This is a genomic window from Agromyces aerolatus, from assembly GCF_031432255.1.
GTDB lineage: Bacteria > Actinomycetota > Actinomycetes > Actinomycetales > Microbacteriaceae > Agromyces.
The window spans coordinates 13,000-69,020 of sequence record NZ_JAVKGQ010000012.1; the positions used below are offsets into that span (position 1 = coordinate 13,000).

Annotated in this window: 54 protein-coding genes (1 of these 54 running past the window's edge); 7 read left to right on the forward strand and 47 right to left on the reverse strand. The window is 71.5% G+C overall.

Annotated features, from left to right (window positions below):
• Positions 1-680: 680 nt before the first annotated feature.
• The 8 genes from pheT to RH864_RS14240 form a co-directional block, all read right to left on the reverse strand.
• Complete coding sequence (pheT, locus tag RH864_RS14205; RefSeq protein WP_310518217.1) at positions 681-3,203, reverse strand: phenylalanine--tRNA ligase subunit beta; 2,523 nt, start codon at positions 3,201-3,203, stop codon at positions 681-683.
• Positions 3,204-4,244: a phenylalanine--tRNA ligase subunit alpha gene (pheS, locus tag RH864_RS14210; protein ID WP_310518218.1), complete on the reverse strand. Its 1,041-nt coding sequence runs from the start codon at positions 4,242-4,244 to the stop codon at positions 3,204-3,206.
• 147 nt (positions 4,245-4,391) lie between these two features.
• A complete protein-coding gene (locus RH864_RS14215) occupies positions 4,392-5,240 on the reverse strand; it encodes an amino acid ABC transporter permease (protein WP_310518219.1) in 849 nt (282 codons plus the stop codon).
• A 68-nt stretch (positions 5,241-5,308) separates the two neighbouring features.
• Positions 5,309-5,959 carry an amino acid ABC transporter permease gene (locus RH864_RS14220; protein ID WP_310518220.1) on the reverse strand — a complete coding sequence of 217 codons (651 nt, stop codon included), beginning with the start codon at positions 5,957-5,959 and terminating at the stop codon, positions 5,309-5,311.
• 80 nt (positions 5,960-6,039) lie between these two features.
• Positions 6,040-6,909 (reverse strand): glutamate ABC transporter substrate-binding protein, encoded by an 870-nt coding sequence (locus tag RH864_RS14225; protein WP_310518221.1) that lies wholly within the window; start codon positions 6,907-6,909, stop codon positions 6,040-6,042.
• Positions 6,910-6,994: 85 nt separating this feature from the next.
• A complete protein-coding gene (locus tag RH864_RS14230; protein WP_310518222.1) occupies positions 6,995-7,786 on the reverse strand; it encodes an amino acid ABC transporter ATP-binding protein in 792 nt (263 codons plus the stop codon).
• A 101-nt stretch (positions 7,787-7,887) separates the two neighbouring features.
• Positions 7,888-8,688, reverse strand: a complete 801-nt coding sequence (locus RH864_RS14235) for a TrmH family RNA methyltransferase (RefSeq protein WP_310518223.1) — start codon at positions 8,686-8,688, stop codon at positions 7,888-7,890.
• Between the two features lie 65 nt (positions 8,689-8,753).
• Positions 8,754-9,434 carry a TetR/AcrR family transcriptional regulator gene (locus RH864_RS14240; RefSeq protein WP_310518224.1) on the reverse strand — a complete coding sequence of 227 codons (681 nt, stop codon included), beginning with the start codon at positions 9,432-9,434 and terminating at the stop codon, positions 8,754-8,756.
• Positions 9,435-9,517: 83 nt separating this feature from the next.
• Between RH864_RS14240 and RH864_RS14245 the strand changes: the two genes are divergently transcribed.
• Complete coding sequence (locus RH864_RS14245; protein WP_310518225.1) at positions 9,518-10,252, forward strand: DUF4386 domain-containing protein; 735 nt, start codon at positions 9,518-9,520, stop codon at positions 10,250-10,252.
• A gap of 99 nt (positions 10,253-10,351) precedes the next feature.
• Here RH864_RS14245 and rplT read toward each other — a convergent pair whose 3' ends face one another.
• Genes rplT through infC form a run of 3 tightly spaced genes read right to left on the reverse strand, consistent with a single transcriptional unit; the run spans position 10,352 to position 11,640 of the window.
• Positions 10,352-10,738 carry a 50S ribosomal protein L20 gene (gene rplT / locus RH864_RS14250; RefSeq protein ID WP_310518226.1) on the reverse strand — a complete coding sequence of 129 codons (387 nt, stop codon included), beginning with the start codon at positions 10,736-10,738 and terminating at the stop codon, positions 10,352-10,354.
• Positions 10,739-10,766: 28 nt separating this feature from the next.
• Positions 10,767-10,961 carry a 50S ribosomal protein L35 gene (gene rpmI, locus RH864_RS14255; protein ID WP_310518227.1) on the reverse strand — a complete coding sequence of 65 codons (195 nt, stop codon included), beginning with the start codon at positions 10,959-10,961 and terminating at the stop codon, positions 10,767-10,769.
• Between the two features lie 52 nt (positions 10,962-11,013).
• Complete coding sequence (gene infC / locus RH864_RS14260; RefSeq protein WP_310518309.1) at positions 11,014-11,640, reverse strand: translation initiation factor IF-3; 627 nt, start codon at positions 11,638-11,640, stop codon at positions 11,014-11,016.
• Between the two features lie 252 nt (positions 11,641-11,892).
• Between infC and RH864_RS14265 the strand changes: the two genes are divergently transcribed.
• On the forward strand, positions 11,893-12,285 hold the full coding sequence (locus RH864_RS14265; protein ID WP_310518228.1) for a DUF1844 domain-containing protein: 393 nt from the start codon (positions 11,893-11,895) through the stop codon (positions 12,283-12,285).
• A gap of 25 nt (positions 12,286-12,310) precedes the next feature.
• On the opposite strand, the gene RH864_RS14270 is transcribed toward RH864_RS14265, so the two are convergent.
• The 10 genes from RH864_RS14270 to RH864_RS14315 form a co-directional block, all read right to left on the reverse strand.
• Positions 12,311-15,127 carry an RHS repeat domain-containing protein gene (locus tag RH864_RS14270; RefSeq protein WP_310518229.1) on the reverse strand — a complete coding sequence of 939 codons (2,817 nt, stop codon included), beginning with the start codon at positions 15,125-15,127 and terminating at the stop codon, positions 12,311-12,313.
• A 93-nt stretch (positions 15,128-15,220) separates the two neighbouring features.
• Positions 15,221-15,997 (reverse strand): DNA-formamidopyrimidine glycosylase family protein, encoded by a 777-nt coding sequence (locus RH864_RS14275; RefSeq protein ID WP_310518230.1) that lies wholly within the window; start codon positions 15,995-15,997, stop codon positions 15,221-15,223.
• 17 nt (positions 15,998-16,014) lie between these two features.
• Positions 16,015-20,769 carry an Lhr family ATP-dependent helicase gene (locus RH864_RS14280; RefSeq protein WP_310518231.1) on the reverse strand — a complete coding sequence of 1,585 codons (4,755 nt, stop codon included), beginning with the start codon at positions 20,767-20,769 and terminating at the stop codon, positions 16,015-16,017.
• 67 nt (positions 20,770-20,836) lie between these two features.
• Complete coding sequence (locus RH864_RS14285; RefSeq protein WP_310518232.1) at positions 20,837-22,267, reverse strand: pyridoxal phosphate-dependent decarboxylase family protein; 1,431 nt, start codon at positions 22,265-22,267, stop codon at positions 20,837-20,839.
• 147 nt (positions 22,268-22,414) lie between these two features.
• Positions 22,415-23,260 (reverse strand): SseB family protein, encoded by an 846-nt coding sequence (locus RH864_RS14290; protein ID WP_310518233.1) that lies wholly within the window; start codon positions 23,258-23,260, stop codon positions 22,415-22,417.
• Positions 23,244-23,990: a bifunctional 1-(5-phosphoribosyl)-5-((5-phosphoribosylamino)methylideneamino)imidazole-4-carboxamide isomerase/phosphoribosylanthranilate isomerase PriA gene (priA, locus tag RH864_RS14295; protein ID WP_310518234.1), complete on the reverse strand. Its 747-nt coding sequence runs from the start codon at positions 23,988-23,990 to the stop codon at positions 23,244-23,246. Before priA ends, RH864_RS14290 begins: the two co-directional genes overlap by 17 nt.
• 93 nt (positions 23,991-24,083) lie before the next feature.
• The gene (gene hisH, locus RH864_RS14300) at positions 24,084-24,722 is read right to left on the reverse strand and encodes an imidazole glycerol phosphate synthase subunit HisH (RefSeq protein WP_310518235.1); all 639 of its coding nucleotides are present in this window, start codon (positions 24,720-24,722) and stop codon (positions 24,084-24,086) included.
• Positions 24,719-25,333 carry an imidazoleglycerol-phosphate dehydratase HisB gene (hisB, locus tag RH864_RS14305; protein ID WP_310518236.1) on the reverse strand — a complete coding sequence of 205 codons (615 nt, stop codon included), beginning with the start codon at positions 25,331-25,333 and terminating at the stop codon, positions 24,719-24,721. The genes hisH and hisB overlap by 4 nt, the downstream gene beginning before the upstream one ends.
• 9 nt (positions 25,334-25,342) lie before the next feature.
• The gene (locus RH864_RS14310; RefSeq protein ID WP_310518237.1) at positions 25,343-26,431 is read right to left on the reverse strand and encodes a histidinol-phosphate transaminase; all 1,089 of its coding nucleotides are present in this window, start codon (positions 26,429-26,431) and stop codon (positions 25,343-25,345) included.
• Between the two features lie 62 nt (positions 26,432-26,493).
• On the reverse strand, positions 26,494-26,835 hold the full coding sequence (locus tag RH864_RS14315; RefSeq protein WP_310518238.1) for a LysM peptidoglycan-binding domain-containing protein: 342 nt from the start codon (positions 26,833-26,835) through the stop codon (positions 26,494-26,496).
• A 340-nt stretch (positions 26,836-27,175) separates the two neighbouring features.
• Between RH864_RS14315 and lexA the strand changes: the two genes are divergently transcribed.
• Positions 27,176-27,853: a transcriptional repressor LexA gene (lexA, locus tag RH864_RS14320; protein WP_310518310.1), complete on the forward strand. Its 678-nt coding sequence runs from the start codon at positions 27,176-27,178 to the stop codon at positions 27,851-27,853.
• A 14-nt stretch (positions 27,854-27,867) separates the two neighbouring features.
• On the opposite strand, the gene RH864_RS14325 is transcribed toward lexA, so the two are convergent.
• The 4 genes from RH864_RS14325 to hflX all read right to left on the reverse strand — a co-directional run bounded on the left by RH864_RS14325 (position 27,868) and on the right by hflX (position 33,834).
• The gene (locus RH864_RS14325; protein WP_310518239.1) at positions 27,868-28,620 is read right to left on the reverse strand and encodes an alpha/beta fold hydrolase; all 753 of its coding nucleotides are present in this window, start codon (positions 28,618-28,620) and stop codon (positions 27,868-27,870) included.
• Positions 28,621-28,743: 123 nt separating this feature from the next.
• The gene (gene metE, locus RH864_RS14330; RefSeq protein WP_310518240.1) at positions 28,744-31,077 is read right to left on the reverse strand and encodes a 5-methyltetrahydropteroyltriglutamate--homocysteine S-methyltransferase; all 2,334 of its coding nucleotides are present in this window, start codon (positions 31,075-31,077) and stop codon (positions 28,744-28,746) included.
• Positions 31,074-32,036: a methylenetetrahydrofolate reductase gene (locus RH864_RS14335; protein ID WP_310518241.1), complete on the reverse strand. Its 963-nt coding sequence runs from the start codon at positions 32,034-32,036 to the stop codon at positions 31,074-31,076. The genes metE and RH864_RS14335 overlap by 4 nt, the downstream gene beginning before the upstream one ends.
• A 253-nt stretch (positions 32,037-32,289) precedes the next feature.
• Positions 32,290-33,834, reverse strand: a complete 1,545-nt coding sequence (gene hflX / locus RH864_RS14340) for a GTPase HflX (protein WP_310518242.1) — start codon at positions 33,832-33,834, stop codon at positions 32,290-32,292.
• 44 nt (positions 33,835-33,878) lie between these two features.
• Here hflX and RH864_RS14345 point away from each other — a divergent pair, with 44 nt between their 5' ends.
• Positions 33,879-34,487 (forward strand): class I SAM-dependent methyltransferase, encoded by a 609-nt coding sequence (locus RH864_RS14345; protein WP_310518243.1) that lies wholly within the window; start codon positions 33,879-33,881, stop codon positions 34,485-34,487.
• Positions 34,488-34,517: 30 nt separating this feature from the next.
• Here the strand turns inward: RH864_RS14345 and dapF are convergent, their stop codons facing one another.
• The 15 genes from dapF to RH864_RS14420 form a co-directional block, all read right to left on the reverse strand.
• Positions 34,518-35,399: a diaminopimelate epimerase gene (dapF, locus tag RH864_RS14350; RefSeq protein ID WP_310518244.1), complete on the reverse strand. Its 882-nt coding sequence runs from the start codon at positions 35,397-35,399 to the stop codon at positions 34,518-34,520.
• A 168-nt stretch (positions 35,400-35,567) separates the two neighbouring features.
• Positions 35,568-36,488 carry a tRNA (adenosine(37)-N6)-dimethylallyltransferase MiaA gene (gene miaA / locus RH864_RS14355; RefSeq protein ID WP_310518245.1) on the reverse strand — a complete coding sequence of 307 codons (921 nt, stop codon included), beginning with the start codon at positions 36,486-36,488 and terminating at the stop codon, positions 35,568-35,570.
• A 1-nt stretch (position 36,489) separates the two neighbouring features.
• Positions 36,490-37,998, reverse strand: coding sequence for a tRNA (N6-isopentenyl adenosine(37)-C2)-methylthiotransferase MiaB (gene miaB, locus RH864_RS14360; RefSeq protein ID WP_396129986.1), 1,509 nt, complete (start codon positions 37,996-37,998; stop codon positions 36,490-36,492).
• Between the two features lie 195 nt (positions 37,999-38,193).
• Entirely contained in the window at positions 38,194-38,967 is a 774-nt protein-coding gene (locus RH864_RS14365; RefSeq protein ID WP_310518247.1) for a regulatory protein RecX, read from the reverse strand.
• A gap of 38 nt (positions 38,968-39,005) precedes the next feature.
• Positions 39,006-40,070, reverse strand: a complete 1,065-nt coding sequence (recA, locus tag RH864_RS14370; protein WP_310518248.1) for a recombinase RecA — start codon at positions 40,068-40,070, stop codon at positions 39,006-39,008.
• A gap of 285 nt (positions 40,071-40,355) precedes the next feature.
• Positions 40,356-40,586, reverse strand: a complete 231-nt coding sequence (locus tag RH864_RS14375; protein WP_310518249.1) for a DUF3046 domain-containing protein — start codon at positions 40,584-40,586, stop codon at positions 40,356-40,358.
• 112 nt (positions 40,587-40,698) lie between these two features.
• Positions 40,699-41,007, reverse strand: coding sequence for a helix-turn-helix domain-containing protein (locus RH864_RS14380; RefSeq protein ID WP_310518250.1), 309 nt, complete (start codon positions 41,005-41,007; stop codon positions 40,699-40,701).
• 133 nt (positions 41,008-41,140) lie between these two features.
• On the reverse strand, positions 41,141-41,650 hold the full coding sequence (locus RH864_RS14385; protein ID WP_310518251.1) for a CinA family protein: 510 nt from the start codon (positions 41,648-41,650) through the stop codon (positions 41,141-41,143).
• A complete protein-coding gene (pgsA, locus tag RH864_RS14390) occupies positions 41,647-42,246 on the reverse strand; it encodes a CDP-diacylglycerol--glycerol-3-phosphate 3-phosphatidyltransferase (protein WP_310518252.1) in 600 nt (199 codons plus the stop codon). The genes RH864_RS14385 and pgsA overlap by 4 nt, the downstream gene beginning before the upstream one ends.
• Positions 42,247-42,284: 38 nt before the next feature.
• On the reverse strand, positions 42,285-45,152 hold the full coding sequence (locus RH864_RS14395) for an FtsK/SpoIIIE family DNA translocase (protein ID WP_310518253.1): 2,868 nt from the start codon (positions 45,150-45,152) through the stop codon (positions 42,285-42,287).
• A gap of 66 nt (positions 45,153-45,218) precedes the next feature.
• Positions 45,219-46,895, reverse strand: coding sequence for a ribonuclease J (locus tag RH864_RS14400; protein ID WP_310518254.1), 1,677 nt, complete (start codon positions 46,893-46,895; stop codon positions 45,219-45,221).
• Between the two features lie 69 nt (positions 46,896-46,964).
• Positions 46,965-47,939, reverse strand: coding sequence for a 4-hydroxy-tetrahydrodipicolinate synthase (gene dapA / locus RH864_RS14405; RefSeq protein WP_310518255.1), 975 nt, complete (start codon positions 47,937-47,939; stop codon positions 46,965-46,967).
• A gap of 140 nt (positions 47,940-48,079) precedes the next feature.
• Positions 48,080-48,922, reverse strand: coding sequence for a type IV toxin-antitoxin system AbiEi family antitoxin domain-containing protein (locus RH864_RS14410; protein ID WP_310518256.1), 843 nt, complete (start codon positions 48,920-48,922; stop codon positions 48,080-48,082).
• Between the two features lie 198 nt (positions 48,923-49,120).
• Positions 49,121-49,630 (reverse strand): dihydrofolate reductase, encoded by a 510-nt coding sequence (locus RH864_RS14415; RefSeq protein ID WP_310518257.1) that lies wholly within the window; start codon positions 49,628-49,630, stop codon positions 49,121-49,123.
• On the reverse strand, positions 49,627-50,436 hold the full coding sequence (locus tag RH864_RS14420) for a thymidylate synthase (RefSeq protein ID WP_310518258.1): 810 nt from the start codon (positions 50,434-50,436) through the stop codon (positions 49,627-49,629). The genes RH864_RS14415 and RH864_RS14420 overlap by 4 nt, the downstream gene beginning before the upstream one ends.
• A gap of 84 nt (positions 50,437-50,520) precedes the next feature.
• Between RH864_RS14420 and RH864_RS14425 the strand changes: the two genes are divergently transcribed.
• Together RH864_RS14425 and RH864_RS14430 are read left to right on the forward strand one after the other, a co-directional pair.
• Complete coding sequence (locus tag RH864_RS14425; protein WP_310518259.1) at positions 50,521-50,952, forward strand: OsmC family peroxiredoxin; 432 nt, start codon at positions 50,521-50,523, stop codon at positions 50,950-50,952.
• Positions 50,953-50,954: 2 nt separating this feature from the next.
• A complete protein-coding gene (locus tag RH864_RS14430) occupies positions 50,955-51,860 on the forward strand; it encodes a TIGR01777 family oxidoreductase (RefSeq protein WP_310518260.1) in 906 nt (301 codons plus the stop codon).
• Here RH864_RS14430 and RH864_RS14435 read toward each other — a convergent pair.
• From RH864_RS14435 to RH864_RS14445, 3 genes are read right to left on the reverse strand one after another with little or no spacing between them, the layout of a single operon-like run.
• Positions 51,835-52,275: a hypothetical protein gene (locus RH864_RS14435; protein WP_310518261.1), complete on the reverse strand. Its 441-nt coding sequence runs from the start codon at positions 52,273-52,275 to the stop codon at positions 51,835-51,837. The genes RH864_RS14430 and RH864_RS14435 overlap by 26 nt on opposite strands.
• Positions 52,272-53,021, reverse strand: a complete 750-nt coding sequence (gene dapB, locus RH864_RS14440; RefSeq protein WP_310518262.1) for a 4-hydroxy-tetrahydrodipicolinate reductase — start codon at positions 53,019-53,021, stop codon at positions 52,272-52,274. Before dapB ends, RH864_RS14435 begins: the two co-directional genes overlap by 4 nt.
• A 50-nt stretch (positions 53,022-53,071) precedes the next feature.
• Positions 53,072-53,632 carry a hypothetical protein gene (locus RH864_RS14445; protein WP_310518263.1) on the reverse strand — a complete coding sequence of 187 codons (561 nt, stop codon included), beginning with the start codon at positions 53,630-53,632 and terminating at the stop codon, positions 53,072-53,074.
• Between the two features lie 74 nt (positions 53,633-53,706).
• On the opposite strand from RH864_RS14445, the gene RH864_RS14450 reads away from it, so the two are divergent.
• The gene (locus RH864_RS14450; RefSeq protein WP_310518264.1) at positions 53,707-54,213 is read left to right on the forward strand and encodes a GNAT family N-acetyltransferase; all 507 of its coding nucleotides are present in this window, start codon (positions 53,707-53,709) and stop codon (positions 54,211-54,213) included.
• A gap of 27 nt (positions 54,214-54,240) precedes the next feature.
• On the opposite strand, the gene RH864_RS14455 is transcribed toward RH864_RS14450, so the two are convergent.
• The 4 genes in view from RH864_RS14455 to RH864_RS14470 are tightly spaced (at most 47 nt apart) and all read right to left on the reverse strand, a layout consistent with a single transcriptional unit that may run on beyond the window.
• Positions 54,241-54,756, reverse strand: coding sequence for a hypothetical protein (locus tag RH864_RS14455; RefSeq protein ID WP_310518265.1), 516 nt, complete (start codon positions 54,754-54,756; stop codon positions 54,241-54,243).
• A gap of 47 nt (positions 54,757-54,803) precedes the next feature.
• Positions 54,804-55,319: a hypothetical protein gene (locus RH864_RS14460; RefSeq protein WP_310518266.1), complete on the reverse strand. Its 516-nt coding sequence runs from the start codon at positions 55,317-55,319 to the stop codon at positions 54,804-54,806.
• A 21-nt stretch (positions 55,320-55,340) separates the two neighbouring features.
• Positions 55,341-55,943 carry a histidine phosphatase family protein gene (locus RH864_RS14465; RefSeq protein ID WP_310518267.1) on the reverse strand — a complete coding sequence of 201 codons (603 nt, stop codon included), beginning with the start codon at positions 55,941-55,943 and terminating at the stop codon, positions 55,341-55,343.
• 46 nt (positions 55,944-55,989) lie between these two features.
• On the reverse strand, positions 55,990-56,021 hold the end of the coding sequence (locus RH864_RS14470) for a M16 family metallopeptidase (RefSeq protein WP_310518268.1). The gene runs 1,354 nt beyond the window's last position; 32 of the gene's 1,386 nt are visible here — the last part of the coding sequence; the start codon falls outside the window, past its right edge; its stop codon occupies positions 55,990-55,992.

Genomic DNA, 56,021 nt, shown 5'->3' on the forward strand with positions numbered 1-56,021 from the left:
TGCACCACCCGCGCCACCCTGCACCACCCGCGCCAGCGGGCACCTTCCGCGCCAGGCACAACCGTCGCGCCCGGCGCAGTACGTCAGAGATGGCGCGGAAGGAGCCGCACGCCCGCGGCCGGCTTCTCGCACGCGCCGACTCCGACCAACCGCGCCATACTGCACCAACCGCGCCAGCTGATACCGTCCGCGCCACCCTGCACCACCCGCGCCACCCTGCACCACCCGCGCCAGCGGGCACCTTCCGCGCCAGCGGTTACCCACCCGCGCCACCCTGCACCAACCGCGCCCGCGAGTACCACCCGCGCCAGGCACGACCGTCGCGCCCGGCGCGGTACGTCAGAGATGGCGCGGAACGAGCCGCACGCCTGCGGCCGGCTTCGCGCACGCGCTCACTCCCATCACCCGCGCCATCCTCAGCCACCCGCGCCAGCTGGTACCGTCCGCGCCGCCCTGCTCCACCGCTGCCAGATGGTACCAACTGCGCCACACTGCTCCACCCGCGCCAGCGGGCACCAACTGCGCCAGGTGCGACGGTCGCACCGGGCGCGCTGCGTCAGAGATGGCGCGGCAGGCGGCCGTGCGGCGGTGAGGGCGGTGGTCCGGCTCGCCGGGCGCGGTACGTCAGAGGTGGCGCGGCTGGCGAACGTGGGGTGACGAGGACCGTGGTCCGGGTGGCGTCACTCGCGGATGGTGGCGCCGAAGCGCTCGGCGGCCACGGCCGCGCCCGCGAGCTTCGCCTCGGACGCCTCGGCCGCGGTGAGCGTGCGGTCGGCGGCGCGGAAGCGCAGCGCGAACGTGAGGCTCTTCGCGTCGTCCGGCACACCTTGGCCGCGGTAGTCGTCGACCAGCTCGATGTGCTCGAGCAGCTCCCCGGCCCCCTCGACGACCGCCGCACGCACCTCGCCCGCGGGCGTCTCGCGCGGCACGACCAGCGACAGGTCCTGCGTGGCGGCGGGATACGTGGCGATCGAGCGCGCCTCGACCGGACGGTCGCCCGCGACGATCACGGCGTCGAGGTCGAGCTCGGCGACGGCGACGACGCGCGGCAGGTCGGCATCGGCGGCGATCGCCGGGTGCAGCTCGCCCGCGAACCCGACGGTCTGCCCGCCGATCCGCAGCTCGGCGGTGCGCCCGGGGTGCAGCGCCGCGTGCGTGCCCTGCACGACCTCGATCTCGACCCCCGTCGCGAGCGCGATGCGGCGCACGTGGTCGAGCGCGTCGGCGAGGCCGGCCGGTTCGGCCGCCTGGCCCGGCGCCTTGCGCACGGCGTTGCCGAGCAGCAGCACGCCGACGTGCCGCGGCTGCGGCGGGATGCCCGCCTGCAGCTCCGCCAGCTGGTCGGCGGTCGGCAGCGCACCGCCCGCGGGCAGCTCGGGAGATCCGTACGCGCGATCGACGTCGGGCGTGAACACGAGCCCCACCTCGAACAGGTCGAGGTCGGTGAACCCGCGCGACAGGTTGCGTCGCGCGATCTCGACGAGCCCGGGCAGCAGCGTCCGCCGCAGGAATGGCGCCGAGGCATCCAGCGCGTTGGCGACCTTCACCTGCGCGACCGGCGCGCCGTCGACGCTGCCGTACCGCTGGTTCAGTTCGTCGCTGACGAAGGGGAACGCGAGCACCTCGGTCGCGCCGGCCGCCGCGAGGACGTCGGCGGTCTGCTTCCTGAGCCGCTGCGAACGGGTGAGCCCGCGACCGGGAGGCGCGACCGGGAGCACCGACGGGATGCGATGGTACCCGACGAGCCTCGCGACCTCTTCGACGAGCTCGGCCTTGCCGGTGAGGTCGGGCCGCCAGGTCGGCGGGACGACCTCGAAGCCGGCCTCCGTGCGGGTGACGTGCCCGCCGATCTCGGCCAGGGCGTCGTGCACCTCGGACTCGGTGTACTCGATGCCGATGAGCTGTGCGGCGTATCCGTGCGGCAGCAGGATGGCCTCGCGCACAGCGTCGTCCGCGATGAGCGAGCCGCCGTCGTCGGGCGTGCCGCCCGCGAGGTCGGCCATGAGCTGCGCGACGCGTGCCGCGGCCGCGGGCGCGATCCGCGGGTCGACGCCGCGTTCGTAGCGCTTCGACGCCTCGCTCGGCAGCTTGTGCCGGCGCGCGGTGCGCGCGATCGACACGGGGTCGAAGTTCGCGGCCTCGATGAGCACGTTGCGCGTCTCGCCGCTCATCTCGGTCTCGGCCCCGCCCATGACGCCCGCGAGGCCGATGCCGCCGCGATCGTCGGTGATGAGCAGGTCTTCGACGTGCAGCGCGCGGTCCTTGCCGTCGAGCGTCGTGAGCCGCTCGCCCTCGTGTGCGCGGCGCACGACGATGCCGCCGCGCAGCCGGTCGAGGTCGTAGCCGTGGATCGGCTGGCCGGTCTCGAGCATCACGTAGTTGGTGATGTCGACGAGCACCGACAGCGAGCGGATCCCCGCGAGCTTGAGCCGCGCCACCATCCAGGGCGGCGTGGGCCGCGACGGGTCGACGCCGCGCACGACGCGGGTCGCGAACGCCGACGAGCCGACGCGCCCGCGGATCGGCGCGTCATCGGCGATGGTCACCGGGAACCCGTCGACGGATGCCTCGGCCGCGGCCTGCTCGACCGGATCACGGAACGCCGCGCCGGTCGCGTGCGCGTACTCGCGCGCGACGCCGCGGATCGAGAACGCGTAGCCGCGGTCGGGCGTGACGTTGATCTCGACGGCGGCGTCGTTGAGTCCGAGCAGCTCGATCGCGTCGGTGCCGACGGGCGCCTCGACGCCGAGCGTCGAGAGCCGCAGGATGCCGTCGTGGTCCTCGCCGAGCCCGAGCTCGCGTGCCGACGCGATCATGCCGTCGGAGACGTGGCCGTACGTCTTGCGCGCCGCGATCGGGAACGGCCCGGGCAGCACCGCGCCCGGCAGGGTCACGACGACCTGGTCGCCCACGAAGAAGTTGCTCGCGCCGCACACGATGCCGTGCACGGCGTCGCCGCCGTCGGCGGCCTGCTCGCCGTCGGGTGCGACGCGCACCTGGCACCAGCGGATGGTCTTGCCGTTGGACTGCGGCTCCTCGACGAAGTCGAGGACCTCGCCGACGACGATCGGGCCGGAGACCTCGAACGTGTGCACGTCTTCCTCTTCGAGGCCGACCTTCACGAGGGCGGCGTGCACGTCTTCGGGCGTGGTGCCCGGGACGAGTTCGACGTATTCAGCGAGCCAGCTGAGGGGCACGCGCATTTAGACCACCATTCCGAACTGCTGGGAGAACCGCACATCGCCCTCGGCCATGTCGCGCATGTCCTGGACGTCGTTGCGCAACATGAGCCCGCGCTCGACGCCCATGCCGAACGCGAAGCCCGAGTACACGTCGGGGTCGATGCCGGCTGAGCGGAGCACGTTCGGGTGCACCATGCCGCAGCCGCCCCATTCGATCCAGCGTGCGCCGCCCTTGAACGTCGGATGCCAGAAGTCGAGCTCGGCGCTGGGCTCGGTGAACGGGAAGAAGCTCGGCCGCAGACGCACCTGCGCCTCGTCGCCGAAGATGGCCTTCACGAAGTGGTCGAGCGTGCCCTTGAGGTGGGCCATGGTGAGGCCCTTGTCGACCGCGAGGCCCTCGAACTGCATGAACACGGGCAGGTGCGTCGCGTCGAACTCGTCCGTGCGGTAGACCCGACCGGGGGCGAGCACGTAGATCGGCACCTCGCGGTCGAGCATCGAGCGCACCTGCACCGGGCTCGTGTGCGTGCGCAGCACGAGGTGCGCCTCGGGCGGGTCGACGAAGAACGTGTCCTGCATGGCGCGCGCCGGGTGGTCGGCGTCGAAGTTCAGTGCGTCGAAGTTGAACCACTCGCTCTCGACCTCGGGACCTTCGGCGATCTCCCAGCCCATGCCGGTGAACACGTCGGACACCCGGTCTTGCAACAGGCTCAGCGGATGCCGCCCGCTGGGCATGATCCGGGACGGCAGCGCCGTCACGTCGACCGCCTCAGCGGCGAGACGCGCCTCGGCCTCGGCGGCGACGATCTCGGCCTCGCGTGCGGCGAACGCCTGGTTCACGCGGCCCCTGGCGCCGCCCACGAGCTTGCCGAGCGCGGCCTTCTGCTCATTGGGCACGTTGCGCAGCTGCGCGTTCAGCTGTGCGAGCGCCGACTTCTCGCCCGTGTGCTCGGCACCGACGGCCTTCAGCGCGGCGGAGTCGGAGGTCTGTTCGATCGCGACGAGCGCCGCATCGACCGCCGCCTGAACAGCAGGCTCAGTGATCTGGGTGTCTTCTGGCACGAGCACCGAGTCTACCGGCCATCCGCTGGTCGAGGTGCGAGCGCCAGCGAGCGTATCGAGACCCGGTGGGCCGCTCTCGAGACCGGGTCACGGGGTCTCGATACGCGTGCTCGTTCCTCGCTCGCTCCTCGACCAGCGGGGGCGGGGTCAGCGTCTCGCCTCTCCCCCACGCGCCTCCGCCGTGGCATCCGCCACCAGGATCGCCTGACTCGCGTCGTCCGCGTTCGTGACCTTGCCGGGCCGGAACCGGCGGTCGCCGCGCTTGGCGAGCCAGCGCGCGAACCACGACAGCGCGAGGTTCATGATCAGGTACAGCACGAACGCGACGCACCACAGCGTGAACAGGTACCGGTTGCCGTAGAAGCTGCCGAGGTTGTTCAGCGTGACGCGCAGCAGCTCCTGATACCCGACGATGTAGCCGAGGGAGGTGTCCTTCAGCAGGACGACGAGCTGCGCGACGATGATCGGCAGCATCTGCCGGAAGGCCTGCGGGAACTCCACGACCATCTTCGACTGCAGCGGGCGCATGCCGAGGCTGAGCGCGGCCTCGCGTTGTCCGCGCGGCAGGGAGGCGAGGCCCGCGCGGAGCGCCTCGCCGATGAGCGCGCCGTTGTACACGGCCAGCGCGGCGACGACCGCCCAGTACTGGCCGGTGCCCGCGACGAGCAGGATGAACAGCATCATGAGCAGGACGGGCATGCCGCGGAAGAACTCGATGACGATCGCCGTCGGGATGCGCACCCACGCGATCGTCGAGCTGCGCGCGAGCGCGAGCAGCACACCGAGGATGATCGCGAGCACCGCGGCCACGATCGCCGCCCGCAGCGTGTTCCACACGCCCGTGAAGATCACGAACGACCAGAACTCGGGGTCGGCGATGATGTCCCAGCGACTCGGGTCGAACATGCCGGGCAGGGTGATGCCGCCCGACTCGCGCGGCGTGTTGAGGATCACGATCCCCCAGCCGACGAGGCCGATGAGGATCACCCCGCTCACCCACGAGAGGATGGCCGAGAGTCGACGCGCGCGAGGACCGGGCGCGTCGAAGAGGACGCCGGCGCCGCTCATCGCTGCACCACCCACTTCCGCTCGAGCTGGGTCGCGAGGAAGCCCAGCGGAACCGTGATGATGAGATAGAACACGGCGACGCCGATCAGGATCGCGATCACCGCGTTGCCGTTCGCGTTCGCGAGCGTGCGGCCGACGCCGAACAGCTCGGCCACGAACCCGACACCGCCCACGACCGACGTGTTCTTCGCGAGCGCGATGAACACGTTGATGAGCGGCGGGATGGTCATGCGGAACGCCTGCGGGAACACGATCAGCGAGATCGTCTGCGCGAACCCGAGCCCGAGGCTGCGGGCCGCCTCGGCCTGCCCGATGGGCACGCCGTTGATGCCCGAGCGCAGCGCCTCGGCCACGAACGGCGACGTGTAGACCGCGAGCGCGATGAAGCCCGAGAGGATGAACGGCACGCGCGGCCCGAGCAGCGGCACGATGACCACCGCGAAGATCACGACGAGGGTGAGCGGCGTGTTCCTGATGATCTCGGTGTAGACCGTGGCGATGCCGCGCAGCGTCGCGATCGGCGAGATGCGCATCGCGGCGACGATGGTGCCGAGCACCAGCGCGCCGAGGCCGCCGACCAGGAGCAGCAGCAGCGTGACGCCGAAGCCCTCGAGGTAGAGCGGGAGATTCGCGATGACGACGTCCACGCACGTCCTTTCAGTGGATGCTGGCTCTCAGCGGAGAGGATGCTCCGGCCGGGCCCGTGCCCGGCCGGAGCATCCGTCGGTCAGTTCTCGTAACGGTCGACGGCCGGCGGCTCGACGAAGGGCAGGATCGTGCCCGCGGTCTTGTCCCAGGCCTCCTCGTACGTGCCGTCCTCGTACGACTCCTCGAGCACGTCGTTGATCCACATGCGGAAGTCGGTGTCGTCGAGCGCGAGCCCGATGCCGTACGGCTCCTGCGTGAACGGCTCGCCGACGACCTTGAACTCGCCCTCGTTCTGGGCGGCGAGGCCCGCGAGGATCACGTTGTCGGTCGACACCGCGACGACCTGCCCGTTGCGGAGCGGCTCGAGGCAGTTCGAGTAGGTGTCGGTCTCGAGCACCTGGGCGCCGAGCTCCTTCAGGTTCGCGGCGGGCGTCGAGCCCGTGACCGAGCAGACCGGCTGGCCGACGAGGTCGTCTTCGCTCTCGATGGTGTCGTTGTCGGCGAGGGTCAGGATCGACTGACCGGCCATGTAGTACGGCCCGGCGAACGAGACGACCTCTTTGCGGGTGTCGTTGATGGTGTACGTGGCGATGACGATGTCGACCTGGCCGTTCTCGATGAACGGTTCGCGGTTGGCCGAGACCGTCTCGACCCACTCGATGTTCTCGGGCGCGATGCCGAGCTTGCCGGCGATGATCTTGCCGATCTCGACGTCGAAGCCCTCGGGGTCGCCCGACGGGCCGACGAGGCCGAACAGCGGCTGGTCGAACTTGGTGCCGATCGTGATCGAGCCGGCCTCGCTGAGCTCGGCCATGGTCGTGCCGGACTCGAACTCCGGCGTCTCCTCGACCGTGGGCTCTGCGCTGTCGCCGCCGCCGCCGGCACAGCCGGCGAGCACGAGCGCCGCCGCGGCCGTCGCCGCGAGGATGCCGATTCTGCTGCGTTTCATTTCTCTGCCTCTTTCTCTTCCGCAAGGCTCAGTCTGTTGACTGGCTCAGATGGGGTTCGCACGGCTCGTGGCCGTGCCGAACGGGTCAGTGTTCGAGGATCTTGCTGAGGAAGTCCTTCGCGCGGTCGGACTTCGGGTGGTCGAAGAACTCGATGGGCGGCGCCTCCTCGACGATGCGGCCGTCGGCCATGAACAGCACGCGGTCTGCGGCTTTCCGCGCGAACCCCATCTCGTGGGTGACCACGATCATGGTCATGCCCTGCTCCGCGAGGCCGACCATGACGTCGAGGACCTCGTTGATCATCTCGGGGTCGAGCGCGCTGGTGGGCTCGTCCATGAGGATCAGCTTCGGGTTCATCGCGAGCGAGCGCGCGATGGCGACGCGCTGCTGCTGGCCGCCCGAGAGCTGGGACGGCAGCTTCTTCGCCTGGTTCGCGACGCCGACCCGCTCGAGCAGCTCCATCGCCCGGGCGTCGGCGTCCTTGCGAGACATCCGCTTGACTCTGGTGGGCGCGAGCGTGACGTTCTCGAGCACGGTCTTGTGCGCGAAGAGGTTGAACGACTGGAAGACCATGCCGACGTCGGCGCGCAGCTTCGCGAGCCCGGCGCCCTCTTCGGGGAGGCGCTGGCCGTCGATCGTGATGGTGCCCGAGTCGATCGTCTCGAGCCGGTTGATGGCGCGGCACAGCGTCGACTTGCCGGATCCGGACGGGCCGATCACGACGACGACCTCACCGCGGTTGACGACCGTGTTGATGTCGTTGAGCACGTGCAGCTCGCCGAAGTGCTTGTCGACGTGATCGATCACGACGAGCGGCTCGCCCCGGCGGACCGAGATGTTGGACGTCGCCGGCGCGGCCTCAGAAGATTCGGGCATACCCCCCAAACTAGGGAGGACGGATGGCTCACGCCACCGGCTTGCGGACGCGGTTACCTTTTCGTGACCAGAGAAGCCCAGCTCCGCTGCACGGAGTGCGGTCAGCTTCGCTGCGCGAAGGCGCTCTCGTACAGGCAGACGGATGCGGCGGTGGCGAGGTTCATCGATTCCGCGTGTCCGTAGATGGGGACGGTGACGACGCGGTCCGCGAGCGCGAGCTGCTCGTCGGGGAGCCCCCGGGCCTCGTTTCCGAACAGCCACGCGGTCGGCCGGGCGAGCACGCCGTCGGTGCGGACCGTGAGCAGATCCTCGCCCTTGACGTCGGCGGCGAGCACCGTGAGGCCGGCCGCACGCGCGCGCTCGAGCACGTCGTCGAGATCGGCCCCCACGGCGACGGGGAGGTGGAAGATCGACCCGGTCGACGAGCGCACGACCTTGGGGTTGTAGAGGTCGACCGCGCGGCCCGAGAAGATGACAGCGTCGGCGCCGGCCGCGTCGGCCGCGCGCACGATGGTGCCCGCGTTGCCGGGGTCGCGTACCTCTTCGAGGATCGCGACGAGCTTCGGCTGTGCGGCGAACACGTCTTTGACCGCGGTCGGGAACTGGTGGCACACCGCGACGAAGCCCTGCGGGGTGACCGTGTCGGCCATCGAGTCGAGCACCTCTTCGGTGACGAACTCGACGTCCACGCCCGCGTCGACCGCGGTCTCGGCGATGTCGGTGTAGCGTTCGAGCGCGGTCGGCGTGGCGTACAGCTCGACGACGAGCTGCGGCCGGAACGTGAGCGCCTCGGCCACGGCCTGCGGGCCCTCGAGCAGGAACAGTCCGCTCTCGGCGCGCGCCGCCTTCTTCGCGAGCTTCGCGACGGCACGCACGCGGGGCGAACGCGGGTTCTCGAGCATGCGCTCAGTCTAGAGACGACGGATGCCTCGCGGCCGGCGCCGCGCGCGGCGCGTCCGCGGCCCGCTCAGCCGGTACGCCAGGTGGGACGAAGTCGTTCGATACCGTCGAGGATCAGCTCCAGGCCGGTCTCGAACTCGTCGTCGTGGTCGTACCCCGCCTGCGCGAGCTCGGTCACGACCTCGACGAGGTACGGGAACGCCGCCGCGGCCTCGGGCGGCACCGACTCCATGTGCTGCGCCGCCACCTCGCCCGACTGCGCGGGCGTCTCGAACGGCAGCGTGTGCTCCTGAAGCGCGAACCCGTACACGTACGCGTCGAGCACGGTCGTCACGTGCACGGTCGTGCGGAACGAGAATCCGGACTCGCGGAGGCATCCCATCATCGCGTTGTGCTGGCGGAGGTTGGCCGGGCCCGGCCGCATCCGCGCCTCCATCAGCCCGATCGCCCAACGGTGGCGGCGAAGCGCCTCGCGCAGCGACACCGTGCGCGCTCGCATGCCCTGGCGCCACGGTGCACCGATCCTGGGCGGTTCGACCTCGGACCAGACCAGGTCGACCATGCCGTCGAGCAGTTCGTCCTTGTTCGCGACGTGCTTGTACAGCGCCATGGGCACGACGCCGAGCTCGTGGGCGAGCGATCGCATCGAGAGCTGGTCGAGGCCGGCCTGGTCGGCTCGCGCGACGGCGGCGACGACCACCTGGGTGCGATCCAGGCGTGCGCGCGGTGCGTCGGATGCAGGGGTCACGTCGCCTCCTTGACAGGTGTACAGCGTACACCTATGCTCACCTCATCAGGTGTACGCCGTACACCCTACCCGAAAGGCCGCCCATGAACCGCTCTCCGCGCCGCCTGCTCATCGCCGGCCTGCTCTTCGCCCTGACCTTCGTCTCCGCCATCGTGGGCGCGGCGCTGTACGTCCCGGTGCTGACCGACCCCGGATACGTGCTCGGCCCGGGCGCCGACGGCGTCGTGATCGCGGGCGCGCTGTGCGAGCTCGTACTCATCGCGGCCAACATTGGCACCGCCCTGGCCCTCTTCCCCATGCTCCGGCGCGCGAGCGAGCCGCTCGCCCTCGGCTACGTCGCCGCACGCCTCGTCGAGTGCACGTTCATCGCCGTCGGCATCCTGAGTGTGCTCACGATCGTGACCCTGCGCTCAGGCCCGACCGCTGCCGACCCCGGCGCGCTCATCGGCACGAGCGCCGCGCTCGTCGCGCTGCACGACTGGACGTTCCTGCTCGGCCCAGGGTTCGTCGTCGGCATCGGCAACGGCCTCATGCTCGGGTTCCTCATGTGGCGCGCGCGGCTCATGCCGGCCTGGCTCTGCGTCGTCGCGATGATCGGCGGCCCGATCCTCACGGTGTCGGGCGTCGCGGTCATGTTCGGGGGATACGAGCAGACGTCGGTCTGGTCGGGCCTCGCGACGTTGCCCGAGATCGTGTGGGAGGCGTCGCTCGCCATCCTGCTCACCGTCCGGGGCATCCGTGCCATGCGCGAATCTCGCCGCGCGGGCGCGGCGACGCCGGCAATGCAGACGCCCGCGATCCCGAACGGTGGCCGCTGAGACATCCGCCCGCTCACCGAGAAGCCTGCGACGCCGACGGGAACGCGAACGGCCCGGCACCCGCTGATGCGGGTGCCGGGCCGTTCGGGGCGAAGCTGCTTACGCGGCGTTCTTCGGGGCCGACGTGTCGGCGGGCAGCGCCTGCTTGGCGGTCTCGACGAGCGCGGCGAACGTCGCGGGCTCGTTCACCGCGAGCTCGGCGAGGATGCGACGGTCGACCTCGACGCCGGCCAGGTTCAGACCCTGGATGAGGCGGTTGTAGGTGAGGCCGTTCGCACGCGAGGCCGCGTTGATGCGCTGGATCCAGAGACGACGGAAGTCGCCCTTCTTGGCGCGGCGGTCGTTGTACGAGTAGACGAGCGAGTGGGTGACCTGCTCCTTCGCCTTGCGGTAGAGGCGCGACCGCTGACCGCGGTAGCCCTCGGCACGCTCGAGGATGACCCGACGCTTCTTGTGGGCGTTGACCGCCCGCTTCACTCTTGCCATGTCTGATTCTTCCTAACGGTTCCGCGGCTCAGTGGCCGAGCAGCTTCTTGACGACCTTGGCGTCGGGAGCCGACAGCACCTTGTCCTGGTTCAGGCGGGCCTTGCGCTTCGAGGCCTTGACCTCGAGGTTGTGGCGCATTCCGGCCTGCTGCTTCTTGATCTTGCCGCTGCCGGTGATCTTGAAGCGCTTCTTGGACCCGGAGTGGGTCTTCTGCTTCGGCATCTCGTTGTTCTCCTTGGTTCTGCCGCCACCGCGGGGGTGACAGACGGGGGTGCTAGGCCTGGCCCTCGGTGGACTCGGCCGCCTGCGGCTCGGCCTCGGCCTCGGCTTGCGCCTCGGGCCGTGCCTTCGCCGCAGCACGTTGTGCGTTCGCCTCGGCTTTGGCCTCGGACTTGTTCTTCAGAGGGGCGATGACCATGACCATGTTGCGGCCGTCGATCGTGGGGTTGTGCTCGACCGTGCCGAACTCGGCCACGTCTTCCGCGAAGCGCTGCAGCAGCCGGACGCCCATCTCGGGACGCGACTGCTCGCGGCCACGGAACAGGATCATCGCCTTGACCTTGTCGCCCGACTTCAGGAAGCCGACGGCGCGCTTCATCTTGGTCTCGTAGTCGTGCTTGTCGATCTTGAGGCGGAACCGCACCTCTTTGAGGATGGTGTTCGCCTGGTTGCGCCGGGCCTCTTTCGCCTTCTGCGCAGCCTCGTACTTGTACTTGCCGTAGTCCATGATCTTGACGACCGGCGGACGAGAGTTCGGGGCGACCTCGACGAGATCGAGCTCGGCCTCCTGCGCCAGGCGCATGGCCACCTCGATCTTCACGACGCCGACCTGCTCTCCGCCAGGACCCACGAGGCGGACCTCGGGGACGCGGATACGGTCATTGGTACGCGGATCGCTGATGCGTGTCTCCTCTACTCGAACTGCTTCGCTCGTTCGGGAGACGGATGCCGCCCGACGTTCGAGAGCGGAGATCCACACAGTGCACGCGCGAACTCGTCGCATGGCTTCTGCGGCACCCTGCCTACCCCATGCCGTACGGCCTGGGGCGGAGTGCAAGACCCGGTAACCTTGATGAAGCGGTATGCGCGGGTGGGAGGTTCTCCACTTTCGTACCGGGGACAAGCCCCGGAGCCCCAGGAAGTCTAGCAGAGGATGTCTGTGAGCAGTAGTTCAGGCGAGTCCACCCCCCAGTCGGCCGACGAGACGCCCGTCGAGTCCCACGTCGACGAGGCCACGCGCGACATCGCCGAGGTGCCCGCGGTCGAGGTGATCACGACCGCGTCGGTGCACCTGATGAGCGCCGCGGCCGTGAAGGTCGGGCTGGCCGACAACCCCGAGGAGCAGACCGACCTCGACGAGGCCCGCAAGCTCATCAACGCGCTCGCTGGACTCATCACCGCGGGGGCGCCCGAGATCAGCGACATGCACGCGCGGAGCCTCCGTGACGGTCTGCGGTCGCTGCAACTCGCGTTCCGCGAGGCGAGCGTCATCCCCGACGCTATCGGCCAGGGGCCCGGCGAGAAGTGGACCGGGCCGGTCACCTGACCTGTTCGTCCGCCCCACACATCGGTCAGTAGCGGGGCAGGCTCTTGACGGCGGCATCGATGTTCGTGAGCTGGGCGATGAGTTCGTTGAGGCTGTAGGCGGGCACCGGCGGCTCCGGGTCCTCCTTGGTCGCCGGGAGACGTCCGGGGAGTGCGGGCGAGTCTTTCGCGCTCTTCAGCTCGTCGATGGCTTTTCCCAGGTGCTTGCTGATCCGCTCGAGCTGAGCGTTCAGGCCGACGATCCTCGAACCGAGGTCGGCGCCCCATTCCAGGACGTCCCGCCGAGCTTTCACTACCGTCGGCACATAGGACCGTATGCTCCGCTGCGCCTTGAGTACTTCCCGCCCGGCCTTCAGGAGCTGACCTTGCAGGGCATACCCCGTGGTGTCCAACTCGCGTCCCCCGAAGATGCGCGTTTCGAGCGTCGAGATGGCGAGAAGGAGCGGGGAAGCCGGCTGTCCGTCGCGCACTCGGAACTGGTCCAGGATCATGCCGAACGGGCTGTCGGCCGACGGCTTCGGCACGGCCGATCCGGCCCCGCTGACGGGACCGGTATGGAGCATCGCCGTGTCCTCGAATCGCTTTCGCGCGGCTTCGAGCTGGACCGCCTTGACCTCGGCATCTGTGCCGAATGCGATGGTCCAGCGATCGGGGTTCGCCCGTTTCAAGGCGCCGCCGATCCCGAACGCGGTCCCGACGACGGCGAGCCCGATGCCCACGCCGAGCGCCACATCATCCGACATGAACGTCGTGTCGTTCACCACCGACCACGCTTCGACGGCGGTGAACGCGGCGTCGGCGACGCCGAAGACCGCGCCGGCCACACCGAACGCACCGAGGCTCACGCCGCCGGTCGCGAGCGCGAGCACGCCGAACGCTGCGGCGAGCGCGGCGTATCCTGCGAGCCCGACGGCGACCCAGTCCGTGACCGCGTCGCGGCCCGAGGGGTCGACCATCATGACCGGGTTGGCGTTCGCGTAGCCGTACACGGTGTGCAGCTGCGCGGTGTCGCGGCTCGTGAACGTCATGAGCGCCGGGTCGTACGTGCGGACCCGCAGGAACTGGCTGCCGTCGGCGTGCGTGTACTCCCCCGCGTAGCCGAACGGGTTGCATTCGACGCCGGCGGCGGCCGCGCCGCCCGACCCCGCGCGCACCGCCTGCACGCCGTCGTCGCTGTACGCGTATCCCGTCACGACCCGGCCCTCGGCATCGGTGACCTCGGTCACATTGCCGTGCCGGTCGGTCGCGGAGTACGCCGTCTCGGGCGTGCCGTCTCCGCGCTCGACCGTGCGCGCGTGGCGGTTCACGCCGAGCAGGTACGACGCAGCACCCCCGGCCGAGTGCGTCTCGTTGAGGAGGGTCGCGCCGTCCCAGTAGAACGTCGTGCGCCCCGAGGCATCCGCCAGCTGCCGGCGTGTGCCGTCGGCCCAGTGGGCCGTCTCGATCGTCGCGCCGTCGGCGGTGGTCTGGCTGACCTGCCGGTTCGCCGCATCCCAGACGTAGGTGCTGCCGTCGGCGGCGCGGGTGATCCGGCCGAGCTCGTCGTACGCCATGCGCTCCTGCACGGTGCGTCTCGCACCGGCCTGATCGACCGACGTGACGGAGATCTCGGTGGGCTCGACCGGTCGAAGCGGATCCACCGGCTCGTCCGATCCGGGAAACCCGAACGACTGCTCGTGGACGAGACGCTCCCCGGATCGCGTCGCCACGCTCACGGCGCGGCCGGTCATCAGCTGACGGTCGTCGAATGCCGACGTGACCCGGGTCTTGCCATCGGTCACGACCGTCGAATAGTCGTCAGCCGGGCCCGAGCCGTCACCGACGCCGGGCCAACCCGACACGGCGCCCACACCGCCAACCGGCTCCCACTCCCGCACACTGAGCTCTGTGCCGGCCGGGTCGTGGGTTCGGACCGCTGCGACGCGCGCCACGCCATCGGGTGCCTCGTGCCAGGTGAGGGTCGTCGTCGCGCCCGAGGCGGTCGTGAGATGAGCCACCCGCCCGGCACGGTCGTACCCGACCCGGGTGCTGCCGCCGGCCGGATCGACCACCCGATCCACGCGCCCGCCGTCGAGCGCGATCCGCCACTCGCCGCCGGCGCCGGAACCGGCTTCAGGAGCGGTGACGTTCGCACCCGGCCGCACGATGACCTCCGACGGGTCCGACCAGTCGATCGTGGTGGCGAGGCCGTCGGGGTCCACCATCGCCAGCAGCCGGTGCCCGTCGCCCTCCGCCCAGCGCCAGTCGGTTCGAGCGTCGGAAGCGGTCACCCGTGCGACGGGATCGCCGTGTGCGTTGAAATAGGTCCGTGCCCCGCCGGTCTCGTGCAGGACGTAGGCGTACCCGACCGCCGGCCCGCCGTCACGTCCGTCGAGCGCGGCGCCGGGTTCGGCGACCTGGAACCGCACATCCGCCGACGGGTAGCCGCGCAGCCCCGACGGGTGCGAGTCGTCGACCTCGAACATGCCGCCGGACGCGGGAAAGACCTGGACCCCACCGCGGACACCCACCGAGGCGAGCGGCAGCCCCCAGCCGGGCCCGAAGCCCGACCGGTCGGTTCGGATCGCCCGGGAGTCCCAGCCGAGCGCGAGCGTGCCGGCCGCGACGCCGAACCGGACCGACCCGTCGGCCTCGCCGATGACCGCCTCGAGCCCGTCCCCCAGCGCCAGCGTGCCGAGCTCGGCCGTCGCCGGCCCGGGCTCGGGTGCGGCGGCCCAGACCGGTGAGGCGGACACCGACAGGATCGCCGCGCACAGCACGCCGATCATCCCACGACGGAGCACCGCCGGCCCCGCAGCCCGCGAGCCCGACGAGAGCGTAGTGCGCTGACCTGAATCCAGCATGCGACGATGCAATCCGCAACCCATAGTGTTTCAGTATACATTTCGGCTCACGGGCGCTCCGAGGCCTGGGGATGGGTCCGCGAACTCCCCCGCTCACCGCTGGCAGTGCGGGCACCACCACGTCTCACGAAGCTCGAGCTCGTTGCGGCCGAGCCGGCCGTGCTCGATGGTCGTGCCGCACCGGCGGCACGGTTCGCCGCCACGGCCGTAGACCCAGAGCCGGTTGCCGGGGCGGGTGTCGCCCGTCGTGGTGCGACCCGAGCGGTCGCGGTTGGCGATGATCATGCGCCGGGCGACGTCGACGGCGGGTGTGAGCTCGACGTCACGCACCGGCCGGGTCGGCAGGATGCCCCGGACGAAACAGACCTCGTTGACGAACACGTTGCCGAGCCCCGCGAGATTGCGTTGCTCGGCGAGCGCGACGGCGATCGGCGCGTCGGGGTGCGCCTCGAGGCGGCGCACCGCCTCGGCGAAGTCCCAGTCGGGGCCGAGCAGGTCGGGGCCGAGGTAAGCCATGCGGTCGGCCTCTTCGGCGGCGGGGAACACCTCGAGCACGCCGAGGTCGAAGCCCACGGCGACCGCGCCCTCGACCTCGATGACCGCGCGGGCCTGGAACTCGGGGCGGCCCCAGCGGCGTCCCGGCCGGGAGACGCGCCACTCCCCCTCCATCTTGAGGTGGGAGTGGACGACAACGTCGCCGATGCGCATGAGCAGGTGCTTACCGCGGCTCGCGACACCGTGCACGGTCTCGCCCGCGAGATCGACGGTCGCGTACGCCGGCACCCGGAAGTCGGAGCGCACGACCGTCTTGCCCGCGAGGGCGGTGTCGAGCTCCCGCGCCGAGCGGTAGACGGTGTCTCCCTCAGGCATGGCAGGGACCGGTCAGGTCAGCCGCGCGCATCGAACCTCAGCCCCCGCGGCGTCTCGCGGAACCCCGCGGCACGCAGCGCGTGACCGAACGGGGTGCCGAACACCGGCTGACCGCCGACCTCCTCGATGCGCACCCGGTCGGCGCGCCCGCGCCGCAGCGTGTCGATGAGCGCGGTCGCTGCGGCGCCGAGCACCGCCTCGTCGTCGGTGAACACGAGCGCCGTGCGGCCGCCGCGCTCGAGATAGCACACGGCCTCGCCGTCGACGATCGCGACGAAGGCGCCGGCCTTGCGCGCCGGCCGGTGGCCGCCCTCGCCGGTGTCGGGCCAGTCGAGTGCGGCCCCGAACGGGTTGGCGGGGTCGGTGGCCGCGAGCGCGAGCGCCTCGCCCTTGGGCGCCGAACGCAGCCGGTCGACCGCCGAGCCCGTGGCGAACTGGGCGCCGCCCTGGCCCTCGATGAAGTAGCCCCGCCGAGCCCGGCCCGAGTCCTCGAACCCGGAGAGCGCGCGGTACGCGAGCGCGAACCCGCCGAGGATGCCCTCGGCGACGACGGATCCGCGCGTCACGACGCCGTAGCGTTCGAGCAGCGTCTCGCCGAGCGCGTGCGCACGCGGCGTCGCGGCCGTGCTCGCGAGCGGGAGCACCGACCACCGGCCGGCCGCCCTCGGCGGGTTGGCGGCCGCGCGCGCGGCGCGCTCGCCCTGGACCGAGGCCGCCATGGCGCGGCGGGTCAGCGATCGACCGCGGAGCCTGGCCCGCGGCGCCGGCGCCTGCGTCTTGTGCGCACCGCCGTGCGCCAGCAGCCCGCGCACGGGCGCGAACGTGTCGTTGGTGATGAGCCCGGCCCACACGAGCCGCCAGAGCGCGTCGAGCACGGCGCCGTCGTCGTCGGCGTTGACGGACTCGACGAGCTGTCGGAAGAAGTAGCCGCCCCCGCCGCCGAGCACGGCGAGCAGCTCGGTCTCGAGCGGGTCGAGCGCACCGGCGGGCGGCACTTGCATGGTCAGCGGTGCCGTCTCGGCGAGATGCAGCCCGATCCATCCGTCGTCGCCCGCGAGCGAGCCCTGCCCGGCCCAGAGCACCTCGCCCGACGCGGTGAGCTCGTCGAGCAGACCCGGACGGTAGTCGTCGACCCGCGCGGGCAGCACGTAGGACTCCCACGCCGACGCCGGGATGCGCGCGCCCTCGAGCTGCTCGATCACGGCCGCGACGCCGTCGACGCCTCTGAGCCGGCCGCCGATGTGCTGCCAGCCCGGCAGGAACCTCGCGAACTCGCGCGGCTCGACCGGCTCGACCTCGTTGCGGAGTGCGGCGAGCGATCGCCGGCGGATGCGTCGCAGCACACCCACGTCGCACCATTCCACGCCCGCGCCGTGCGGCAGGAACTCGCCCTCGACGACGCGCCGCTCCGCGGCGAGCCGCGCGAGCGCCGAGCCCGCGATCGCGGTGCCGATGCCGAAGCGCTGGGCGACCTGCGCCGCCGTGAACGGGCCGTGCGTGCGCGCGTACCGGCTCACGAGGTCGCCGAGCGGGTCGGTGACGCCCTCTTCGAAGACCTCGGGCAGGCCGGGCGGGATCGGCACGCCGAGCGCGTCGCGGAGCCGCGACACGTCTTCGACCGTGACGACCCAGTCGCGGCCCGCGAAGCGCACGCGCGCAGCACGCCGCGCGGCCACGAGCTCGTCGACCGCGGCCGCGGGGCCGGTCTCGGCGCTGACGCGTTCGGCGACCTCGGCGGGTTCGAGCGGGCCGAGATCGCGCAGCAGGTCGGCCACGCCCTCGACGTCTCGGGCCGCGCGGTCTTCGGTGAGCCGCTGCAACTGCTGCTCGGTCTCGGTGACGACCTCGGGGTCGAGCAGCTCGCGCAGCTCGACCGTGCCCAGCAACTCGGCGAGCAGCGCGGGGTCGAGCGAGAGCGCGGCCGCCCGGCGTTCGGCGAGCGGCGCGTCGCCCTCGTACATGAACGCGCCGACGTAGCCGAAGAGCAGGCTCGAGGCGAACGGGCTCGGCGACTCGGTCGCGACCTCGACGACGCGCAGCTCACGCCGTTCGAGGCGCTCGGCGAGCCGCGTGAGCGCCGGCAGGTCGTAGACGTCTTGCAGGCACTCGCGAACGGCCTCGAGCACGATCGGGAAGTCGGGGTAGTCGCGCGCGACCTCGAGCAGCTGCGACGCGCGCTGGCGCTGCTGCCAGAGCGGTGACCGTTTGCCGGGATTGGTCTTCGGCAGGATCAGCGCACGCGCGGCGCACTCGCGGAACCGCGAGGCGAACAGCGCGGACCCGCCGACGTGCTCGGTGACCAGCTGGGCGAGCTCGGCCGGCTCGAACACGAACAGGTCGCTCCCGGGCGGCTCGTCGCCCGTGTCGGGCATGCGCAGCACGATGCCGTCGTCGCTCGCGACGGCGTTGGCGTCGACGCCCGACGTCTCCTGGATGCGGGCGCCCACGGCGAGCGCCCACGGCGCGTGCACGCGCATGCCGTACGGCGAGTGCAGCACGATGCGCCAGTCGCCGAGCTCGTCGCGGAAGCGCTCGACCACGAGGGTGCCGCCGTCGGGCACGACGGTCGTTGCCCGGCGCTGGTCTTCGATGAACGCGACCAGGTTCTTGGCGGCGAGCTCGTCGAGTCCCGCGTCGCGGCTCCGCGCGAGCGCGGGCTCGCCCGGCTCGTCGGCGAGCACCTTGATGAACTCGCCGATCGCCGCGCCGAGCTCGGCCGGCCGGCCGATGCCGTCGCCCTTCCAGAACGGAAGCCGCCCCGGCTCACCGGCCGCGGGCGCGACGAGCACCCGGTCGTGCGTGATCTCTTGAATGCGCCAGCTCGTGGCGCCGAGCGCGAAGACGTCGCCGACGCGTGACTCGTAGACCATCTCCTCGTCGAGCTCGCCGACCCGGCGCCCCGGCCCGGCCTCGCCGATCATGAAGACGCCGAACAGCCCGCGGTCGGGGATCGTGCCGCCGCTCGTGACGGCCAGCCGCTGCGCGCCACGCCGCCCGACGAACGTACCCGCGTCGCGGTCCCACACGATCCGCGGTCGCAGCTCGCCGAACCGGTCGGACGGATAGCGGCCCGCGAGCAGGTCGAGCGTGGCCTCGAACGCCGAACGCGGCAGCGCGGCGAACGGCGCGGCGCGGCGGACGAGCTCGAACCACTGCTCAACCTCCCATTCGTCGACCGCGGAGGCCGCGATGGTCTGCTGGGCGAGCACGTCGAGCGGGTTCGCGGGGATACGCAGCGCCTCGATGGCGCCCGCGAGCATGCGCTCGGCGGCGACGGCGGAGTGCAGCACGTCGGCCCGGTGCTTCGGGAATATGACTCCCTTCGAGACCTCGCCCACCTGGTGGCCGGCCCGCCCGATCCGCTGCAGGCCGCTCGCCACGGAGGGCGGCGACTCGACCTGCATCACGAGGTCGACGGCGCCCATGTCGATGCCGAGCTCGAGGCTCGAGGTCGCGACCACGCAGCGGAGCCGGCCCGACTTCAGGTCGGCCTCGACGAGCGCACGCTCCTCTTTCGACACCGAGCCGTGATGCGAGCGCGCGATGACGGGTGCCGCGCCGCCCGTGATGCCCGAGGCGCCGACGGCCTCGGCCGCGTACCGCCGCGGCGCCGCCGGCAGGCCGGTCGCCGGCGCATCGGCGAGCGCGACCTCGCCGCCGAGGTCACCGGGCGCGCGATCACCCGCCGCGCGCTCACCGGCGACCACGAGCTCCTCCGCGCGCTCACCACCGACGGGCTCGTCCGCGACCTCGCTCTCGGCCGCAGGCCCGACCTCCGCGACCTCAGTCTGCCGCTCCTCCCACAGCTCATTCAGACGGGCCGTGAGCCGCTCGGCGAGACGCCTCGAGTTCGCGAACACGATGGTGGACCGGTGCCGCAGCACCTCGTCGAGGATCGCGTCCTCGACGTGCGGCCACACCGAGCCCGTGCCCGACTCGCCGGCCAGGTCGGAGAGGTCTTCGACGGGCACGCGCACCGACAGGTTGAACCGCTTGCCCGAAGGCGGCGCCACGATCGTGACCGGCCGGGTGCCCGCGAGGAAGCGCGCGACCTCTTCGTGCGGGCGGACGGTCGCGGAGAGCCCGACCCGCTGCACGGGCGCGCCGACGAGCGCGTCGAGCCGCTCGAGCGAGATCGCGAGGTGCGAGCCGCGTTTGGTGCCGGCGAGCGCGTGGATCTCGTCGATGATGACGGTCTCGACCCCGCGCAGCGTCTCGCGCGCGGCCGAGGTCAGCATGAGGAACAGCGACTCGGGCGTCGTGATGAGGATGTCGGGCGGGTTCGTGACGAGTCGCCGCCGCTCGGCGGGCGGCGTGTCGCCCGACCGCACGCCCACCGACACCTCGGGTGGCTCCGCTCCCTGGGCCTGCGCGGTGCGCGCGATGCCCACGAGCGGGGCCCGCAGGTTGCGTTCGACGTCGACGCCGAGCGCCTTGAGCGGCGACAGGTAGAGCACGCGCGTCGACCTGGGCGCGTCGGCGGGCGCGGCTGCGCCGGCCGGTGGGGCTGTGCCGGTCGGTGCGGCTGCGGCGGTCGGTGCGGATGCTTCGGCCGACACCTCACCCGTCGCGCCCGCCTCGGCGTGCAGCCCGTCGATCGCCCAGAGGAATGCCGCGAGCGTCTTGCCGGACCCGGTCGGGGCGACCACGAGGGCGTGCTCGCCGCGCGAGATCGCCTCCCAGGCGCCGGTCTGCACGGTCGTCGGCTCGGCGAACGACTCGGTGAACCACGCCCGGGTCGCGGGCGAGAACGCCGCGAGGGCCTCGGTCATGCTCCCATTGAACCGGATGCCACCGACACGGCGCCGGGCTTGCCCGCGCGCGGGCCGGGGGCTACGGTCACCGCCCGGCCCTGAGCTCCTCGATCGCGCGGGCGACGAGGGCGACCGTGCGGCGTGCCTCCGAGGCATCCGTCTGCCAGTTGCTGACCGAGAACCGCACGATCGCGCGGTCGTGCCAGCGCGAGGTCATCGCGAGGACCTCGCCGCCGCGCCACAGGCGCTCGCTCAACCCGGTCGTGGCGGCATCGTCCTCGAGCGCGATCGACACCTGCGTGAACACGACCTCGTTCAGCACCTCGACCCCCGGGATGGCCGCGAGCCCATCGGCGATCGTCCGCGCCGACCCCGCGAGCCGCTCGACGAGCTCGCCGACCCCGCGCCGGCCGAGCGTGCGGAGCACCGCCCAGGTCGGCACGCCGCGCGCCCGCCGCGACAGCTCGGGCGCCTTCTCGTGCGGGTCCGCGCCGACGCCCGGCGCCATCAGATAGCTCGCGTGCATGCTGAGCGCGCGCCGCATGGCGGCCTCGTCGCGCACGATCGAGATGCCGCAGTCGTACGGCACATTGAGCGTCTTGTGCGCATCGGTCGACCAGGAGTCCGCGGTCTCGAGCCCGTCGACGAGCGACGCGAACCGAGGGGATGCCGCGGCCCACAGCCCGAACGCACCGTCGACGTGCACCCACGCGCCCGCACGGTGCGCGACCTCGACCGCCGGGCCGAACGCATCGAACGCCCCGGAGTGGATGTTGCCGGCCTGCAGCACCACGAGCGCCGGCCCCTCGCCCGCGGCGAGGGTCTCGGCGAGCGCGTCGACCAGGATCCGCCCCTCGCGGTCGGCGGCCACCTCGATCGGCGCGCCGAGCCCGAGGTAGCGGGCGGCGAGGTCGACCGTGCCGTGGCGTTCGGCGCCCACGACGAGGCGCACCTTCGGCCCGCCCGCGAGGCCGTCGACCGCGACGTCCCACCCGGCCCGGCGCAGCACCTCGTCGCGCCCAGCCGCCATCGCCGAGAACTGCGCCATGGTCGCGCCCGTCACGAAGCCCACCGCGCTCTCGGCCGGGAGGCCGAGCAGCTGCAGCAGCCACGCGCCCGCAAGCTCCTCGGCCGCGACCGTGCCCGGGGTGGCGTTCCGCATCCCGGAGTTCTGGTCCCAGGCCGACACCAGCCAGTCGGCGGCCAGCCCCGCGGGCTGCGTGCCGCCCATCACCCAGCCGTAGAAGCGCGGCGAGCCGATCGCGAGCAGCCCGGGCTCGACCGCGTCGGCCAGCCGCTCGATCGTGTCGATCGCGGGAGCACCCTCGTCGGGCAGCTCACGTCCCAGCGCCTGGGTGACCTCGTCGACCGTGGCCCGCGGCGGGATCGGCCGCTCGCGCACGGTGTCGAGCCAGGCCTTCGCCCGGCCCGCGGCAGAGCTCAGGACCTCGTCGTAGCGGTCCGGCCGGTCCCCGGCACCCAGCCGGGTGCTCCGGGTTCGCGGTTGCTCGAGCATGTCGCACCTCGCGTCTCGCGCGCACGGGTCGCGCTGCCACGATCATGCGCCTGCGATCGGTGCGCGTCAACGGCGGACGGCACGCCCGGCGCCGACGGCGCGGGTCAGGCAGGCGCGCGTAGGCCAGCGCACGTAGGCCAGTGCGCGTCAGGCCGACGGCCCGCCCACGAGCTTCACGGCGAGCGAGTCGACCCCGGTCGCGATGCGGTCGTCCTCGGCCCAGCGCCGGGCGAGGCGCGCGGTCGTCGCGTCGAGCTCCTGGCGCGTGAGCCCAGCGATCAGGGTCAATCGCACGACGAGCTCGGGGCCGGCGAGCCGGGCGCGCGGGTCGCCCGCGATCAGCTCGACGCCGAGCACGGCGAGCTCCGACCCGATCGAGCGCTCGAACGCGTCGGCGATCTCGGCCGCCTCGAACGGCGGCTGCCACGGCAGCGACCGCGCGACGGCCCACACCGCCGGCCGGCGCAGCACGAACTCGGTCGGCGACCCGGGGTCGAGCACCACGAGGTCGGTGCCGTCGTCGGCCGCGGCCAGAGCCACGCGGACGCCGTCGGCCGGCACCGGCCGCGCGAGCGGGTTCCAGCGGCTCATCGCCTCCACCGAGCCGAACACCGGAAGCACCTTGCGCCCGTCGGGCCCCGCGACCGTGACGATCGAGAGCTCCTGGCTCTTGTCGACGCGGAGCCCGTGCGGGCCCGCGTCATCGGCGTCATCCCCGTCGCCGCCGTCGCCGAGCTCGGCGACGAGCGGGATCAGCAGCCGCGCGCCCGCGAACGCCCTGACGACCTCGGTCTGTCCGCCGTCGCCCGCCGCGAACCGTTCGAGCGCGGCGGCGAGCTCGGCCGGCATGCGTCCGTCGTCCGCGGCGTGCGGGTTCGAGTGGAACGAACGTCCCGCCCACGGCTGTCCGGCCGAGTCCGCGACGTTCGAGTCGGCCGTGCCCCCGCCGCTCGAGGAGGGACCGGCCGGGCCCGGCTCAGCGCCCTGCGACATCCAGTGCCTCGGCCAGCGTGAACGCGCCGGCGTAGAGCGCCTTGCCGACGATCGTGCCCTCGAGCCCCATCGGCACGAGCTCGCGCAGCGCGGCGATGTCGTCGAGGTTCGAGACGCCACCGGACGCCACGACGGGGCGGTGCGTGCGATCCATGATGCGCCGCAGGAGATCGAGGTTCGGGCCCTGGAGCGTGCCGTCCTTGGTGACGTCGGTCACCACGTACCGCGCGGCGCCCGCCTCCTCGAGGCGTTCCATGACCTGCCAGAGGTTGCCGCCGTCCTGGGTCCAGCCGCGAGCCGCGAGCGTCTCGCCACGCACGTCGAGGCCGACCGCGATCGCCTCACCGTACTGGGCGATGACCGACGCCGCCCACTCGGGGTTCTCGAGCGCGGCCGTGCCGAGGTTGATGCGCTTGGCGCCGATCTCGAGCGCGTGCTCGAGCGACGCGTCGTCGCGAATGCCGCCCGAGAGCTCGACGTTGACGCCGCGCACCTGGCGGATGACCTTCTTCAGGATCGCGCCGTTCGACCCGCGCCCGAATGCGGCGTCGAGGTCGACCAGGTGGATCCACTCGGCGCCCTGATCGGCCCAGTCCACGGCGGCGTCGACCGGGTCGCCGTAGTTCGTCTCGGTGCCCGCCTCGCCCTTGGTCAGCCGGACGGCCTTGCCGCCCGCGACGTCAACCGCCGGAAGCAGCACCAGGCGCGGGGTCTTGTTGAACTCACTCATCACTGTCCTCGAATATGGGGGCCGCATTCGCGGTGTTCGGCACAGTCACAGCATCCTAGCGACGTGCGAGGGTCACCGTTCGCGCATGACGGCTCAGCGCAGGGTGCCGAGCCAATTGCCGAGCAGCCTGATGCCGGCCTCGGACGATTTCTCGGGGTGGAACTGGGTTGCCGACAGCGGTCCGTTCTCGACCGCGGCGAGGAACCGACCGCCGTGCTCGGCCCAGGTCAGCTTCGGGCTCGGGAACGGAGGACTGGTCTCGAGCGTCCAGCCCTGTGCCGCAAACGAGTGCACGAAGTAGAACCGCTCGCCGTCGAGCCCGTCGAACAGCACGCTGCCCTCGTCGGGTTCGACGGTGTTCCAGCCCATGTGCGGCAGCACCTCGGCCGGCAGCTCGGTCACGGCACCCGGCCACTCACCGAGCCCCTCGGTGTCGACGCCGCGTTCGACGCCGCGTTCGAAGAGCACCTGCATGCCCACGCAGATGCCGAGCACGGGGCGGCCACCGGCGAGCCGGCGGTCGATGAGCTCGTCGCCGCGCACCGCGCGGAGCTGCCGCATGACCGCGTCGAACGCGCCGACCCCCGGCACGAGGAGGCCGTCGGCCTCCATGACCGCACGCCGGTCGGCCGTGAGCTCGACCTCGGCCCCCGCACGCTCGAGGGCCTTGGCCGCCGAGTGCACGTTGCCCGACCCGTAGTCGAGGACGACGACGCGCGGGCTCCGGCTCACAGCGCGCCCTTGGTCGACGGAATCCCGACCACGAGCGGGTCGAGCGCCTTCGCCTGGCGGAACGCGCGCGCGAACGCCTTGAACTCGGCCTCGGCGATGTGGTGCGGGTCGCGGCCGCCGAGCACGGTGACGTGCACCGTGAGCGCCGCGTTGAACGTGATGGCCTCGAACACGTGACGCACCATGGAGCCCGTGAAGTGGCCGCCGATCAGGTGGTACTCGAACCCGGCCGGCTCACCCGTGTGCACGAGGTACGGACGACCCGAGATGTCGACGACGGCCTGCGCGAGCGCCTCGTCGAGCGGCACCAGGGCGTCGCCGTATCGCGAGATGCCGGACTTGTCGCCGAGCGCCTGCCTGATCGCGGTGCCGAGCACGATGCCCACGTCTTCGACCGTGTGGTGCACGTCGATCTCGACATCCCCGGAGGCGCGCACCGTGAGGTCGCTCAGCGAGTGCTTCGCGAACGCGGTGAGCAGGTGGTCGTAGAACGGCACACCGGTCTCGATGTCGCTCGTTCCGGTCCCGTCGAGGTCGATCGACAGGTCGATGCTCGACTCGCTCGTCTCGCGCTGCACGCGCGCGCTACGGCCGGCGTTCGGGGAGGTCATACCACCAGTCTATTGGGCAGGCCCGGGCGCGAACGGCGCGATCGCCTCGAGGAACGCGGTCGTCTCGGTCTCGGTGCCGGCCGTCACGCGGAGGCTGCCCGGCAGGCCGATCTCACGAATCAGGATGCCTCGTGCGAGCAATGCCTCGAACACCGCGTGCGGGTCGTCGACCCCGTCGAAGAGCACGAAGTTCGCGCCGCTGCGGTACGGGTGGAAGCCGAGGCGTGCGAGCTCGCCCGAGATGCGCTCGCGCTGCACCCGGATCTCGTCGACCATCGCGAGCATCTGGTCGGCGTGCGCGAGCGCACCGAGCGCGGCCGCCTGGGTCAGCGCCGACAGGTGATACGGCAGCCGCACGAGCCGGAGCGCATCGATGGCCGCCGGATCGGCGGCGAGGTATCCGACGCGGGCGCCCGCGAACGCGAACGCCTTGCTCATGGTGCGCGAGACCACGAGCCGCGGCCGCCCCTCGAGGAGCGTCAGCGCGCTCGGCGTGCCGGGATCGGCGAACTCGAAGTAGGCCTCGTCGACCACCACGATGCCGCGGGCCGCGTCGGCGACGGCTTCGATCGTCGCCAGGGACAGCGGCGTGCCGGTGGGGTTGTTCGGAGCGCAGAGCAGCACCAGGTCGGGGTCGTGCTCGCGGACCGCGGCGACCGCGGTCTCGGGGCTCAGCTCGTACTCGGCGTCGCGCTCCCCGGTGACCCACCGTGTGCCGGTGCCGGACGCGAGCAGCCCGTACATCGAGTACGTCGGCGCGAACCCGAGCACGGTGCGGCCCGGCCCGCCGTAGGCCTGGAGGAGGTGCTGGAGCACCTCGTTCGAGCCGTTCGCGGCCCAGATCTGCTCAGGGCGAAGCCCGTGACCGAGGTACGCGGCGAACGCGGTGCGCAGCTCGGTGAACTCCCGGTCGGGATAGCGGTTCAGCCCGAGGATCGCCGCGGCGACACGCGCGACGATGTCGTGCGCGACCGCCTCGGGAATCGGATGCGTGTTCTCGTTGACGTTCAGCGCAACGAGCACGGCCTTCTGCGGTGCGCCGTACGGCGATCTTCCGCGGAGGTCGTCTCGGATGGGGAGGTCGTCGAGGCTCGTCACCAGGCCATGGTAGTCGTCAGCCGGGAGGGCCCCGGTCGCACCCGGCCGGTCGCACCGGCCGGCTACTCGTGCGCCGGCAGGGCGAGCTTCTGGCCGGGCTGCACGACCGCGTCGCCGAGGCCGTTGAGCCGGACGATGTCGGCGATGACCTCGCGCGGGTCTTCTTCGGGCGCGATCGACTCGGCGAGCTCCCAGAGCGTGTCGCCGTGCCCGACGGTCACGACCTCGAGCGGAGCCACCGGCGTGTCGCCGCCGTCTGCCGCGGCGACGCCCGCGCCCAGCACCGAGACCGAGGCGAACACGGCGATCGGCAGTGCGGCGAGCGTCGTCAGCACCGCACGCCCGCGGCGGGTCAGCCGCAGGCGCGTTCGAGGGGCTGCGCCGAACGTGGTGGTCTCGCTCATGGTTCCTCCTGACGGTTCTCGCCGTGCTGTCGATGTGGTCGAGCCGCACCCGCCGCTCGGCCGGGAGCGGCCGGTGCGAAGCTCTGTTCCGAATGTATCTTCGAATGAACGACCGCGCAAGGTCTCTCTCCATTTCTTCTGCACGGGCGCTTCGGCACAGATCGGCGGGATGGCGCAGATCGTGATGCGACACGCTCGAACATATGTTTGATGCGGTCGCCCCGGGCAGATACAGTTTCGAATGTTCGATCTGCTTCGAACACTGATCTGAGTCGAACACAGACCACCGACATCCGGCCGCGCGGCGGTCGCAACGAGGGGCGAGACCGTGAGCACCGACATCGACCGCACACCGGAGTCCGGCTCGCGACGGCGACGCTCCAAGGGCTTGACGGCGAAGCAGACCGCGATCCTCGAGGTCATCCAGCGATCGGTCGCCGAACGCGGCTATCCGCCGAGCATGCGCGAGATCGGGGACGGCGTCGGCCTGTCCTCGCTGTCGAGCGTCACGCATCAGCTGAACCAGCTCGAGCTCGCCGGGTACCTGCGTCGCGACCCGAACCGGCCGCGCGCCCTCGAGGTGCTCATCGAGCTGCCCGGTTCAGAGGCGCGCGTCTCCGCGAGCGAGCCCATCCCGATCAACGACGCCGCGATGGTCCCGCTCGTGGGGCGCATCGCGGCGGGCGTGCCGATCACGGCCGACCAGCAGATCGACGAGGTGTTCCCGCTTCCGCGCCAGCTCGTCGGCAAGGGCGAGCTCTTCATGCTCAAGGTCGTGGGCGACTCGATGATCGACGCCGCGATCTGCGACGGCGACTGGGTCGTCATCCGGGCTCAGCGTTCGGCCGAGAACGGCGAGATCGTCGCGGCGATGCTCGACGGCGAGGCGACCGTGAAGGTGTTCCGCCAGCGCGACGGCCACACGTGGCTGCTCCCCCGCAACACCGCGTTCGAGCCCATCCTCGGCGATGCGGCCGAGGTGCTCGGCAAGGTCGTGGCGGTGCTGCGCGCCGTCTGACGCCCGCGGCGGCCCTACCGGGTGTGCGCGGCGCCGTGCGCCGGCGCCGGCACGGCACGCAGCCAGTCGAGCACCGCGTGCATGAACCCGGCGTGGTCGTCGCGGAACACGGTGTGGCCCGTGCCCTCGAGCGTCTGCACCGTCATGCCCTGACCGCGGAGCCGTGCGGCCACCTGCTCAGTGATGAGCAGGCTCTTCTCGGCGAGCACGACGAGGCTCGGCGCAACGAGCGATACGGGCGGCACGAGCGGCCGGGTGTCGCTGAACCCGAGGATGGTGCGCTTGTCCCAGTCGCGAAGCGTCGCGAGCTCGATCTCGACGTCGTCGGCGTGCCACTTCGGGTTCATCTTCACGAGCGCTGACCGGCGCGGGCGCGGCGCGATCGCGAAGAACAGCTTGAACGCCAGGCCGCGCAGCCCCGTGGGGAACGAGAACGCGGGGTCGATGTAGATCGCGGCCCGCGGTGCCATGCGGTCGGCGACGAGGCTCGCGACGAGCCCGCCCAGCGAGTGGCCCATGACCACGTCGGGCGGCCCGTCGAGCAGCGGGGTGAGCGTCTCGACCACGTCGTCGGCCCACGCCGCCGGCGAGTACCGTGCGGCCCTCGGGCTCCGCCCGTGGCCGGCGAGGTCGACCGCGATCACTCGGAACCCGTGCTGCTCGAGCTCGGCGGTGACCCGGTGCCACGCGCGCGAGTCCGACATGATGCCGTGGATGAGAATCGCGGTGCGCGGCCCGGCTCCGGTCTCGGTGACGGCCAATCGCATACCCACGAGGGTAGGTCGCGCACCTGGGCGGTCACCCCGAGCGGACCGCACGTCGCGTGTGAACCGCGGCCGGGACATCCGTGACGGATCGGATGCCCCGGCCGCGCGCCGCGCGCGCGACGATCAGCCGGGTACCGCGATGCCCGCGCGCACCGCCTTCGTCGCGGCGATGATGTGCTCGAGCGACTCGACCGTCTCGGCATACCCGCGGGTCTTGAGCCCGCAGTCCGGATTGACCCACAGCCGGGTCGCGGGGATCTCGGCGACCGCGCGCTCGAGCATCGACCGCACCTCGTCGGTGCTCGGCACGCGCGGTGAGTGGATGTCGTACACCCCCGGCCCGATGCCGTGGTCGAACCCGCTCTCGGCCAGGTCGTCGACGACCTCCATGCGGCTGCGGGCGGCCTCGATCGAGGTCACGTCGGCGTCGAGGTTCCTGATCGCGTCGATGATGACGCCGAACTCCGAGTAACACAGGTGCGTGTGCACCTGGGTGGCCGCCGCCGCGCCGCCGGTCGCGAGCCGGAACGCGCCGACGGACCAGTCGAGGTACGCGGGCTGATCCGCGCGCTTGAGCGGCAACAGCTCGCGGAGCGCGGGCTCGTCGACCTGGATGACCCGGATGCCCGCGGCCTCGAGGTCGCCGATCTCGTCGCGGAGCGCCAGCGCGACCTGACGGGCGGTGTCGGCGAGCGACTGGTCGTCGCGCACGAACGACCACGCGAGGACGGTCACTGGCCCCGTCAGCATGCCCTTCACGGGCTTGTCGGTGAGCGACTGCGCGTACGTCGACCACGCCACGGTCATGGGAGCGGGCCGGGAGACGTCGCCCCAGAGGATCGAGGGCCGGGTGCAGCGCGACCCGTAGGACTGCACCCAGCCGTGCTCGGTCACGGCGAAGCCGTCGAGCAGCTCGGCGAAGTACTGCACCATGTCATTGCGCTCGGGCTCGCCGTGGACGAGGACGTCGAGTCCCAGCTCCTCCTGCAGACGGATGACCCGTTCGATCTCCGCACGCATCTCGGCGCGGTACGCCGCCTCGTCGAGCTCGCCCTTCGTGAGCCGTGCCCGCGCCCGCCGGATCTCGGCGGTCTGCGGGAACGAGCCGATCGTCGTGGTCGGCAGCTCGGGGAGCTCGAGGGCACCCTGCGCGACGACCCGATCGGCGTAGTCGGTGCGCGCGAAGTCGGCCGCGCCGAGCGCCGCGAGCCGGGCACGGACCGCGGGCACCCGCACGCCGGGCGCCTGCGCACGGTCGTCGAGCGCGGCGCGCGCGGCGTCGAGCTCGGCGGAGACGACCTCGCGTCCTTCCGTGAGGCCGCGCGCGAGCACCGCCACCTGCTCGACCTTCTGGTCCGCGAACGCGAGCCAGCTCGCGAGGCGCGGATCGAGCTTCGTCTCGTCGGCGACGTCGTGCGGGACGTGGAACAGCGACGTCGACGTCGACACCGCGACGCTGCCGGACCAGCCCGCGAGCGCCTCGGCGCGTGCGAGCGCGGCGTCGAGGTCGCCGCGCCAGATGTTGTGCCCGTCGACGACCCCCGCGACGAGCGTCTTGCCCGCCAGCGCCTCCTCGGTCGCGGGATCGAGACGCTCGGGCACCGTTCCGCGGACGAGGTCGAGCCCGATCGCCTCGACGGGCGTCGCCGCGAGTGCGGGCAGCGCGTCGTCGAGCCCGCCGTAGGGCGCGGCGACGAAGATCGCGGGGCGAGCCGTCGCAGCGCCCAGTGCGTCATACGCCTGGCCGATCGCGTCGAGCACCCGGTCGCGAGGCACGTCGAGGCTCTCGCTCACGAGCGCGGGCTCGTCGAGCTGCACCCATTCGGCGCCCGCGTCGGCCAGTGCCGCGAGCAGTTCGGCGTACACCGGGACGAGGTCGCCGAGCCGGTCGATCGGATGGAACGATGCGGGCGCGCCCTCCGCCGGCTTCGCGAGCGCGAGCAGCGTCACCGGGCCCACGAGCACGGGACGCGTGAGGAACCCGTCGGCCACGGCCTCACGGAACCCCGCGAGCACGCGCTCGGGGCGCGCGCGGAACGCCGTCTCCGGCCCGATCTCCGGCACGAGATAGTGGTAGTTCGAGTCGAACCACTTCGTCATCTCGAGCGGCGCGTCGGCGCCCTCGCCCCTCGCGATCGTGAACGACCCGGCCAGGTCCACGCCGTCCTCGCCGATCAGGTGCTCGAACCGAGCGGGCACCGCGTCGACCGCGAGGGCGGCGTCGAGGACCTGGTCGTAGTACGAGAACGACTCGGGGATCGCCGACCCGTCACGCCGCAGCCCGAGCTCGGCGAGTCGCTCGCGCGTGGACCGGCGGAGCTCGGACGCTCGCTCCTCGAGCGCGGCCGCGTCGAGGCCGCCGGCCCAGAACGCCTCGACGGCGCGCTTCAACTCGCGTCGTCGGCCGATGCGCGGGTACCCGAGGATCGTCCCAGCAGGGAAGGTGCGGTGGCTCATGGGTTGGTCACGTTCCTCTCTTCGGCGGCGCGCGCCGACGGCATGAGACCGAGCCGGTCCAGCACGCCGAGCACGGCCTCGTGTCGGTTGAAGGTGTACAGATGCAGTCCTGGGGCGCCTCCCAGCACGTCGGCCGCGAGGCGCGCGGCGTAGGCGACCCCGATCTCGGCCTGCGTGTCGGCGTCCGGCTCGATCTCGAGGTCGATCGCGAGCTGCGCGGGCGGCTCGACGCCGGTGAGGTCGGTCAGCCGCTTCAGCCGGGCGGGGGTCGTGACCGGCATGATCCCGGGCAGGATCGGGATCGTCACACCCCCGGCCCGCGCGCGTTCGACGAAGCTCAGATAGTCGTCGGCGTGCCAGAACAGCTGGGTGATGGCGAGGTTCGCCCCCGCGATCTCTTTCGCGAGCAGCGTGTCGACGTCCTGGTGCGGCCCGCGCGATCGCGGATGCCCCGTCGGGAACGCCGCGACCGCGACCCGCTCGGGTCGCGGCCGCTCGCGGATCTCGGTCACGCCAGGCAGGCCGGGGATGCCGGCCTGCGTGAACGGCTCGCGCTCCTCCTGGACGCGATGGATGAGCTGCACGAGCTCGGCCGCACTGCCGAGGTCGCCGAGGCCGTCATCGTCCTCGGCCCCGATCGGCGGGTCGCCGCGCAGCGCGAGGAAGCTGGTCACTCCGGCGTCGAGGAAGTCGCGCACCAGCCGGTTGGCCTCGGCGTGCGACGAGCCGACGCACGTGAGATGCGCCATGGGCTCGACATCGGTCTGCTCGAGCATGTACCGCAGCACGGTGAGCGAGCGCTCGCGCGAGGACCCGCCGGCGCCGAACGTCACCGAGATGAACGCCGGATGCGCCTCGGCCAGGCGATCGATCGTCCGACCCAGCGCGAGCGCCGCGGCATCGCTGCGCGGCGGGAACAACTCGAACGAGATGGACGTGCCGCCGCCGTGCGCTGCCATGTCGCTCCTCCCCCGCGTGCCGCGCGGAGCCGGAGACCGCGCGGCACGCCGCGCTCCCCCGGCCGTGCTCGGTCCGGTGGATCTCGCGGGCGGGTGCCGGGCTCGGCGGTCGCTCCTCGTGGCGGGCATCGGGCCGGCCACCGTAGATCACGAGCGACGATACGCCGAGTTGGCGCTCAGCGGGAGGGGGTGTTGCGCCGAATGACGCGTCGCATCGGCCGACCCGAGCCGGCATGCGCCGCCGGGGCGCGGATCAGGCCAGCGCGTCGGCCGCCGCGAACTCGGCGAGCTGAGCCGCCTGCTCGGGTGAGGCCAGTGCCCGGATCCGGGTGCCGCCCTCGGCATAGTCGACCGACAGCACGCGACCGGTCTCGTGCAGCGCCGAGACCACGTCGCCGCGGTCGTACGGCACGAGCAGATCGACCTCGACCGACGGGTCGGGCAGCAGCCGCGCGATCGCCTCCAGGATGTCGCGCACGCCCTCGCCCGTCCGCGCCGAGGCGAACACGGCGTTCGGCTCGAGACCGCGCAGCACGAGGCGCTCCTCGGGCGTCACCAGGTCGGCCTTGTTGAAGACCACGAGCTCGGGGAGGTCGCGTGCGCCGACCTCGCCGATGACGTCGCGGACCGTCGCGATCTGACCGGCCGGGTCGGGGTGTGCGGCGTCGACGACGTGCACGATCAGGTCGGCGTCGCCGACCTCTTCGAGCGTCGACCGGAACGCTTCGACGAGCTGGTGCGGCAGGTTGCGGACGAACCCGACCGTGTCGGCGATCGTGTACACGCGCCCGTCGGGCGTCGTGTTGCGCCGGACCGTCGCATCGAGCGTCGCGAACAGCGCGTTCTCGACGAGCACGCCCGCACCCGTGATGCGGTTGAGGAGGCTCGACTTGCCCGCGTTGGTGTACCCCGCGATCGCGACCGAGGGCACCGCGTTGCGTCGCCGGTTGGCGCGCTTGGCCTCGCGGGCGGGCTTCATGCCCGCGATCTGCCGGCGGAGCTTCGCCATGCGCGAGTGGATGCGGCGCCGGTCGAGCTCGATCTTCGTCTCACCCGGACCGCGCGAGCCCATGCCGGCGCCCGCGCCGCCGACCTGACCACCGGCCTGGCGCGACATGGACTCACCCCAGCCGCGCAGGCGCGGGAGCAGATACTCGAGCTGGGCGAGCTCGACCTGCGCCTTGCCCTCGCGGCTCTTCGCGTGCTGACTGAAGATGTCGAGGATGACCGCGGTGCGGTCGATGACCTTGACCTTCACCGCGTCCTCGAGCGCACGCCGCTGGCTGGGCGCGAGCTCGGTGTCGGCCACCACGGTGTCGGCACCGAGCGCGGCGACGATGTGCCGCAGCTCCTCGACCTTGCCGCGACCGAGGTAGGTCGAGGGGTCGGGGTGCGGGCGTCGCTGCAGCACGCCGTCGAGCACGCGCGCGCCGGCCGTCTCGGCGAGCGCCGCGAGCTCACGGAGCGAGTTCTCGGCGTCGTCGAGCGACCCCTGCGAGTACACGCCGATCAGCACGACGTTCTCGAGTCGCAGCTGCCGGTACTCGACCTCGGTGACGTCCTCGAGCTCGGTCGAGAGTCCGCTCACCCGGCGGAGTGCGGCGCGCTCCTCGCGGTCGAACTGCTCGCCGTCGGTGTTCGCCTCGGACGAGGCATCCGCCCACGACGTGGCATCCGTCTCGCCGCGCTGGATCGCGGCGGCCTCGCTCGCACCGAACCGCGCCACGCCGGCGCGTTGCTCGGCACTGCGCAGGACGCGCTCGACGGCGTCGTCGGAGCTTCGTTCAGCGTCGTTCATATGTCTCCACCCTACTTCCGATTCCGGTGCGATAGGTTCCCCCTATGCCCCAGGAGCACTACTTCTCGTCGAGCCCGGCGGCGCCGGGGGCGCTTCGCGAGATCGGTGTCCGGCTCCACGGTCGCGACGTGCGCGTCGTCACCGCCCCGGCCGTGTTCAGCCCGGACCATGTCGACTCGGGCACGCAAGCCCTCCTCGACGCGGTCCCCGAGCCACCCGCGGGCGGGCACCTGCTCGACCTCGGCGCGGGCTGGGGCCCCATGGCGCTCACCATGGCGATGGCCGCACCGGATGCCACGGTGTGGGCCCTCGACGTCAACGAGCGCGCGCTCGACCTGGTGCGGCGCAACGCCGAGCGCCTCGGCCTCGGCAATGTCAACGCCGTGCTCGCCGCAGATGTTCCAGCCGACGTGACGTTCGCGGCGATCTGGTCCAACCCGCCGATCCGCGTCGGCAAGGCGGTCCTGCACGCGCTCATGCACGACTGGCTTCCACGGCTCGACCACGGGTCGTCCGCGTGGCTCGTCGTGCAGAAGCACCTCGGGGCCGACTCGTTCCAGCGCTGGCTCGGCTCGGAGTTCGAGCAGGGCTACGAGGTCAGCCGCGCAGCGTCGTCGAAGGGCTTCCGGCTGCTCGAGGTCGCTCGCGACTGAGTCCGCACGTCACCCGCGGCGGAGCCCACGTCAGGCGAGGCTGAGCACGCCGTCGAACACGAGCTCGGCCGGACCCGAGAGGACGACGCGCTCGCCCTCGGCAGAGGCGAACATCCGCACGCCGAGGGTGCCGCCCGGCACCTGCACGCGCCAGTCGTCGGGCGCACCGGCACCAGCCCAGTGCCGCACGGCGAGGGCGGCCGCGACCGCACCGGTGCCGCACGACAGCGTCTCCCCGGATCCGCGCTCGTGCACGCGCATGCGGATGCGCCCGACGCCGTCGTCGACCAGCGGATCGGCCGGCACCACGAACTCGACGTTCGCGCCCGCCGGAAGCTCGGGGTCGAGAATCGGAACGTAGCCGAGGTCGAGGCCGTCGAGCTCGTCGTCGTCGGCCAGCGCGACGACGACGTGCGGGTTGCCGACGTCGATGCCGAGCCCGGGGCGCGCGACCGAGAGGCTCTTGGCGCGGACGAGCGGATCGTCGCCCGACAGCCGCCAGACGCCGAGATCGGCCTGGAACCCGTCGGCCGACCGGCTCACCCGGCGCACGCCGGCGCGGGTCCCGATCGCGATCTCGCCACCGGGCGGAAGATCGATGAGCCCCTGGTCGAGCAGATACGACACGAACACCCGGATGCCGTTCCCGCACATCTCCGACACCGAGCCGTCGGCGTTCCAGTAGTCCATGAACCACACGGCGTCCGGGGCTTCCGCGATCGCGGCCGCGCCGGCCTCGAGGTTGCGTGAGCGCACGGCACGGATGAGCCCGTCGGCGCCGACCCCGAACCGCCGGTCGCAGACGGCGGCGATCTGCGCCGGAGTGAGCTCGGAGTCCCCCTCGGGGTCGGCGAACAGCACGAAGTCGTTCCCCGTGCCCTGCCCCTTGGTGAACCGCAGATCGAATGGCATGCGGATCAGTCTAGGGCGCCGGATGGCGCCGGCCTTCCCTCCCCCCGAGTGATGCCGAACCGGCCCGAGCGAGCCGGCATCTCGGCCGCACTCGGCCCGGTTCGGCATCACTCGGCGAGGTGTGTGTGTGTGGGTAGGGGTGGGTGGGTGGGTGGGTGGGTGGCGAGGTCAGGCCAGGGCGGTGAGTCGTCTCACCTCACCGGCGCGAGCCGACGGATCGGCCACGTCGAGCACGGTCTGACCCGGGTACCGCTTGAACCAGCTCACCTGTCGCCGCGCGTACGTGCGTGTCAGCTGTTGCGTCTCGGCGATCGCCTCGGCCCGGGACATGCCGCCCCGGAGCTGCGCGAGCGCCTGCGCGTACCCGATCGCCTTCCGCGCTGTGACGCCCCGTTCGAGCCCGGCCGGCACGAGGCGCTCGACCTCGTCGACCAGCCCCGCGGACCACATGTCCTCGACCCGCCGGTCGAGGCGCTCGACGAGCTCCGCGCGTTCGCTGCGGAGGTGCACGACCCGGTGCGGGCGCCACGGCACGGGCTCGTCGGGCAGGCGCGCCGCCTTCGGCTCGCCGGTCAGCTCGATGACCTCGAGCGCGCGCACGAGACGCCGCCCGTTCGCCGGGTCGACGCTCGCAGCGGTCTCGGGATCGATGCTCCTGAGTCGCGCGTGCAGGGCGCCGGTCCCGAGCGTGGCCAGCTCGTCCTCGAGCCGGGACCGGACGCCCGCTTCGGTGCCCGGGAACCGGAAGTCGTGGATCACGCTGGACACGTACAGGCCAGAGCCGCCCACGAGCAGCGCCACGGCCCCGGACGACTCGATGCGTGCGATCTCGGCGCGTGCCGTCGCCTGGTAGGCCGCGGCCGAGGCCTCTTCGGTGACGTCGAGCACGTCCAGGAGATGGTGCGGCACGCCGCGTCGCTCGTCGAGCCCGAGCTTCGCCGTGCCGATGTCCATGCCACGGTACAGCTGCATGGCGTCGGCGTTCACGACCTCGGCGCGGCGCCCCTGCGTCGCGAGCGCCTCGGCGAGGTCGAGCGCGAAGGCGGACTTGCCAGTGCCGGTCGCGCCGACGATCGCGATCAGGGTCACGTCAGCGTTGCGCGTCGGTCGGATCGTAGATCGGCATGGTGCCGACGCCGGGCGCGACCAGCGGCTCGCGGACGCGCAGCGACGGAAGCCCGAGCGAGACCCGCCCCGCCGCCGAGGCGTCGGCCGCCCCTGGCGCCGCGGGGACACCGCAGCTGTCGGCCTGCTGCCGGTCCCAGGCGTCGCCGGCCCGTGTGCGACGGATGGCCAGGGGTGCACCCGTGGCGGAGTCGGCGATGAGGTGGAACGGCGCAGCCTGCGTCACGGTCACGGTCACGACGTCGCCCGGGCGAGGCAGCTCGGATCCTGCCGGGACCTCGAAGTGCACGAGCCGGCTGTCCTCGGCGCGACCCGACAGCCGGTGCGTCGCGGCGTCCTTCTTGCCCTCGCCGGTCGAGACGAGCACCTCGACCTGGCGGCCGATCACGCGCTGGTTCTCCTCCCAGGAGATGCGCTCCTGGAGCGCCGTGAGCCGCTCGTACCGCTCCTGCACGACCGCCTTCGGGATCTGATCGTCCATGGTCGCCGCGGGCGTGCCTGGCCGGATCGAGTACTGGAAGGTGAAGGCGGACGCGAACCTGGCGGCCTCGACGACGCGCAGCGTGTCCTCGAAGTCCTCCTCGGTCTCCCCGGGGAACCCGACGATGATGTCGGTCGAGATCGCGGCGTTCGGGATCTTCGCGCGCACGCGGTCGAGGATGCCGAGGAACCGCTCGGACCGGTAGGAGCGTCGCATGGCCTTCAGCACCCGGTCGGAACCCGACTGCAGCGGCATGTGCAGCTGCGGCATGACGCTCGGGGTCTCGGCCATGGCGTCGATGACGTCGTCGGTGAACGCCGCGGGGTGCGGGCTCGTGAACCGGATGCGTTCGAGCCCGTCGATCTGCCCGGCCGCACGCAGGAGCTTGCCGAACGCCTGGCGGTCGCCGAACTCGACGCCGTAGGAGTTCACGTTCTGCCCGAGCAGGGTGACCTCGATCGCCCCGTCGTCGACGAGCGCCTGGACCTCGGCGAGGATGTCCCCGGGCCGGCGGTCCTTCTCTTTCCCGCGCAGCGCGGGCACGATGCAGAAGGTGCAGGTGTTGTTGCAGCCGACCGAGATCGAGACCCAGCCGCTGTAGCTCGAGTCGCGCTTCGTCGGCAGCGTCGACGGGAAGACCTCGAGGGCGTCGAGGATCTCGAGCTGGGCCTCCTCGTTGTGCCTGGCTCGTTCGAGCAGGCTCGGCAGCGCGCCCATGTTGTGCGTGCCGAACACGACGTCGACCCACGGCGCCTTCTCGAGGATGACGTTCTTGTCCTTCTGCGCGAGGCAGCCCCCGACCGCGATCTGCATGCCGGCATGGCGCTTCTTCACGCTCGCGAGATGGCCGAGATTGCCGTACAGCTTGTTGTCGGCGTTCTCGCGCACCGCGCACGTGTTGATCACGACGACGTCGGGCTCGGCGCCGTTCGCGGGGACGTACCCCGCGGCCTCGAGCGAACCCGAAAGGCGTTCCGAGTCGTGCACGTTCATCTGACAGCCGAAGGTCCGCACCTCGTAGGTGCGCCGCGCCGCGCCGGCGGTCTCGCCGACGGCGACGTCGACTGCGCGCGCGGGGTCAGCGACAGCGACGGTGGCCTCGACATCCGAGGCCTCGTGGAGGGTGCTCATGATCGCACCAGTCTACGAGCGTTCACCTGGGCCGGCGATCAGCGGTGGAGAGCGCCGTCAGGCCTGGCCCGTGGAGAGTGCGGCGGCCACCGCTTCGCGCACGACGGCGGACTCGTAACCCCGGCGTTGCAGGAACGCGGTGAGGCGCCGCTCGGCCACGCTGCGGTCGAGCCCGCGGAGCTGGCGGGCGCGCCGCTCGGCGACGGTGAGCGCGTTGCGGCGTTCGAGGTCGGGGTCGAGCTCGTCGAGCGCCGCGCGGATCGCGTCGGCGCCGACGCCGCGCCGCGTGAGCTCGGCGAGGATCGCCCCGCTGCCGCGGCCGCGCCGTTCGGCGCCCGTGCGGACGAGCTGCTCGGCGAGGCGGACATCGTCGAGGTAGCCGAGCCGCTCGTAGCGCGCGATCCACTCGTCGGTCTCGGCCTCGTCGAGCCCGTGCTCGGTGAGCACGGCGCGCACCTCGGCGACCGAGAGCGATGAGCGACGCAGCCGGCCGACGACGAGCGCGTCGATCCGTGCGTCCCGCTCGACTCCGGGCTCGCCGGCTTCGGGCATGCCGCCACGCGCACCGAGCCTCACCACCGGCTGAGCCGGGCCGCGCGTGGGCTGACGCGGACCCGGTCGTGCCGCGGCACGCCGTTCGAGACGTTCGCACTCGTCGTCCTCGGGGGCATCGTTCCAGTCGCCGGCGTCGTCGTCCTCGCGACCGACGTCGCGGGCTCCGGCGCGGCGGACGTCGCGCGCGTCGGCGCTGCGGTCGACCCCCGGAACGGCCCACGGCAGGTACGAGACCGGGGCGAGGTGCTCAGCCTCGTCGCGAGATGCGTCGCGCATCGTTCCCCTCCCCGGTCTCGTTCATGCCGTGCGCGGGCTCAGGCGCCCCGGCGCTTCGCGTCGAGCGACTCGACGTTCGCGGGCTGCTCGCTCGCGGCGCCGGCACCGGCGCCGATGCCGAGCTTCACGAGGATCTTGCGCTCGATGTCGGCCGCGATGTCGGGGTTCTGCAGCAGGAAGTTGCGCGCGTTCTCTTTGCCCTGCCCGAGCTGGTCGCCGTCGTAGGTGTACCAGGCGCCCGACTTCTTGACGATGCCCTGATCGACGCCGTAGTCGATGAGCGACCCCTCGCGCGAGATGCCGACCCCGTAGAGGATGTCGAACTCGGCCTGCTTGAAGGGCGGCGCCATCTTGTTCTTGACGATCTTCACGCGCGTGCGGTTGCCGACCGCCTCGGTGCCGTCTTTCAGCGTCTCGATGCGGCGGATGTCGAGACGGACCGACGCATAGAACTTCAGCGCCTTGCCGCCCGCGGTGGTCTCGGGGCTGCCGAAGAACACGCCGATCTTCTCGCGCAGCTGGTTGATGAAGATCATCGTGGTGTTCGTCTGGTTCAGGCCGCCCGTGAGCTTGCGGAGCGCCTGCGACATGAGCCGCGCCTGGAGGCCGACGTGCGAGTCGCCCATCTCGCCCTCGATCTCGGCACGCGGCACGAGGGCTGCGACCGAGTCGATCACGATGAGGTCGATCGAGCCGGAACGGACGAGCATGTCGGCGATCTCGAGCGCCTGCTCGCCCGTGTCGGGCTGCGACACCAGGAGCGAGTCGATGTCGACGCCGAGCTTCTTGGCGTACTCGGGGTCGAGCGCGTGCTCGGCGTCGACGAACGCGGCGATGCCGCCGTTGCGCTGGGCGTTCGCGATCGCGTGCAGCGTCAGCGTGGTCTTACCCGAGGACTCGGGACCGTAGATCTCGATGATGCGGCCTCGCGGGAGCCCGCCGACGCCGAGCGCGACGTCGAGCGCGATCGAGCCGGTGGGGATGACCTCGACCGGTGCACGTTCCTCACTGCCGAGGCGCATCACCGAACCCTTGCCGAACTGGCGGTCGATCTGTGCGAGCGCGGTCTCGAGTGCTTTCTCGCGGTCTACTGGTGATGGCATGTGCTGGCTCCTTCGAAGCTCGGTTCGGCTGCCTTCAGACTGTCGCGGTCACCGGATGGGGCTGACCTTCACCGGTGTCACGACAAGGCGGGTGCGGAAGTTCCGACGACTCCGACGATAGGGCCGGCCACCGACATCGCCCGATGGAGATCGCACGATGGGGAAGGTGTCGTTCGAGACCTCAGCTGTGCAGGAGCCTACTCCGCGATCCGAACAGATGTTCGAGTGACACACCGTGTGTCGCGGACGTGTGTCGCGGAGCGTGAAGCGGTCTGCGCTGTCGCCTCAGCGGCCCCGGCCCGGTTCGCGCTGCCCCACGCCGTGCCGGCGCTCGGCCGGGACATCCGTCGCCTCGCAGAGTGCGAGCCACACGTCGCGAGGCGCGAGGCCGGCGCTGAGCGCCTCGCGCGCGGTGCGGCCGCCGAGCGCCTCGAGGGTGAGGTCGTGCAGCAGCACCCGTCCGTAGCCGGCGCCGAACTCGTCGTCGACCGCGACGTTGAACTCACTGAGCTTCATGACGCCTTTCGCAATCGGAAGGACCGCGCACAGCAGCGACGTGTCACGCGGCGGGAGCAGACACGACACCGGCCGGTCCAAGGACCGGCCGGTGCGTGAAACGTTCGTCGAGTCAGCGGACCATCATGTCGGCGTCGAACTCCGCCACGAGGTCGTCGGGCAGGCTGTCGGGCACCGGGGTCACGCCCTCGAGCACCGCGATCCGGTCGCCGACCTCGTGCATGATCACCGAGATGGGCGTGTCGAGCGCGTCGGCCACCGAGGCGAGGATCTCGCTCGACGCCTCCTTCTGACCGCGCTCGACCTCGCTGAGGTAGCCGAGTGCGACGCTCGCCTTGCTCGCGACCTGTCGGAGCGTACGCCCCTTCTGAAGTCGGAAGTCCCTCAGCACGTCGCCGATCTCCTGTCGAACCAGAACCATCGGAACCTCCTTCAGTCAATCGAGCCGGGAAGCGGGAGGGTCAGTTTACCCCTCGCCGCCGTGCCACGACTCTAGCGTTTCACACTGGACCTTCCGTGTGAACCCGGTCTATGTAACAGGGAGTTCACGAACGCTATTCCGCGTCGGCCGCGATCATCGCGGCGAGTTCCGCGAGGGCCTCGTCGAGCGCGCGCGCGACCGTGTGCGTGCGGATGTCGGCGCGGCTTCCGTCGAGTTCGAGCGGCACCGAACGGATGCCTCGCGGCGAGGCGATTCCGAGATACACGGTGCCCGGCGGATGCCCGTCCTGCGGATCGGGTCCCGCCACGCCCGTCGTGGCGAGGCCCAGGTCGGCCGGCCGGCCGGCGACCGCGCACACCGACCGCACATGGTCGGCCATCTGCCGTGCGACGTCGGCGTCGACCGCACCCCGCCGCGCCAGGAGCCCCGAATCCACCCCGAGGATCGTCGCCTTGAGCTCGGTCGCGTACGCGACGATCCCGCCGGTGAGCACCGCCGACGCGCCGGGCACCGACACGATCCGTGCGGCGAGCAGCCCGCCCGTGAGCGACTCGGCGACCGCGAGCGTACGCGCGTGCCGGGTGAGCGTCGCGACGAGCCGTTCGGCCTCGCTCGCGGTCATGCGCGTCGTCGCTGCCGCGCGAGCACGATCGCGTCGCGGATGTACAGCGCGCCCGACCAGACGGTGAGCACGAGCGCCGCGGTCATGAGCGCGGTGTTCAGCCAGTCGACCCAGCCGCCGAGCAGCGCGGGCAGCGGCGCGAGCGCGAACGAGATCGCGACGGCCTGCACGACGGTCTTCAGCTTGCCGCCCGACGCGGCCGGGACGACGTTGCCCCGGCGGAGCTCGACGAGACGCCAGATCGTGATGCCCACCTCACGCACGATGATGAGCGCGGTCACCCACCACGGCAGCTCGCCGAGGATCGACAGGCACACCAGGGCGCCGCTCGTGAGCAGCTTGTCGGCGATCGGGTCGAGCAGCTTGCCGAGGTCGGTGATCAGGCCGCGACTGCGTGCGATGTGGCCGTCGATGCCGTCGGTCGCGATCGCGACCACGAACAGACCCGTCGCGAGCCAGCGCAGCACGGCGTTGTCGCCGTGTTCGGCGAGGATCAGCCAGAAGCAGACGGGGGCGAGCAGGATCCGGACGATCGTGATGGCGTTCGGAAGGTTCCAGTTCGCCGATCGCGCGCGGCTTCCGGCGGAGGAGGTCATGCCCCCAAGGATAGCCGCCGGGTCGGACGCTCCGCCGGTCAGTCGCGACCGGTCAGCCCCCAGGCGTCCTCGTCGGGTTCGGCCTCGACCTCGGGCAACCCCTCGGGAATCCGCCCGACCGGATCGTCGTAGCGGTCATCGCCGGCGGGCGCCGACGCGGCCGGCGCGCCGGCCTGCGCCGCCGGGGAGGCGGGGGCCGGCGACGCGGGGCCCGCCGGCTCTTCACCGCGCATCTTGGCGAGCACGCCAGGAAGCTGTTCGACGGTGACGAGCACGTCACGGGCCTTCGACCCCTCGGACGGCCCGACGACCTCACGCGACTCGAGGAGGTCCATGAGGCGCCCGGCCTTCGCGAAGCCGACCCGCAGCTTGCGCTGCAGCATCGACGTGGAGCCGAACTGCGTCGAGACCACGAGCTCGGCCGCGGCCAGCAGCAGCTCGAGATCGTCGCCGATGTCCGCGTCGATCTCCTTCTTCTCGACGACCGCCTGCACGTCGTTGCGGTACTCGGGGCGCGCCTGCCGCGTGACGTGCGTGACGACGCGCTCGATCTCGCCCTCGGCGACCCAGGCGCCCTGCACGCGGATGGGCTTGGACGCGCCCATCGGCAGGAACAGCGCGTCGCCCTGCCCGATCAGCTTGTCGGCACCCGGCTGGTCGAGGATGACGCGCGAGTCGGTCACACTCGTGACCGCGAAGGCCAGGCGGCTCGGCACGTTCGCCTTGATCAGACCCGTGACGACGTCGACCGACGGTCGCTGGGTGGCGAGCACGAGGTGGATGCCCGAGGCGCGGGCGAGCTGGGTGATGCGCACGATCGAGTCCTCGACGTCGCGCGGTGCGACCATCATGAGGTCGGCGAGCTCGTCGACCACGACGAGCAGGTACGGGTACGGCTTGAGCTTGCGCTCGCTGCCGGCCGGCAGCACGATCTCGTCGTTGACGACGGCCTTGTTGAAGTCGTCGATGTGGCGGAAGCCGAACGACGCGAGGTCGTCGTACCGCATGTCCATCTCTTTCACGACCCACTGCAGCGCCTCGGCCGCCTTCTTGGCGTTCGTGATGATGGGCGTGATCAGATGCGGAACGCCCGCGTACGGCGCGAGCTCGACCCGCTTCGGGTCGATGAGCACCATGCGCACCTCGGACGGCTTCGCGCGCATGAGCAGGCTCGTGATCATGGAGTTCACGAAGCTGGACTTGCCGGACCCGGTTGAGCCGGCGACCAGCAGGTGCGGCATCTTCGCCAGGTTCGCGACCACGTACCCGCCACCGACGTCCTTGCCCACCCCGATCGTCATCGGATGCTTCGCACCGACCGCGGCGCCCGAGCGCAGCACGTCGCCGAGCGTCACGATCTCGCGGTCGGCGTTGGGGATCTCGATGCCGATCGCGCTCTTGCCGGGGATCGGCGACAGGATGCGCACCTCGTTCGACGCGACCGCGTACGCGAGGTTCTTGGAGAGCGCCGTGACGCGCTCGACCTTGACGCCCGGCCCGAGCTCGATCTCGTACTGCGTGACCGTCGGGCCCCGGGAGAAGCCCGTGACCTTGGCGTCGACCTTGAACTGGTCGAGCACGGCCGTGATCTGGCGCACGACCTCGTCGTTCACGGCGGACCGCGCCTTCGCTGGCGCGCCGGCCGCGAGGGTGGACGCGGAGGGCAGGTGGTAGGGCCGATCCGGCTCGGGCTCGGCGTCGGCGGCCGGGAGCCCGTCGACCGGAGCGCCGGCGGACGACGGCTCGCCATCTTCGGCCAGCGGGTCGAGGCCCGGGATCACCCCCGTCGCACCGGCGTCGTCGCCGCGGAGCGCCGTCGCCCCGCTCGGCGCCTCGCCGGTGAACTGCTGCAGCGCGGACTCGGCGCGCTCGAGGTCGCTCAGCACCCCGGTGCCGTAGGCGTCGGGGCCACCGTCGCCCTCGAGCGCGGACTCGAAGCTGCCGTCGGCCGAGCCCGGGCCGAAGACCTCGGTGAGTCCGTCGGCGCCCGCGGACTCGAACGCCGGGTCCTCTTCGCGATTGGAGTCGTTGCGACGCCACCACGGGAGCATGCCGCCCGACGGCGCGTCTTCGTCGTCGTCGACCCCGTCCAGCTCGACCTGCTCGGTGCGCTCGGCACGGCCGCGCTTCTTCTTCGGCGCGGGCTCGGGCTCGGCGTCGGAGCCGTCGCCGTCTTCGGCGACCGCGCCGAAGAGCCAGTCGTACAGCTCGCGGAACCGGGCACCGATGCGGTTCGGCGGCGTCTTGGTCATGATGAGCAGCGCGAGCACGAGCAGCACGATGACGACCGCGGTCGCCCCGATCGGCGTGATCAGGAACGCGATCGGCTCCGCCAGCATCCAGCCGAGGATGCCGCCGGCACGCGCGAGCACGGGCATGCCGGCGCTCGGCGCGGGCTGCCCGCCGAAGATGTGGCAGAGCGCGGAGACGGAGATCAGCAGCAGCGCCAGCCCGATGCCGATGCGGGTGTTGTCGTGCACCGAGCTCGGATGGCGGAACAACCAGACCGCGAAGAGCAGCATGACGACCGGGAGCGCGAACGCGACCCGGCCGAACAGCGCGCCGAACGTCCACGCGTCGAGCGTCTGCGCGACGGGCTCGTTGATGAGGAACCACTCGATGACCGCACCGGCGACCGCGAGCAGCACGATGAAGAACGGCAGGCCGTCGCGCCGCTCCTCTTTCGCGAGCGTCTCGGGGCCGAGCGCGCGGGCACCACCGCCGACGACGTGCGCGAGCCCCATCCAGGCGCGGACGATCACGTTCGGGCGCTCGTCGACCGGCTCCGCCGCCTTCGACGCACGCGAGGCCGGGAGCTTCTTGGTGGGCGCCGTCGCTTGGCGCGATGAGCTCGCCCGGGTGCTCGTGCCCGAAGCACGCTTGTTCGACCGGGTGCCCGTTGCCATGGGATCAACGTTACGGCCGACGGCCGACGCCGCGCCGCAGCGCGGCGCGAGTGTCTCGGATCGCGCTCAGGCCTCGATGACGAGCGGGACGAGCATCGGGCGCCGCCGGAGCCGGCGATTCACCCAGGTGCCGAGGGTGCGGCGCACGATCTGCGAGAGCGCGTGCGCGTCGCGCACGCCGTTCTGCGCCGCCTCCGCGAGCGCGGCCTCGATCTTCGGCTTCACGTCGGCGAAGACCGACGTGTCCTCGGCGAAGCCTCGCGCGTGGATCTCGGGACCACTGATCACGTGCCCGGTCGTCGCGTCGACGACCACGATCACGGAGATGAAGCCCTCCTCGGCGAGGATCCGGCGGTCCTTGAGGTCGGCGTCCGTGATCTCGCCGACCGTCGAGCCGTCGACGTACACGAAGCCGAGGTCGAGCTGCCCCACGACCCGCACGTCGCCGTCGCGGAGGTCGAACACCGTGCCGTTCTCACCGATGAACGTGCGCTCCTCGGCGATGCCGGTGTCGCGTGCGAGCTTGGCGTTCGCGACAAGATGCCGGTACTCGCCGTGGATGGGCAGCACGTTCTTCGGCTTCAGGATGTTGTAGCAGTAGAGCAGCTCGCCCGCGGCCGCGTGACCCGAGACGTGCACCTTGGCGTTGCCCTTGTGCACGACGTTCGCGCCGAGCTTCGTGAGCCCGTCGATGACCCGGTAGACGGCGTTCTCGTTGCCGGGGATCAGGCTCGACGCGAGGATGACCGTGTCGCCCTCGTCGATCTCGATCTGGTGGTCGCGGTTCGCCATCCGGCTGAGCACGGCCATGGGCTCCCCCTGGGAGCCCGTCGACATGTAGACGATCCGGTCGTCGGGAACGTCGCCGGCCTTCTTGAAGTCGATGAGCACGCCCTCGGGCACCTTCAGGTAGCCGAGGTCCTCGGCGATCGTCATGTTGCGCACCATGCTGCGGCCGAGCAGCGCGACCCGGCGCCCGTTCGCGACCGCGGCGTCGAGCACCTGCTGGACGCGGTGCACGTGGCTCGAGAAGCTCGCGACGACGACCTTCTTCGTCGCACGCGACATGACCTGGTCGAGCACGGGCCCGATGTCGCGTTCGAGCGGCGTGAAGCCCGGGACATCCGCGTTCGTGGAGTCGACCATGAACAGGTCGACGCCCTCTTCGCCGAGCCGCGCGAACTCGCGCAGGTCGGTGAGCCGGCCGTCGAGCGGCAGCTGGTCCATCTTGAAGTCGCCCGTCGCGAGCACGGTGCCCGCGCGGGTCTTGATCGCGACCGCGAGCGCGTCGGGGATCGAGTGGTTGACCGCGATGAACTCGAGGTCGAACGGGCCGAGCGTCTCACGCTGCCCCTCGGCCACGGTGAGCGTGTACGGCTTGATGCGGTGTTCCTTGAGCTTCGCCTCGACGAGCGCGAGCGTGAGCGTGGAGCCGATCAGCGGGATGTCGGCGCGCACCTTGAGGAGGTACGGCACCGCGCCGATGTGGTCCTCGTGGCCGTGCGTGAGCACGACGCCGACCACGTCGTCGAGACGCTCCCTGAGGAACCCGAAGTCGGGCAGGATCAGGTCGACGCCCGGCTGGTGCTCCTCGGGGAAGAGCACGCCGCAGTCGACGATCAGGATCTTGCCGTCGAGCTCGTAGGCCGTCATGTTGCGGCCGACCTCGCCGAGTCCGCCGATGGGCGTGATGCGCAGGGTGCCGGGCTGGAGCGGGGCAGGATCGAAGACGGTGTCGGGCATGGGCCCTCCTTTGATTCGGTATGCAGTTGCTGCGGCGCCTCATGCGACCGCGGATGTCTCGGGCCCGCGTCAGCGGGTCGTGCCGGCGACCTTGGGCAGCGCGCCGCCTGCGGCGGCGTTGCGGTCGGGGCGGAAGTTGTGGAAGTCGACGCCGGCCACGCCCTCGACGTGGTCGATCTCGTCCTCGATGAGCGCGGCCTCCCACTCCTCGGGACCGACGAGCGGCAGGCGCACGCGCGGGCTGCCGATGCGGCCGAGGCCGTGCAGGATGTACTTCGCCGCGACCGTTCCCGGCACGTGCGTCATGACCGCGCGCACGAGCGGCTCGAGCTGCTGGTGCGCTGCGGTCGCCGTGGCGAGGTCGCCGCGGTTCACCGCGTCGACGATCGTGCGGTACGGCGCGGGCGCGATGTTCGCGGTGACGCCGATGAGGCCCGACGCGCCGATCGAGAGGTGCGGCAGCACGTTCGCGTCGTCGCCCGAGAAGTACATGAGGTCGGTCTGGTTGAGCACCCGGCTGACCTCCGAGAAGTCGCCCTTGGCGTCTTTCACGGCGAGGATGTTCGGGTGCTTCGCGAGGCGCAGGAGCGTCTCGTACCTGATCGGCACGCCCGTGCGGCCGGGGATGTCGTACAGGATGACCGGCAGGTCCGTCGCGTCGGCGACGAGCCGGAAATGCGTGAGGATGCCCGCCTGCGTCGGCTTGTTGTAGTACGGCGTGACGATCATGATGCCGTCGGCGCCCGCCTGCTCGGAGTGCTGGTAGAGCTCGATCGCGTGCGCGGTCTCATTCGACCCGCCGCCCGTGATGATCTTGGCGCGCCCGGCGGCCACGTCTTTGCCGACCTCGACGAGACGGATCTTCTCGGGGTCGGTGAGCGTGCTCGTCTCGCCGGTGGTGCCGGTCACGACGATGCCGTCGGCGCCCGCGGTGATGACGTCGTCGATGTGCTTCTCGACCCCGGGCCAATCGACCTCGCCGTCCGCCGTCATCGGCGTGACGAGCGCGACGAGCACCTGTCCGAAGGGATTCTCTGAAGTCACGCCCTCAACAGTATCGGTTCGGCACGCCCCGGAAAATTCACCGACGCCTGCTCCGAAATGTCGGGCCGGTGTGCCGACACGCCGAACTCCGGCAATCCGTCGCGGCGTGTCGCGGCGCGCGTCCGACATTTCGGAGCGGCTCACCTCGACATGTGGAGTCCGGCGTCGACCTTCGCAAGAATCGCTGCGAGCACCGACGGCCAGTCGTGCACGACCATCGCGTAGTCGAAACGGAGCGTGTCGAACCCGAGCGCCGCCGCCGCTGCGTCACGAACGAGGTCTTTGTGGCGCATCGAAGGACCGTCATGGTTCCCCCTTCCATCCACTTCGAGGATCAGACGGTCGCCGAGCACGAAATCGACTCGGCCCACGCCAGGGATCTCGACCTGAGCCGCCAACGAGATGCCGTGGCCGAGGAGTCGAAGCCGCATCAGGGATTCGAGGCCGCTGTCCGCATCGCATCGGGCGAGGTCGACGAGCTGGGTTCCCGCCCCGGGCAAGGCCGTGCGAATTGCGGCCAAGCCCGTCCGTGACACGCGTCCCTGTCGCAGCGCCGACTCGAGCGAGACGAAGAACGCTTCCGGGCCGCGACAGCGGTAGATCTGGATGAGTGCGCGCCGCACCGTCGTGCGAGCGCCGAGCGTTGCACGCGCCACGCGATGCGTTCGGCACCTGCAGCCCGGGTGGGGATGAGTCCGATCGCGTGTGCCCACAGCGATATGCAGACGATCGTCGTCGAGCACCCAGAGGCCGACGGCCCGTGCCGCGGACACACATGCAAGCATCCCGCCATGACACGCCGCGAGCCGAGCCTCTTCGCCCACACCGGGCAGCGCGTACACGCCCTGACGCAACCGCAGGACCGTCCCCTCGCGAACCGCGTGCCGCAGAGCATGCTGCCCGATCCCGGCGGACGCGAGCTCGGCCGTGCGCGCGATGCGCGCTCGCCCGAACGCCGCCTCCAGTCTCAGTCGGCCGTACACCCGACGATCCTGCAAGACGGTGGCCGAGCCGAACGGGCCGGCGGCCCGAGTTGTGCCGAACGCGCGACCCGCCCACCCTGTGGAGGACGCAGGCTCAGTCCGAAATGTCGGATCCGTCTGACGACACGCCGGTCCGAGGCATCCGATCAGGGCGTGTCGCCCCGCCGGCCCGACATTTCGGAGGAGAGGCGCACGCGGTCAGCGGGCGAGGCGCTCGAAGCGATAGCGGATGCCACTCCGGGAGGTGTGCCACGAGGCCGCCGGGTCGGCGTCGACGACGTGCCACGTCTCGTCCAGGGGTGGGGCGAAGGCGTCGCCGTCGACCTCGAGGTCGAGCACGGTGCGTTCGATGCGGTCGGCGAGCGGCAGCGCGAGCCGGAACAGCTCTCCCCCGCCGATGACCCACACCCGGTCGGCGGCGGCGGAAGCCAGCGCCTCGTCGAGCGAGCCGGCGCGTCGCGCCCCCTCTGCCGCCCATCCGGGTTGCCGCGTCACGACGAGGTTCGGCCGGCCGGGCAGCGGCCGGAAGCGCTCGGGCAGCGAGTCCCAGGTCTTGCGGCCCATGATCACGGGCGCGCCGATCGTGACCGCCTTGAAGTGCGCGAGGTCCTCGGGCACGTGCCACGGCATGCCGCCGCCCGCGCCGATCACGCCGCCCCGCGCCTCGGCCCAGACGAGCCCGATCGGCGGGTGCGACCCCTCCGTCATACCGCGACCGCGGCGCGGATCGCCGGGTGGTGCTCGTAGCCGACGACCTCGAAGTCCTCGTAGTCGTAGTCGAAGATCGAGTCGGGCTTCCGCCGCAGGCGGAGCGTCGGCGGTGCGAACGGCTCACGCGTGAGCTGCTCGGCGACCTGCTCACGGTGGTTGTCGTAGATGTGGCAGTCGCCGCCCGTCCAGACGAAGTCGCCCGGTTCGAGCCCGGTCTGCTGCGCGATCATGAGCGTGAGCAGCGCGTACGAGGCGATGTTGAACGGCACGCCGAGGAACAGGTCGGCGCTGCGCTGGTACAGCTGGCACGAGAGCTTGCCGTCGGCGACGTAGAACTGGAACAGCGCGTGGCACGGCGCGAGCGCCATGTCGGGGATGTCGGCGGGGTTCCAGGCCGACACGATCAGCCGGCGCGAGTCGGGGGTGCGCCGGATGTCGTCGATCACCTGCGAGATCTGGTCGACGGGCTCGCCGCCCGGGGTCGGCCACGACCGCCACTGCACGCCGTAGACGGGACCGAGCTCGCCCGAGGCATCCGCCCATTCGTCCCAGATCGTGACGCCGTGCTCGCGCAACCAGCCCACGTTCGACTCGCCGCGCAGGAACCACAGCAGCTCGTACGCGATCGACTTGAAGTGCACGCGCTTGGTCGTGACCAGGGGGAAGCCCTGCGACAGGTCGAACCGCAACTGGCGACCGAACACGCTCGTCGTGCCGGTGCCCGTGCGATCGCTCTTGTGCACACCGTTCGCGAGCGTGTCACGCAGCAGGTCTTCGTACGGGGTCGGGATCACAGGCTCCACGACCACGATCGTATCGGTGCAAGCCCCCTTCGCGGACGCCCCGCGCGGCTAGGCTTGAGGCTCCCGGCTCGAAGAGGAGGACCCATGGCCGTCACGAGTGAATCGACCACCGTCTGGACCGGCACGTTGATGGAAGGATCCGGCACGGTCGCGCTGGACTCCTCGAAACTCGGCTCGTTCCCCGTGAACTGGAAGGCACGCGCCGAGGGCGGCGCCGACGCCGCCACCACGACGCCCGAAGAGCTGCTCGGCGCCGCGCACTCCGCGTGCTTCTCGATGGCGCTCTCGCACGCGCTCGCGGGCGCGGGTCACACCCCCGAGTCCATCCAGACGACCGCCGCCGTGACCTTCGAGGCGGGCAAGGGCGTGACCGGCAGCCACCTGCTCGTGAGCGCGCGCGTCCCGGGCCTCAGCGAGGCCGACTTCGAGTCGTTCGCCGAGGACGCGAAGCAGAACTGCCCGATCTCGAAGGCGCTCACGGGCGTCCCCATCACGATCGAAGCAGAGCTCGCGTAGCGGTGCGGATCCTCGCCGCCGGCGCATCAGGCTTCATCGGCTCGGCCCTCGTCGGACGTCTCGGCGCGGCAGGTCATGAGGTCGTACGCCTGGTGCGGCGGCCCGTCGAGGCCGGCGACGAGGTGTCCTGGTCGCCGGCCGACGGCCGCCTCGACGTGTCCAGCGTGGACGGCGTCGACGCGGTCGTCAGCCTGTCGGGCGCCTCGCTCGCGCATCTGCCGTGGACGAAGCGCTACCGTGACGAGATCCTGCAGTCGCGGATCTCCGCGACCCGGACCCTGGTCGACGCCATGCGCGCGGCGGCCCGCCCGCCCGCGGTGTTCCTGTCCGCGTCGGCGGTCGGCATCTACGGCGATCGCCCGGCCGAGCTGCTGACCGAGCACTCCGCGATCGGCACGGGCTTCCTCGCCGACGTCGTCGAGCAGTGGGAGGGGCAGGCCGCGCTCGCGCCTGAGGCCACGCGCACGGTCATGTTCCGGAGCGGCATCGTGGTCGGCGACGGCGGCGGCGCCCTGCAACGCGTGGCGACGATCACCAAGCTCGGCCTGGCCGGCCGGCTCGGGTCCGGCGAGCAGCACTGGCCGTGGATCGCACTCGAGGACGAGGTGCGCGCGCTCGAGTTCCTGCTGGAGTCGCCGCTCGCCGGTCCCGTGAACCTCGCAGGTCCCACGCCGGCCACGGCGAACGAGATCACGTCCGAGCTCGCCGAGCAGCTGCATCGTCCGCACGCCCTCGTCGTGCCCGAACGTGCGCTCGAGCTCGCGCTCGGCGTCGCCGCCGACGAGCTGCTGCTCGCGAACCAGAAGGTGCGCCCGCAACGGCTGATCGATGCGGGCTTCCGCTTCGCGCACCCCGTCGTGTCGTCGGCGATCGCGGCGATGGTCAGCGGTTCGCGCGCTCCAGGCTGATCGCCCGGCGCACCGCGCTCCTCGCACGTCGCCGGTCGCCCGCGGCGTCGTAGGCGAGCCCGAGCCGCAACCAGGCGCGCCACGAATCGGGTGCCGCCTCGGCCTCGCGCCGGTAGTCGTCGAACGCGGCGTCGGCCGCCGCCCGGTCGACCCGTCCGCTTGGCAGGGCGGGCAGGTCGAGGTCGGCGCCGCCCTCCGCGTCGAGGCGCCGCACGAGCTGCTGCGAGCGGATGCCGAAGTCGAGCTCGCGCCACAGCGCCCACGCGCCGAGCACGGGAAGCACGATCAGGGCGATCCCGATGCCGACCGCGACCGGCTCGCCGGTCGCCATGAACTGCACGGCCTGCCAGCCCACGAGCACGAGGTAGACCGCGAGCAGCACCGCCATGATGATGGCGGCAGCGCGACCCTTCATCGACCGCTCGGCACGCCGAGCTCGAGCAGCGCGTCGAGGCCGACCACGACGCCGGTCGCGTCGGGCGCGGTGCGCAGTGCGAGCAGGATGCCGGCCTCGTACGATTCGGGCGACAGCGTGGAATGCGCGATCGTGAGGGTCTCGCCGGTGCCGCCCAGGATGACGCGCTGCTCGGCGAGGAGGCCCGTCAGGCGGAGGCTGTGCACGGGGATGCCGGCCACGAGCTGGCCGCGAGCACGCTGGTCGGCGTGCGGCGCCGCGACCGGGCCTTCGGCGCCGCGCGCGTCGGCCATGAGCTCGGCGGTGCGCACGGCCGTGCCGGACGGCGAGTCGACCTTGCCCGCGTGATGCGCCTCGACGATCTCGATCGAGTCGAAGAACCTCGCGGCCATGGCCGCGAACGCGGTGCCGAGGACGCTGCCGATCGAGAAGTTCGGCACGAACAGCACGGCGCGCGCGTCGTCGCGGTCGCGCTGGAGCCGGTGGATCTCGGCGATGCGATCGGCCGACCAGCCCGAGGTGCCGACGACGGCCGGGATGCCCGCCGCGACCGCGTGCCGGACGATGTCGGCGCTGACGGCCGGATGGGTGACGTCGAACACGACATCGGCGCCGTCGAGCTCGTCGAGCGACGACCGCGAGTCGAGCGCCGCGTGCAGCTCGAGATCGTCGGCCGCCTCGATGAGCCTGCGTGCCAGCGTTCCCATCTTTCCCGTGGCCCCGGCCACGGCGACCCGAATCGTCACGGATTCGAGCCTACCAAGCGCGACGAACCGCCCTGACAAGACCCGAGGCGTCAGTACGGATCGGAGACGGCGCCGTTGAACGGATCGGAGACGCACCAGAGGACGATCCTCATGTCGGTGGCACCGAGGCTCGCGTACGTGCCCTCGATCCCGTTGACCGCGCGGTAGGTCGCAGAACCCTCCGGACCCTTGCCGTAGTGCCAGGACTCACCACGCTCGAAGCCCGTGATCGCCAGCGTGCCGTTCGCCGAGTACACCAACGCCCCGCCGGGCATCGGCGGCCCCGGCACCGGCGCATTCCGTTCATACCCGCCGGTGTGATAACGCTTGAGATAGGGCCACCCATCCGGGCACTTCACGTGGTAGCCGAACACGCCCCCGGGCAGCTTGTCGTGGACCCACGCGTCGTACCGGATGAGCCCGTCGTCGACGACCTCCACGGTTCCGGCGATGCCCGCGGTCTCGGGCGGATCCAGGTCGGGCGCAGATGCGAAGGCGGGTGCGCCGGACGCGATCGTCGCGGTGAGTGCAAGCCCCGAGATGAGTGCCGTCGCCAGCGCACGTCGCTTGCTCCGCCCGCGGCGGGCGAGCTTCGATGCGTGTTCAGTCATGCCGTCCAATATACCACTATTTCTGGTCGCCGGGCCGTCGATATGGCCCCGCACGCCACGCGTAGGCTGATCGCATGCTGCGCTTTCGCGAGGCGGCCGTCACGGACGCCGATGCACACGCCCTGCTCATCGCATATTTCGCGGAACGCGCCGCGGGCTTCCCGGTCGAGCAGGGCGTCTACCGGCCGACGTTCCCAATGCCCGAGCAGTTCGAGCCACCTGCTGGAGTGTTCCTGATCGTGGACGCGGCCGACGCCGACGGCGATGACCCGACCGCCCCGGCCAACACACCGCTCGGCTGCGGCGGCGTTCGCCGCATCCCGCCGTCGGCCGATGGCCTCGTGCGCTACGAGGTCAAGCATCTCTGGTTACGTCCCGAGGCGCGTGGCTCGGGCGGCGGGCGGATGCTCCTCCAGGAGCTCGAACGTCGCGCGGTCGCCTTCGGCGCCCAGGAGCTCGTGCTCGACACGAACGCGAGCCTCGAGGCCGCGGGCGGCCTGTACCACGCGAGCGGGTATGTGCCGATCGAGCCGTACAACGACAATCCGAACGCGACGAACTGGTACGGCAAGCGCGTCTGAGGGCGAGCGGCCGACGACAACTCGGACTTACGGGTACCGGATCTCCGCCACCGCGCCGTTGAAGGGGTCGGAGACGCACCAGAGCACGATGCGCACGGACGTGCCACCCAGACTGGCATAGTGGCCCGTGATGCCGCGGTACGCCTCGTAGTTCCGCTCACCGGACGGCCCGCTGCCCCAGTGCTCGGACCGGCCGGTCATGCCGGCGGTGACCCAGACCGGCCCGTTCCCCTCGTACACGATCACCCCGCCGGGAATGGCGCGCGAGCCGTCGGAATTGTTCTTGTAGGTTCCCGTGTGGAATCGCTTCAGGTACGGCTGATCCGGTGGACAGGTCGCGGTGTAGGCCACGAACCCGGCCTTCACCGCGTCGTCGACGAGCGCGTCGTGCCGGACGAGGCCCGGAATTTCGGCCGCGGTCGTCGCCTGCACCGGAGCGGCGGCACCGATGGAGCAGATGAGCGCGGCTAGTGCAGTAATCGCCGTCGCGACCCGCCGCGTGGACCTCGTACCCCCGATATGCGTGCTTGGTTGACGCTTCATGAACACTAGTATCCTGTATTGACGCTTGGATCACCAGATCCGCGCGCCTATTTCGGCGCCGGGCTCACCGCACCATTGAACGGGTCGGACACACACCAGAGCACGATTCGCACGCTGGTTCCACCGAAGCCGATCACATACCCCTCGATGCCTCGGAAGGCCTCGTAGCGCCCGAGCCCGCTCGGCCCCGCGCCGAGATGCTCGGTCAGGTTCGCCTCGTCGAGCGAGCCGTCGACGTGCACCGGCCCGCTGCCTTCGTACACGATCACGCCACCCGGCACCGCGCGTCCGGTGTCGCCGTTCACGTCGTACGTGCCGGTGTGGAAGCGCTTGAGATACGGATGCTCTTCGGGACACTTCGCGGTGTACGCCTTGGGCGAGCCGAAGAGCAGGCTGTCATTGATGTAGGCGTCGTGACGTCTCACCCCGTCGTCATCGGCCGAGGCGGCCATCGCCGGCCCGGCGCCGCCCGAAGCGAGTGTCAGCCCGAGGCACACGAGGAGCGTCGCGCCGAACCAACCGCGGCCGAACAGAGCGGCACGACTTCGCAGAGACACCGACATGCATGCCAGTATACATTGTAGCTAGACGGTGTACGGCTCAGGCAGTCCCGTGCGCAGCTCGGGCGGCAGGTGCGCGAGGTCGTTGTGGGTCACGAGGCTCCAGGGGCGCCCGGGCTTCTGCGTGAGCACGGTGAGGCCGCAGTTGGCCTGGTTGATCGACACCCACCGCCAGTCCGGCGCGCCCAGCACCTCGCGCACGAACCAGCCGATGACGAAGTTGTGCGTGATGAGCAGCTCGTGCCGATCTTCGCGCGATGACCGCAGAAACTCGGCGACCGCGTCGGCCATCTGTGCACGGCCCGCGTCGATCTCCTCCTCGGTTACGGAGCCGAAGAACGGGTCGTACGCCGAGGGCGTCTCGGGTGCGGGGCCCGACGGGATGCAGTCGAACAGCAGCGCCGACGGCTCGGGCTCGAGCGCGGGCATCTTCGCCGCGATGATGTTCGCGGTCTCGGACGCGCGCTGCAGCGGCGAATGCCAGGCGGCGTCGAACGGGATGCCGCCGAGGCGCTCGGCGAGCGCCTCGGCCTGACGCCGGCCGCGCGGCGAGAGCGGGCCGTCGGGGAGGCCGTGCTCAGCGTCGAGCTGCTCCCCGTGGCGGACGAGATAGAGGTGGTGGGTCACGCGCTCATTCCTTGTTGCATGTTCGACAGTGCCTGCTGCATGCCCGTCAGACGACCCCGGTCGAGGTCGGGACCTCGT

What these genes read in the sequence shown, in the direction of transcription:
- pheT (WP_310518217.1), bottom strand. Translation starts at nt 3,203, where the DNA reads ATGCGCGTGCCCCTCAGCTGGCTCGCTGAATACGTCGAACTCGTCCCG.
- RH864_RS14225 (WP_310518221.1), bottom strand. Translation starts at nt 6,909, where the DNA reads ATGAAACGCAGCAGAATCGGCATCCTCGCGGCGACGGCCGCGGCGGCG.
- RH864_RS14230 (WP_310518222.1), bottom strand. Translation starts at nt 7,786, where the DNA reads ATGCCCGAATCTTCTGAGGCCGCGCCGGCGACGTCCAACATCTCGGTC.
- RH864_RS14235 (WP_310518223.1), bottom strand. Translation starts at nt 8,688, where the DNA reads ATGCTCGAGAACCCGCGTTCGCCCCGCGTGCGTGCCGTCGCGAAGCTC.
- RH864_RS14245 (WP_310518225.1), top strand. Translation starts at nt 9,518, where the DNA reads ATGAACCGCTCTCCGCGCCGCCTGCTCATCGCCGGCCTGCTCTTCGCC.
- rplT (WP_310518226.1), bottom strand. Translation starts at nt 10,738, where the DNA reads ATGGCAAGAGTGAAGCGGGCGGTCAACGCCCACAAGAAGCGTCGGGTC.
- rpmI (WP_310518227.1), bottom strand. Translation starts at nt 10,961, where the DNA reads ATGCCGAAGCAGAAGACCCACTCCGGGTCCAAGAAGCGCTTCAAGATC.
- RH864_RS14265 (WP_310518228.1), top strand. Translation starts at nt 11,893, where the DNA reads ATGTCTGTGAGCAGTAGTTCAGGCGAGTCCACCCCCCAGTCGGCCGAC.
- RH864_RS14270 (WP_310518229.1), bottom strand. Translation starts at nt 15,127, where the DNA reads ATGCTGGATTCAGGTCAGCGCACTACGCTCTCGTCGGGCTCGCGGGCT.
- RH864_RS14275 (WP_310518230.1), bottom strand. Translation starts at nt 15,997, where the DNA reads ATGCCTGAGGGAGACACCGTCTACCGCTCGGCGCGGGAGCTCGACACC.
- RH864_RS14280 (WP_310518231.1), bottom strand. Translation starts at nt 20,769, where the DNA reads ATGACCGAGGCCCTCGCGGCGTTCTCGCCCGCGACCCGGGCGTGGTTC.
- RH864_RS14285 (WP_310518232.1), bottom strand. Translation starts at nt 22,267, where the DNA reads ATGCTCGAGCAACCGCGAACCCGGAGCACCCGGCTGGGTGCCGGGGAC.
- RH864_RS14290 (WP_310518233.1), bottom strand. Translation starts at nt 23,260, where the DNA reads ATGTCGCAGGGCGCTGAGCCGGGCCCGGCCGGTCCCTCCTCGAGCGGC.
- priA (WP_310518234.1), bottom strand. Translation starts at nt 23,990, where the DNA reads ATGAGTGAGTTCAACAAGACCCCGCGCCTGGTGCTGCTTCCGGCGGTT.
- hisB (WP_310518236.1), bottom strand. Translation starts at nt 25,333, where the DNA reads ATGACCTCCCCGAACGCCGGCCGTAGCGCGCGCGTGCAGCGCGAGACG.
- RH864_RS14315 (WP_310518238.1), bottom strand. Translation starts at nt 26,835, where the DNA reads ATGAGCGAGACCACCACGTTCGGCGCAGCCCCTCGAACGCGCCTGCGG.
- RH864_RS14325 (WP_310518239.1), bottom strand. Translation starts at nt 28,620, where the DNA reads ATGCGATTGGCCGTCACCGAGACCGGAGCCGGGCCGCGCACCGCGATT.
- metE (WP_310518240.1), bottom strand. Translation starts at nt 31,077, where the DNA reads ATGAGCCACCGCACCTTCCCTGCTGGGACGATCCTCGGGTACCCGCGC.
- RH864_RS14335 (WP_310518241.1), bottom strand. Translation starts at nt 32,036, where the DNA reads ATGGCAGCGCACGGCGGCGGCACGTCCATCTCGTTCGAGTTGTTCCCG.
- hflX (WP_310518242.1), bottom strand. Translation starts at nt 33,834, where the DNA reads ATGAACGACGCTGAACGAAGCTCCGACGACGCCGTCGAGCGCGTCCTG.
- RH864_RS14345 (WP_310518243.1), top strand. Translation starts at nt 33,879, where the DNA reads ATGCCCCAGGAGCACTACTTCTCGTCGAGCCCGGCGGCGCCGGGGGCG.
- dapF (WP_310518244.1), bottom strand. Translation starts at nt 35,399, where the DNA reads ATGCCATTCGATCTGCGGTTCACCAAGGGGCAGGGCACGGGGAACGAC.
- miaB (WP_396129986.1), bottom strand. Translation starts at nt 37,998, where the DNA reads ATGAACGTGCACGACTCGGAACGCCTTTCGGGTTCGCTCGAGGCCGCG.
- RH864_RS14365 (WP_310518247.1), bottom strand. Translation starts at nt 38,967, where the DNA reads ATGCGCGACGCATCTCGCGACGAGGCTGAGCACCTCGCCCCGGTCTCG.
- recA (WP_310518248.1), bottom strand. Translation starts at nt 40,070, where the DNA reads ATGCCATCACCAGTAGACCGCGAGAAAGCACTCGAGACCGCGCTCGCA.
- RH864_RS14375 (WP_310518249.1), bottom strand. Translation starts at nt 40,586, where the DNA reads ATGAAGCTCAGTGAGTTCAACGTCGCGGTCGACGACGAGTTCGGCGCC.
- RH864_RS14380 (WP_310518250.1), bottom strand. Translation starts at nt 41,007, where the DNA reads ATGGTTCTGGTTCGACAGGAGATCGGCGACGTGCTGAGGGACTTCCGA.
- RH864_RS14385 (WP_310518251.1), bottom strand. Translation starts at nt 41,650, where the DNA reads ATGACCGCGAGCGAGGCCGAACGGCTCGTCGCGACGCTCACCCGGCAC.
- pgsA (WP_310518252.1), bottom strand. Translation starts at nt 42,246, where the DNA reads ATGACCTCCTCCGCCGGAAGCCGCGCGCGATCGGCGAACTGGAACCTT.
- RH864_RS14395 (WP_310518253.1), bottom strand. Translation starts at nt 45,152, where the DNA reads ATGGCAACGGGCACCCGGTCGAACAAGCGTGCTTCGGGCACGAGCACC.
- RH864_RS14400 (WP_310518254.1), bottom strand. Translation starts at nt 46,895, where the DNA reads ATGCCCGACACCGTCTTCGATCCTGCCCCGCTCCAGCCCGGCACCCTG.
- RH864_RS14415 (WP_310518257.1), bottom strand. Translation starts at nt 49,630, where the DNA reads ATGACGGAGGGGTCGCACCCGCCGATCGGGCTCGTCTGGGCCGAGGCG.
- RH864_RS14425 (WP_310518259.1), top strand. Translation starts at nt 50,521, where the DNA reads ATGGCCGTCACGAGTGAATCGACCACCGTCTGGACCGGCACGTTGATG.
- RH864_RS14435 (WP_310518261.1), bottom strand. Translation starts at nt 52,275, where the DNA reads ATGAAGGGTCGCGCTGCCGCCATCATCATGGCGGTGCTGCTCGCGGTC.
- RH864_RS14445 (WP_310518263.1), bottom strand. Translation starts at nt 53,632, where the DNA reads ATGACTGAACACGCATCGAAGCTCGCCCGCCGCGGGCGGAGCAAGCGA.
- RH864_RS14450 (WP_310518264.1), top strand. Translation starts at nt 53,707, where the DNA reads ATGCTGCGCTTTCGCGAGGCGGCCGTCACGGACGCCGATGCACACGCC.
- RH864_RS14455 (WP_310518265.1), bottom strand. Translation starts at nt 54,756, where the DNA reads ATGAAGCGTCAACCAAGCACGCATATCGGGGGTACGAGGTCCACGCGG.
- RH864_RS14460 (WP_310518266.1), bottom strand. Translation starts at nt 55,319, where the DNA reads ATGTCGGTGTCTCTGCGAAGTCGTGCCGCTCTGTTCGGCCGCGGTTGG.